The organism is Streptomyces sp. NPDC043952 (genome assembly GCF_056435325.1).
Window position 1 is genome coordinate 17018 of sequence record NZ_JBWKES010000027.1, and the last position, 57320, is coordinate 74337.

49 protein-coding genes, 1 pseudogene and 3 riboswitches (1 of these 53 cut by a window edge) are annotated in these 57320 nt (G+C 71.8%); of the genes and pseudogenes, 17 read left to right on the forward strand and 33 right to left on the reverse strand.

The window, feature by feature from the left end; translation table 11 throughout:
* Positions 1-253: 253 nt before the first annotated feature.
* The 3 genes from AC069R_RS25480 to AC069R_RS25490 all read right to left on the reverse strand — a co-directional run bounded on the left by AC069R_RS25480 (position 254) and on the right by AC069R_RS25490 (position 4010).
* Entirely contained in the window at positions 254-2029 is a 1776-nt protein-coding gene (locus AC069R_RS25480) for a gamma-glutamyltransferase family protein (RefSeq protein WP_478769187.1), read from the reverse strand.
* A 174-nt stretch (positions 2030-2203) separates the two neighbouring features.
* Positions 2204-3532 carry a diaminopimelate decarboxylase gene (lysA, locus tag AC069R_RS25485; RefSeq protein ID WP_478769136.1) on the reverse strand — a complete coding sequence of 443 codons (1329 nt, stop codon included), beginning with the start codon at positions 3530-3532 and terminating at the stop codon, positions 2204-2206.
* A gap of 133 nt (positions 3533-3665) precedes the next feature.
* Complete coding sequence (locus AC069R_RS25490; RefSeq protein ID WP_478769137.1) at positions 3666-4010, reverse strand: SAV_915 family protein; 345 nt, start codon at positions 4008-4010, stop codon at positions 3666-3668.
* A gap of 326 nt (positions 4011-4336) precedes the next feature.
* Here AC069R_RS25490 and AC069R_RS25495 point away from each other — a divergent pair, with 326 nt between their 5' ends.
* Entirely contained in the window at positions 4337-4906 is a 570-nt protein-coding gene (locus AC069R_RS25495) for a universal stress protein (protein ID WP_478769138.1), read from the forward strand.
* A 354-nt stretch (positions 4907-5260) separates the two neighbouring features.
* On the opposite strand, the gene AC069R_RS25500 is transcribed toward AC069R_RS25495, so the two are convergent.
* From AC069R_RS25500 to kdpF, 5 genes are all read right to left on the reverse strand, one after another.
* Positions 5261-5944 (reverse strand): response regulator, encoded by a 684-nt coding sequence (locus tag AC069R_RS25500; protein ID WP_478769139.1) that lies wholly within the window; start codon positions 5942-5944, stop codon positions 5261-5263.
* Between the two features lie 97 nt (positions 5945-6041).
* Positions 6042-6674, reverse strand: a complete 633-nt coding sequence (locus AC069R_RS25505) for a potassium-transporting ATPase subunit C (protein WP_478769140.1) — start codon at positions 6672-6674, stop codon at positions 6042-6044.
* A 5-nt stretch (positions 6675-6679) separates the two neighbouring features.
* Entirely contained in the window at positions 6680-8806 is a 2127-nt protein-coding gene (gene kdpB, locus AC069R_RS25510; protein WP_478769141.1) for a potassium-transporting ATPase subunit KdpB, read from the reverse strand.
* On the reverse strand, positions 8806-10467 hold the full coding sequence (gene kdpA, locus AC069R_RS25515; RefSeq protein WP_478769142.1) for a potassium-transporting ATPase subunit KdpA: 1662 nt from the start codon (positions 10465-10467) through the stop codon (positions 8806-8808). The genes kdpB and kdpA overlap by 1 nt, the downstream gene beginning before the upstream one ends.
* Before the next feature lie 2 nt (positions 10468-10469).
* Positions 10470-10559 (reverse strand): K(+)-transporting ATPase subunit F, encoded by a 90-nt coding sequence (gene kdpF, locus AC069R_RS25520; RefSeq protein WP_037659531.1) that lies wholly within the window; start codon positions 10557-10559, stop codon positions 10470-10472.
* Between the two features lie 289 nt (positions 10560-10848).
* Here kdpF and AC069R_RS25525 point away from each other — a divergent pair, with 289 nt between their 5' ends.
* From AC069R_RS25525 to AC069R_RS25555, 7 genes and pseudogenes are all read left to right on the forward strand, one after another.
* The gene (locus AC069R_RS25525) at positions 10849-11913 is read left to right on the forward strand and encodes a lipoate--protein ligase family protein (protein WP_478769143.1); all 1065 of its coding nucleotides are present in this window, start codon (positions 10849-10851) and stop codon (positions 11911-11913) included.
* 161 nt (positions 11914-12074) lie between these two features.
* On the forward strand, positions 12075-12617 hold the full coding sequence (locus tag AC069R_RS25530) for an SAV_915 family protein (protein WP_478769144.1): 543 nt from the start codon (positions 12075-12077) through the stop codon (positions 12615-12617).
* Positions 12614-12919: a DUF6317 family protein gene (locus AC069R_RS25535; protein ID WP_478769145.1), complete on the forward strand. Its 306-nt coding sequence runs from the start codon at positions 12614-12616 to the stop codon at positions 12917-12919. Before AC069R_RS25530 ends, AC069R_RS25535 begins: the two co-directional genes overlap by 4 nt.
* Entirely contained in the window at positions 12919-14208 is a 1290-nt protein-coding gene (locus AC069R_RS25540; RefSeq protein WP_478769146.1) for a WXG100 family type VII secretion target, read from the forward strand. Before AC069R_RS25535 ends, AC069R_RS25540 begins: the two co-directional genes overlap by 1 nt.
* Positions 14186-14731 (forward strand): hypothetical protein, encoded by a 546-nt coding sequence (locus tag AC069R_RS25545; RefSeq protein ID WP_478769147.1) that lies wholly within the window; start codon positions 14186-14188, stop codon positions 14729-14731. The genes AC069R_RS25540 and AC069R_RS25545 overlap by 23 nt, the downstream gene beginning before the upstream one ends.
* The gene (locus tag AC069R_RS25550; protein ID WP_478769148.1) at positions 14728-15240 is read left to right on the forward strand and encodes a hypothetical protein; all 513 of its coding nucleotides are present in this window, start codon (positions 14728-14730) and stop codon (positions 15238-15240) included. The genes AC069R_RS25545 and AC069R_RS25550 overlap by 4 nt, the downstream gene beginning before the upstream one ends.
* Positions 15241-15366: 126 nt before the next feature.
* Positions 15367-16032, forward strand: a pseudogene (locus AC069R_RS25555) (hypothetical protein); the annotation flags it as partial.
* Positions 16033-16098: 66 nt separating this feature from the next.
* Here AC069R_RS25555 and AC069R_RS25560 read toward each other — a convergent pair.
* From AC069R_RS25560 to AC069R_RS25595, 8 genes are all read right to left on the reverse strand, one after another.
* Positions 16099-17622, reverse strand: coding sequence for an NCS1 family nucleobase:cation symporter-1 (locus AC069R_RS25560; RefSeq protein ID WP_478769149.1), 1524 nt, complete (start codon positions 17620-17622; stop codon positions 16099-16101).
* A 156-nt stretch (positions 17623-17778) separates the two neighbouring features.
* On the reverse strand, positions 17779-18801 hold the full coding sequence (locus AC069R_RS25565) for a TIGR03842 family LLM class F420-dependent oxidoreductase (RefSeq protein ID WP_478769150.1): 1023 nt from the start codon (positions 18799-18801) through the stop codon (positions 17779-17781).
* Positions 18802-18812: 11 nt separating this feature from the next.
* Entirely contained in the window at positions 18813-20216 is a 1404-nt protein-coding gene (hydA, locus tag AC069R_RS25570) for a dihydropyrimidinase (RefSeq protein WP_478769151.1), read from the reverse strand.
* Positions 20217-20244: 28 nt separating this feature from the next.
* Positions 20245-21087: a nitrilase-related carbon-nitrogen hydrolase gene (locus AC069R_RS25575; RefSeq protein WP_478769152.1), complete on the reverse strand. Its 843-nt coding sequence runs from the start codon at positions 21085-21087 to the stop codon at positions 20245-20247.
* Positions 21088-21242: 155 nt separating this feature from the next.
* A complete protein-coding gene (locus tag AC069R_RS25580) occupies positions 21243-22820 on the reverse strand; it encodes a PucR family transcriptional regulator (protein WP_478769153.1) in 1578 nt (525 codons plus the stop codon).
* A 56-nt stretch (positions 22821-22876) separates the two neighbouring features.
* Positions 22877-24163: an aspartate aminotransferase family protein gene (locus AC069R_RS25585; protein WP_478769154.1), complete on the reverse strand. Its 1287-nt coding sequence runs from the start codon at positions 24161-24163 to the stop codon at positions 22877-22879.
* Positions 24160-25002 (reverse strand): nitrilase-related carbon-nitrogen hydrolase, encoded by an 843-nt coding sequence (locus tag AC069R_RS25590; RefSeq protein WP_478769155.1) that lies wholly within the window; start codon positions 25000-25002, stop codon positions 24160-24162. Before AC069R_RS25590 ends, AC069R_RS25585 begins: the two co-directional genes overlap by 4 nt.
* 242 nt (positions 25003-25244) lie before the next feature.
* Positions 25245-25496 (reverse strand): helix-turn-helix domain-containing protein, encoded by a 252-nt coding sequence (locus tag AC069R_RS25595; protein WP_478769156.1) that lies wholly within the window; start codon positions 25494-25496, stop codon positions 25245-25247.
* Between the two features lie 104 nt (positions 25497-25600).
* Here AC069R_RS25595 and map point away from each other — a divergent pair, with 104 nt between their 5' ends.
* Together map and AC069R_RS25605 are read left to right on the forward strand one after the other, a co-directional pair.
* The gene (map, locus tag AC069R_RS25600; RefSeq protein WP_478769157.1) at positions 25601-26377 is read left to right on the forward strand and encodes a type I methionyl aminopeptidase; all 777 of its coding nucleotides are present in this window, start codon (positions 25601-25603) and stop codon (positions 26375-26377) included.
* A gap of 173 nt (positions 26378-26550) precedes the next feature.
* Positions 26551-29127, forward strand: a complete 2577-nt coding sequence (locus AC069R_RS25605) for an ATP-dependent Clp protease ATP-binding subunit (protein ID WP_478769158.1) — start codon at positions 26551-26553, stop codon at positions 29125-29127.
* A 62-nt stretch (positions 29128-29189) separates the two neighbouring features.
* On the opposite strand, the gene ggt is transcribed toward AC069R_RS25605, so the two are convergent.
* Complete coding sequence (gene ggt / locus AC069R_RS25610; RefSeq protein WP_478769159.1) at positions 29190-30995, reverse strand: gamma-glutamyltransferase; 1806 nt, start codon at positions 30993-30995, stop codon at positions 29190-29192.
* A gap of 142 nt (positions 30996-31137) precedes the next feature.
* Here ggt and AC069R_RS25615 point away from each other — a divergent pair, with 142 nt between their 5' ends.
* Positions 31138-31881 carry a hypothetical protein gene (locus AC069R_RS25615; RefSeq protein ID WP_478769160.1) on the forward strand — a complete coding sequence of 248 codons (744 nt, stop codon included), beginning with the start codon at positions 31138-31140 and terminating at the stop codon, positions 31879-31881.
* A 629-nt stretch (positions 31882-32510) separates the two neighbouring features.
* Here the strand turns inward: AC069R_RS25615 and AC069R_RS25620 are convergent.
* The 5 genes from AC069R_RS25620 to AC069R_RS25640 form a co-directional block, all read right to left on the reverse strand.
* Positions 32511-32924 carry a DUF6278 family protein gene (locus tag AC069R_RS25620; RefSeq protein WP_478769161.1) on the reverse strand — a complete coding sequence of 138 codons (414 nt, stop codon included), beginning with the start codon at positions 32922-32924 and terminating at the stop codon, positions 32511-32513.
* A 15-nt stretch (positions 32925-32939) separates the two neighbouring features.
* Entirely contained in the window at positions 32940-33719 is a 780-nt protein-coding gene (locus tag AC069R_RS25625) for an exodeoxyribonuclease III (protein WP_478769162.1), read from the reverse strand.
* A gap of 46 nt (positions 33720-33765) precedes the next feature.
* On the reverse strand, positions 33766-34401 hold the full coding sequence (locus AC069R_RS25630) for an MBL fold metallo-hydrolase (RefSeq protein ID WP_478769163.1): 636 nt from the start codon (positions 34399-34401) through the stop codon (positions 33766-33768).
* Between the two features lie 92 nt (positions 34402-34493).
* Positions 34494-35789, reverse strand: a complete 1296-nt coding sequence (gene pcaDC / locus AC069R_RS25635) for a bifunctional 3-oxoadipate enol-lactonase/4-carboxymuconolactone decarboxylase PcaDC (RefSeq protein ID WP_478769164.1) — start codon at positions 35787-35789, stop codon at positions 34494-34496.
* A gap of 32 nt (positions 35790-35821) precedes the next feature.
* Positions 35822-36922: an IS110 family RNA-guided transposase gene (locus tag AC069R_RS25640; RefSeq protein WP_478769165.1), complete on the reverse strand. Its 1101-nt coding sequence runs from the start codon at positions 36920-36922 to the stop codon at positions 35822-35824.
* 678 nt (positions 36923-37600) lie between these two features.
* Between AC069R_RS25640 and AC069R_RS25645 the strand changes: the two genes are divergently transcribed.
* Complete coding sequence (locus tag AC069R_RS25645) at positions 37601-38689, forward strand: hypothetical protein (protein ID WP_478769166.1); 1089 nt, start codon at positions 37601-37603, stop codon at positions 38687-38689.
* A gap of 47 nt (positions 38690-38736) precedes the next feature.
* Here AC069R_RS25645 and AC069R_RS25650 read toward each other — a convergent pair whose 3' ends face one another.
* Positions 38737-40158: a short-chain fatty acyl-CoA regulator family protein gene (locus AC069R_RS25650; RefSeq protein WP_478769167.1), complete on the reverse strand. Its 1422-nt coding sequence runs from the start codon at positions 40156-40158 to the stop codon at positions 38737-38739.
* A gap of 371 nt (positions 40159-40529) precedes the next feature.
* Here AC069R_RS25650 and aceA point away from each other — a divergent pair, with 371 nt between their 5' ends.
* The 5 genes from aceA to AC069R_RS25675 all read left to right on the forward strand — a co-directional run bounded on the left by aceA (position 40530) and on the right by AC069R_RS25675 (position 48064).
* Positions 40530-41813, forward strand: coding sequence for an isocitrate lyase (gene aceA, locus AC069R_RS25655; RefSeq protein ID WP_478769168.1), 1284 nt, complete (start codon positions 40530-40532; stop codon positions 41811-41813).
* 100 nt (positions 41814-41913) lie between these two features.
* Positions 41914-43512, forward strand: a complete 1599-nt coding sequence (gene aceB, locus AC069R_RS25660) for a malate synthase A (RefSeq protein ID WP_478769169.1) — start codon at positions 41914-41916, stop codon at positions 43510-43512.
* Positions 43509-44378 (forward strand): 3-hydroxybutyryl-CoA dehydrogenase, encoded by an 870-nt coding sequence (locus tag AC069R_RS25665; protein ID WP_478769170.1) that lies wholly within the window; start codon positions 43509-43511, stop codon positions 44376-44378. The genes aceB and AC069R_RS25665 overlap by 4 nt, the downstream gene beginning before the upstream one ends.
* A 186-nt stretch (positions 44379-44564) precedes the next feature.
* Positions 44565-44796, forward strand: a riboswitch (cobalamin riboswitch).
* 194 nt (positions 44797-44990) lie between these two features.
* Positions 44991-47309 (forward strand): 5-methyltetrahydropteroyltriglutamate--homocysteine S-methyltransferase, encoded by a 2319-nt coding sequence (gene metE / locus AC069R_RS25670; RefSeq protein WP_478769171.1) that lies wholly within the window; start codon positions 44991-44993, stop codon positions 47307-47309.
* Positions 47310-47482: 173 nt separating this feature from the next.
* Positions 47483-48064 carry a histidine phosphatase family protein gene (locus AC069R_RS25675; protein ID WP_478769172.1) on the forward strand — a complete coding sequence of 194 codons (582 nt, stop codon included), beginning with the start codon at positions 47483-47485 and terminating at the stop codon, positions 48062-48064.
* Positions 48065-48089: 25 nt separating this feature from the next.
* Here the strand turns inward: AC069R_RS25675 and AC069R_RS25680 are convergent, their stop codons facing one another.
* From AC069R_RS25680 to AC069R_RS25725, 10 genes are all read right to left on the reverse strand, one after another.
* Positions 48090-48428 carry a hypothetical protein gene (locus AC069R_RS25680; RefSeq protein ID WP_478769173.1) on the reverse strand — a complete coding sequence of 113 codons (339 nt, stop codon included), beginning with the start codon at positions 48426-48428 and terminating at the stop codon, positions 48090-48092.
* A 144-nt stretch (positions 48429-48572) separates the two neighbouring features.
* Complete coding sequence (locus tag AC069R_RS25685) at positions 48573-49325, reverse strand: CbtA family protein (protein WP_453099861.1); 753 nt, start codon at positions 49323-49325, stop codon at positions 48573-48575.
* A 22-nt stretch (positions 49326-49347) separates the two neighbouring features.
* The gene (locus AC069R_RS25690) at positions 49348-49569 is read right to left on the reverse strand and encodes a CbtB domain-containing protein (RefSeq protein ID WP_478769174.1); all 222 of its coding nucleotides are present in this window, start codon (positions 49567-49569) and stop codon (positions 49348-49350) included.
* 36 nt (positions 49570-49605) lie between these two features.
* A riboswitch (cobalamin riboswitch) is annotated at positions 49606-49751 on the reverse strand.
* Between the two features lie 78 nt (positions 49752-49829).
* Complete coding sequence (locus tag AC069R_RS25695; protein ID WP_478769175.1) at positions 49830-50621, reverse strand: enoyl-CoA hydratase; 792 nt, start codon at positions 50619-50621, stop codon at positions 49830-49832.
* Positions 50618-51514, reverse strand: coding sequence for a 3-hydroxyisobutyrate dehydrogenase (gene mmsB / locus AC069R_RS25700; RefSeq protein WP_478769176.1), 897 nt, complete (start codon positions 51512-51514; stop codon positions 50618-50620). Before mmsB ends, AC069R_RS25695 begins: the two co-directional genes overlap by 4 nt.
* Positions 51511-52587, reverse strand: coding sequence for an enoyl-CoA hydratase/isomerase family protein (locus tag AC069R_RS25705; RefSeq protein WP_478769177.1), 1077 nt, complete (start codon positions 52585-52587; stop codon positions 51511-51513). The genes mmsB and AC069R_RS25705 overlap by 4 nt, the downstream gene beginning before the upstream one ends.
* A complete protein-coding gene (locus tag AC069R_RS25710) occupies positions 52584-53732 on the reverse strand; it encodes an acyl-CoA dehydrogenase family protein (RefSeq protein ID WP_478769178.1) in 1149 nt (382 codons plus the stop codon). Before AC069R_RS25710 ends, AC069R_RS25705 begins: the two co-directional genes overlap by 4 nt.
* Before the next feature lie 7 nt (positions 53733-53739).
* Positions 53740-55263: a CoA-acylating methylmalonate-semialdehyde dehydrogenase gene (locus AC069R_RS25715; protein WP_478769179.1), complete on the reverse strand. Its 1524-nt coding sequence runs from the start codon at positions 55261-55263 to the stop codon at positions 53740-53742.
* A gap of 226 nt (positions 55264-55489) precedes the next feature.
* A riboswitch (cobalamin riboswitch) is annotated at positions 55490-55663 on the reverse strand.
* A gap of 61 nt (positions 55664-55724) precedes the next feature.
* Complete coding sequence (locus AC069R_RS25720; RefSeq protein WP_478769180.1) at positions 55725-56549, reverse strand: ECF transporter S component; 825 nt, start codon at positions 56547-56549, stop codon at positions 55725-55727.
* Positions 56546-57320: the final stretch of an ABC transporter ATP-binding protein gene (locus tag AC069R_RS25725; protein ID WP_478769181.1), read on the reverse strand. Its footprint extends 872 nt past the window's final position; 775 of the gene's 1647 nt are visible here — the last part of the coding sequence; its start codon lies beyond the right edge, outside the window; it ends in the stop codon at positions 56546-56548. Before AC069R_RS25725 ends, AC069R_RS25720 begins: the two co-directional genes overlap by 4 nt.

Below are 57320 nucleotides of genomic sequence, written 5' to 3' on the forward strand. Positions count from 1 at the left end.
GCCGACGGGCGGGGAACCGGGGGCAGACGGGAGCCGGAAGCGGCCGACGGGCGGGGAACCGGGGGCAGACGGGAACCGGAAGCGGCCGACGGGCGGGGAACCGGGGGCAGACGGGAACCGGAAGCGGCCGACGGGCGAGGAACCGGGGGCAGACGGGAACCGGAAGCGGCCGACGGGCGGGGAACCGGGGGCAGGCGCGAGCCGGGGGCGGAGGACGGGCGGGGAGCCGGGGGAAGGCGGGGGACCTGGTCGTTCAGCGGCCCACCGCGTAGCCCTGCATCCCGCGCGGGTTCGCCGCCGCCGACAGGATGCCGGTCTCCGGGTCGCGGGCGACCGCGCACAGCCGGCCCTCGGACCAGGCGGGGCCGACGGTGAGGCGGTGGCCGCGGCGGCGCAGGCCGGCCACCACCGCGTCCGGCATCCGGGACTCGACGGTCAGCGCGCCGGGCCGGTGGCCGCGGGGGTAGAAGGAGCTGGGGAACGCCTCGTTGTGCCAGTTGGGGGCGTCGACGGCGCCCTGGAGGTCGAGGCCGCCGCGGACCGGGGCGCGCAGGGCGACGGCGAGGAAGAAGTGCGGCTGCCACTGGTCCTGCTGATCGCCGCCGGGCGTGCCGAACGCCATGACCGGGACACCGCCGCGCAGTGCGAGGGAGGGAGTGAGGGTGGTACGGGGGCGGCGGCCGGGGGTGAGCGTGTTCGGCAGGCCCTCCTCCAGCCAGGCCATCTGGAGCCGGGTGCCGAGCGGGAAGCCCAGTTCGGGCACGACGGGGTTGGACTGGAGCCAGCCGCCGCTCGGCGTGGCCGCGATCATGTTGCCCCAGCGGTCGACCACGTCGAGGTGGCAGGTGTCGCCCCGCGTCCCTCCGTCGGGGGCCACTCGGGGGTCGCCGGACAGCCGCGCCACGGTCGGCTCCCCCACCCCCATCGGGTCGAACTCCTCGGCCGCGAGCGGCGCGGGCTTGCCGGTCCACTCGGGCAGCCGGGGGGTACGGCCGCCGGGGGCGCCGGGGCGCAGTTCGTACGACGCCTCGCGCCCGATCAGGGTGCGCCGCGCGGCGTTGTACTCGTCCGACAGCAGCTCCGCGAGCGGCACCCCGGTGGCGTCGCCGTACCAGGCCTCCCGGTCGGCCATGGCCAACTTGCAGCCCTCGACGAGGAGATGGACGTAGTCGGCGCTGCCGTACTCGGGCAGTTCCGGTGGCAGCAGGGCGAGTTGCTGGAGGAAGGCGGGTCCCTGGCTCCAGGGGCCGGCCTTGCACACGGTCCAGCCGTTCCAGTCGTACGACACCGGATCCTCGTACGTCGCCGACCAGTTGGCGAGGTCGTCCGCGTCGAGTGTCCCGGTGTGCCGTTCGCCGCTGGTGTCCAGGGTGGGGCGCTTCGACTGCCGTATCAGGGCCTCGGCGATGAAGCCGCCGCGCCACACCTCGCGGGCGGCGTCGATGCGGGCCTCCCGGTTCCCGGCCCGCGCGGTCTCGGCGAGCAGCCGGCGCCAGGTGGCGGCGAGGGCGGGGTTGCGCAGCGGGACGCCGGGGCGGGGCGCGCGGCCGTCCGGCAGGTACAGCCGGGCCGAGGACGTCCACTCCGTCTCGAACAGCGTCCGTACGCTGTCGACGGTCGCGCCGATGTTCTCCACCGGCGGGTGTCCGTGCTCCGCGTAGCCGATGGCGTATGCCAGCACGTCGTCGAGGGGCTTGGTGCCGTGGTCGCGCAGGAGCAGCAGCCAGGCGTCGAAGGCGCCGGGCACGGCGGCGGCGAGCGGGCCGGTGCCGGGCACGAGGTCCAGGCCGAGGTCACGGTAGTGCGCGGCGGTGGCGCCCGCGGGTGCCACGCCCTGTCCGCACAGCACCCGCACCGCGCCGCCGGCCGGGGCGAGCAGGATGGGCACCTCCCCCGCCGGGCCGTTCAGGTGCGGCTCCACGACATGCAGCACGAAGGCGCCGGCCACGGCCGCGTCGAAGGCGTTGCCGCCGTCCTCCAGCACCGCCATCGCGGACTGGGCGGCCAGCCAGTGGGTGGCTGAGGCCATGCCGAACGTGCCTTGCAGGGTGGGCCGGGTGGTGAACTGCACGTCTCACCTCGCGGGGGTGCGGACCGGTTCCGGCCGGGCGGCCATCAGCCGCCAGGCTACCGACGCTTCCCGCTCCCTGTCCCCGCTGTGGGTGCTGGAGGCGGAGGGGTGCTCCGGTGGGGCGGCCGTGGGTCACAGGCCCACGTCGCGGCGGCGGATGTCCTCCAGGGACTCCCGGCGGACCAGCAGCCGGGCGTGGCCGTCGCGTACGGCGACCACGGGCGGGCGGCCGACCAGGTTGTAGCCGGAGGCCATGGAGAGGTGGTAGGCGCCGGCGACCGGTACGGCCAGGAGGTCGCCGGGGCGCAGGTCGGCGGGGAGTTCCGCGTCGGCGGCCAGGACGTCGCCCGCCTCGCAGTGCCGGCCCACGACGGTCACCCGGACCGGGTCGGCGGCGCTGGGGCGGCCGATCAGCCGGGGGGCGTACCGCACGCCGTACAGGGCCGGGCGCGGGTTGTCGCTCATGCCGCCGTCCACAGCCACGAAGACCCGCTCGCCGGTGTGCTTGACCGACAGCACCCGGTACAGCGCGATCCCGGCGGGGCCCGCGATGGCCCGGCCCGGTTCGATGAGCAGGCGGGGCACCGGCAGCCCGGACGAGGCGCAGGCGTCGGCGAGTTCGGCGCGCACCCTGCGGGCCAGTGCGGTGAGGTCCAGGGCGCTCTCGCCGGGCCGGTAGGCGATGCCGTGGCCGCCGCCGAGGTCGAGTTCGGGCAGTACCACGCCGTACTGCCCGTGCAGCCGGGCCATCAGGCCCACGATCCGGCGTACGGCGGTCAGATACGGCTTGACGCTGGTGATCTGGGATCCCACGTGGCAGTGCAGGCCGGTGAGTTCGAGGTTGGGCTGGTCGAGGATGCGGGTGAGGGCGTGCAGGGCGTAGCCGTCTCGGATGGAGAGGCCGAATTTCTGGTCCTCGGTGCCGGTGCGGATCTTGTCGTGGCCGCCCGCGCTGATGCCGGGCACGACGCGCACCATCACCTTCTGCCGGGCGTCGGGGCCGACGGCGGCGGCCAGCCGGGCGATCTCGCCGGGGCTGTCGATGACGATGCGGCCGACGCCGAGGCGCAGCGCGGTCGCCAGGTCGCGCGGGGTCTTGGCGTTGCCGTGCAGCACGATCCGCTCGGGCGGGAAGCCGGTGGTGACGGCGAGTTCGAGTTCGCCGGCGGAGCAGACGTCGAGCCCAAGTCCCTCCTCGTCCATCCAGCGGGCCATGGCCCGGCACAGGAACGCCTTGGCGGCGTACAGGACTTCGGCGTCGGGGAAGGCGTCGCGGTAGGTACGGCAGCGGTCGCGGACCTCGGCCTCGTCCAGGACGTAGACGGGGGTGCCGAAGCGGTCGGCGACCTCGGCGAGGGGTACGCCGCCCACCGTGAGGTCCCCCGCGCGGGGCTCGGTGGTGGAGGCGGGCCAGACCGACAACGCGGCGGCGGGTGCGGGCAGTTCGTGGATCGCAGTCATCTCGGCGTTCCTCTTTCGGGCGGTCACGGCGCGGGCGGCGCGGGTTCGGGCGACGCGGGTTGGGGGTCCTGGCTCGGGGGTCCCGGCGCGAGGTGGTCCCGGCTCGGGTGGTCCCGGCTCAGGCGATGGCGGTTCAGGCGAGCCGGGCGACCCGCGGCGCGCGGGTGGCGGCCGGTGCGGCCAGCGGCGCCGGGGCGGGGGCGGTGAACTGCGGGTCCACCGTGAGGGCGGTGACGCCGAGCGGTGCGGTCAGGGTGCGCAGTTCGGTCCCCGCGAGGCGGATGAAGGCGTGACCGGGGCCGAGCGCGGCGGTGAGCCGGGGTACGGAGGTGAAGCCGACGGCGGTGCGCGCGCCGGGCGGGGTACGGAAGAGGCGTACCGCGTATCCGGAGGGTCCCGGCCGGACCGGCACGTACAGGGGTCCGGCCGGGAGCGGTTCGGGGGGCTCGGGGTCGTCGCCGTAGCGGAGTTCTGTCATGGGGTGCCTCCCGTGTGCCAGGGAGTGTGGAGTCGAAAGACCCCGGACGCGGGGAGGCGGTCCGGGGTGCGCTGTCGACGGTATGCCCGGACCACCCGCCCACCGGGCCCTTCCTGACGCGACGCTGACGGGGATCGGGGCGGCTTTGACGGGTTGCTGACGTCCCCGCCGGGAGGGGCGCGGACCGGCCGTCAGCGGAGCGCCAAGAAAGGGCGTCCGCCCTGTTCCGGGGCCTGGAACGCGGGTGTGATGGAGGGGACTCCCGAGAAGCCCCGGCCGGGGCGATGTCGTCGTCTCCCGGCCGCCGTCCGCAGAAGGTGGAAGCGATGTCCGAGTACCAGGAGCCGGTGGCGGCGGCGCGCGTGCTGGTGGGGGTCAGCGGCTCGCCGGGCAGTCTCGCCGCGCTCGGGCGGGCCGCCGCCCAGGCGCGCTCGTGCGGGGCGGAGCTGTGGCCGGTGCTGGCCTGGGAGCCGCCCGAGGGGGATCTCGCCGCGCGCCGCTTCCCGGCCGCGGCGACGGTGGTCCCGGAGTGGGAACGGCTCGCCGCGGAACGTCTCCTCGGCGCGCTGCGCGCCATGTTCGGCGGGGCGTCGACCGGGTTGCCCGGAGCGGCGCTCGTCGCGCGGGGCGCGCCCGGACCCGTGCTGGTGCGGCTCGCCGGCCGGGACACCGACCTCCTCGTGATCGGTGCCGGTGGCCGCGGCCGGCTGCACCGCGCCCTGTGGCCCTCGGTGAGCCGCTACTGCCTCGCCCACGCCACCTGCCCCGTCCTCGCCGTCCCACCCTCCCCCCTGGGCACCGCCCTGGCACACGCACACCGCCGCAACGCGCTGCGGCTGCGCCTGGACAGCGGGGATGTGGAGCGGGAGTTGGGGGCCGGACGACGCGGAGTGTGAGGCGGGGGGTGGTGGGGCCGGGGGTGGCCGTCCCTGGGCCGAGCTGTCCGAGGGCGAGCTGACCGGAGCCTGGACCGTCGGGGGTCTGGATCACCGCGCGGCCGAGCCGTCCAGGGCCTGGACCTACGGCCGGGACCGATCCGTCCGCACCCAAGCCCCCCGGCCCCAACCGTCATCCAGAGTCCGAACCATCCAACGCCCGTACGCGCGGTCCAACTTCCGGACGGTCGCCGGAGCCCGACCCCGCGCCCGGAACCGGAGCTTGACCGGTGCCTGCACCAAATCCCGAAGTCTCCGCCGGCCGGGGCCCCAATCGAATACCGAACCCCGAACCCCGAGGCCATCCACGCCCGCTCACACCTCGAAGCGGTACCCCATCCCCGGCTCGGTGATCAGGTAGCGGGGGTGGGCGGGGTCGGACTCCAGTTTGCGGCGGAGTTGGGCCATGTAGACCCGCAGGTAGTTGGCCTTGTCGGTCCGTGCGACGCCCCACACCTCCCGGAGCAGATGCCGCTGGGTGATCAGCCGGCCGGGGTTGGTCACCAGGATCTCCAGCAGCTGCCACTCCGTCGGAGTGAGCCGCACGTCCCTGCCGTCCCGCAGCACCTTCCTGGCCGGCAGGTCGATGCTGAAGTGCTCCGTCTCCACCCGGACCGGCTCCGGGACGGCCGGGGTGTCCTCGGTGCGGCGGACCGCGGCGCGCAGCCGGGCCAGCAGTTCGTCCATGCTGAACGGCTTGGTGACGTAGTCGTCGGCGCCCGCGTCGAGCGCCGCGACCTTCTCGCCGGACGCCTGCCGGGCGGACACCACGATGACCGGCGTCCGGGTCCAGGCGCGCAGCGCCCGGAGGACGTCGACGCCGTCCATGTCGGGCAGCCCGAGGTCGAGCAGGACCACGTCGGGTCGGCGCGCGGCGGCGAGGCGCAGGGCCGTGGCTCCGTCGGGGGCGGTGTCGACGCCGTAGCGCCGCGCCCGCAGGTTGATGACGAGGGCCCGTACGAGCTGCGGGTCGTCCTCGACCACGAGCACCCGTGTCATGGGGTCACTCTCCTGTCCGTAGGGATGCCGCGGGAGCCGGCGCCGCCGGGATGTCTCCCAGGGGGGCGCCGGCTCCCGTGCGCGGGCGGGCGGTACGTCACCGCCGCGCGACGAGGTCCCGCAGCGCGATGTTGAGTTCCAGGACGTTGACCTGCGGTTCGCCCACGAAGCCGAGGGCACGGCCCTGGGTGTGGTCCTTCACCAGCCGTTCGACCCGCGCGACCGGCAGGCCGTTGCGCTGGGCGACCCGGTGCACCTGCAGCTCGGCGTACGCCGGGGAGATGGCCGGGTCGAGGCCGGAGCCGGAGGAGGTCACCGCGTCCGCGGGCACGTCCGACGGCTTGACCGTGTAGCCGGGCACGGAGTTGTCCTTGACGACCTTCGCCCTGGCGTCCTCGACGGCCCGGACGAGCTTGGGGTTGTCGGCGGCCAGGTTGGTCGCCCCGGAAAGGATCAGCTGGTACCGCGTGTTGACGGAGTTCGTGCCGAGCCCTGCGGCGGGCCGGGGCTGGAAGTACGTGAGGCTGTAGCCCTGTTGGCCGATGAGGGAGGAGCCGACGACCTTGCCGTCCGCCTTGATCTCGGAGCCGTTCGCCTTGCCGGGGAACAGCGCCTGGGCGACGCCGGTGACGGCCAGCGGGTAGCCGACGCCGGTCACCAGGGTCAGCACGAGCAGGGCCCGCAGGCCCGCCCAGAGCAACCGGGCGGTGTTCGGGACGGAGTTGTTCATGGCGATCAGCCGATTCCGGGGATGAGGGAGATGAGCAGGTCGATGAGCTTGATCCCGGCGAAGGGGGCGATCAGGCCGCCGAGGCCGTAGAGGCCGAGGTTGCGGCGGAGCATCTTGTCCGCGCTCATCGGCCGGTACCGCACGCCCTTCAGGGACAGCGGCACCAGCGCGATGATGATCAGCGCGTTGAAGACGACCGCCGACAGGATCGCCGAGTCGGGCGAGGACAGCCGCATGATGTTCAGCTTGTCCAGGCCGGGATAGACGGCCGCGAACAGCGCCGGGATGATCGCGAAGTACTTCGCCACGTCGTTGGCGATGGAGAACGTCGTCAACGCGCCGCGGGTGATGAGGAGTTGCTTGCCGATCTCGACGATCTCGATCAGCTTGGTCGGGTTGGAGTCGAGGTCGACCATGTTGCCGGCCTCCTTCGCGGCCGACGTGCCGGTGTTCATCGCGACGCCGACGTCGGCCTGCGCGAGCGCGGGCGCGTCGTTGGTGCCGTCACCGGTCATCGCGACCAGCTTGCCGCCGGCCTGCTCCCGTTTGATGAGGGCCATCTTGTCCTCGGGGGTGGCCTCGGCGAGGAAGTCGTCGACGCCCGCCTCCTCGGCGATCGCCTTCGCGGTCAGCGGATTGTCGCCGGTGATCATCACGGTCTTGATGCCCATGCGGCGCAGCTCCTCGAACCGCTCGCGCATGCCCTCCTTGACGACGTCCTTGAGGTGGATGACCCCGAGGACGCGGGCGCCGCGCTCGTCGTGCACGGCGACCAGCAGCGGGGTGCCGCCGGCCCCGGCTATCCGGTCGGCCACGTCCTGGGCGTCCGGGCCGACTTCACCGCCCTGTTCGCGCACCCAGGTGATGACGGAGGCGGTGGCGCCCTTGCGGATGCGGCGGCCGTCCAGGTCCACGCCGGACATCCGGCTCTGCGCGGTGAAAGCGATCCACTCGGCGCCCGCCAGCTCGCCCTGATGGCGTTCGCGCAGCCCGTACTTCTCCTTGGCGAGGACGACGATCGAGCGGCCCTCGGGGGTCTCGTCGGCGAGCGAGGAGAGCTGGGCCGCGTCCGCGACCTCGGCCTCGGTCGTCCCGCGCACCGGCACGAACTCGGCGGCCTGACGGTTGCCGAGGGTGATGGTGCCGGTCTTGTCCAGCAGCAGCGTGGAGACGTCACCGGCGGCCTCGACCGCGCGCCCCGACATGGCGAGCACATTGCGCTGCACGAGCCGGTCCATGCCGGCGATGCCGATCGCGGACAGCAGCGCGCCGATGGTGGTCGGGATCAGGCAGACCAGCAGGGCCACCAGCACCACCATGGTCAGATGGGTGCCCGCGTAGTCGGCGAACGGCGGCAGGGTGGCGCAGGCCAGCAGGAACACGACGGTCAGTGAGGCCAGCAGGATGTTGAGCGCGATCTCGTTGGGCGTCTTCTGCCGGGCCGCGCCCTCCACCAGGCCGATCATCCGGTCGATGAAGGTCTCGCCGGGCTTCGTCGTGATCTTGATGACGATCCGGTCGGAGAGGACCTTCGTGCCGCCGGTGACGGCGCACCGGTCGCCGCCGGACTCGCGGATGACCGGGGCGGACTCGCCGGTGATCGCGGATTCGTCCACCGAGGCGACGCCCTCGACGACATCGCCGTCACCGGGGATGACGTCGCCGGCCTCGCACACCACCAGGTCGCCGATGGTCAGCGCGGTGCCGGGGACCTGTTCCTCGGCGCCGTTCACCAGCCGGCGGGCGACGGTGTCCGTCTTGGCCTTGCGCAGGGTGTCGGCCTGGGCCTTGCCGCGGCCCTCGGCGACCGCCTCCGCCAGGTTGGCGAAGATCACCGTCAGCCACAGCCAGGCGCTGATGGTCCAGCCGAACCAGTCGCTCGCGTGCTGGAAGGAGAACGCGGTGGTCAGGACCGAGCCGATCCACACCACGAACATCACGGGCGACTTCACCATCACCCGCGGATCGAGCTTGCGCACCGCCTCGGGCAGGGACTTCAGCAGCTGCTTGGGGTCGAACAGGCCCGCTCCGACGCGGCCCTCGTCGGCCTGGTGACCGGTGGGCGCGTCCCGGTGGGGCGCAAGGGTGGGAGTGGACATCGCGTCCTCGTGGGAGGGAGTTCGGGTCGTCATCACGCCAGCCCTTCGGCGAGCGGGCCCAGCGCCAGCGCCGGGAAGTAGGTGAGACCGGTGATGATCAGGATCGCGCCGACCAGCAGGCCGGTGAACAGCGGCTTGTCGGTGCGCAGGGTGCCCGTGGTGGCCGGCACCGGCCGCTGCCCGGCGAGGGAGCCGGCGAGCGCGAGCACGAACACCATCGGCAGGAACCGGCCGAACAGCATCGCGAGCCCGGTCGTGGTGTTGAACCAGTCGGTGTTCGCGTTCAGTCCGGCGAACGCCGAGCCGTTGTTGTTCGACGCGGAGGTGAAGGCGTACAGCACCTCGGAGAACCCGTGCGCGCCCGGATTGAGCATCGAGTGCGGCGGGGTCGGCAGCGCCATCGAGGCGGCGGTGAAGACGAGGACCAGCGTCGGGGTGACGAGGATGTAGCAGGCGGCGAGCTTCATCTCGCGGCCGCCGATCTTCTTGCCCAGGTACTCGGGGGTGCGGCCGACCATCAGACCGGCGATGAACACCGCGATCACGGCCATGATCAGCATGCCGTACAGGCCGGAGCCGACGCCGCCGGGCGCGATCTCGCCCAGCATCATGCCGAGCATGGTGATGCCGCCGCCGAGGCCGGTGAAGGAGGAGTGGAAGGAGTCCACCGCGCCGGTGGAGGTGAGCGTCGTCGCCACCGCGAAGATCGAGGAGCCGGCGACGCCGAACCGGGTCTCCTTGCCCTCCATCGCGCCGCCCGCTGCCTGGAGCGCCGGGCCGTGGTGGGAGAACTCCGCCGCCATCATCAGCAGGGTGAAGCCCACCCAGATGGCGGCCATCGTGGCGAGGATCGCGTACCCCTGCTTCACCGAGCCGACCATCACGCCGAAGGTGCGGGTCAGGCAGAACGGGATGACCAGGACCAGGAAGATCTCCAGGAGGTTGGTCAGGGCGGTGGGGTTCTCGAAGGGGTGGGCGGAGTTGGCGTTGAAGTAGCCGCCGCCGTTGGTGCCCACCATCTTGATGGCCTCCTGGGAGGCGACCGCGCCGCCGTTCCACTGCTGGGTGCCGCCCATGAACTGGCCGACCTCGTGGATGCCGGAGAAGTTCTGGATCGCCCCGGCGGCCACCAGGAGTACGGCGGCCACGGCGGCGACGGGCACCAGGATCCGTACGGTGCCGCGCACCAGGTCGGACCAGAAGTTGCCGAGTTCACCGGTGCGGGAGCGGGCGAAGCCGCGCACCAGGGCGATCGCCACGGCCATGCCGACCGCCGCGGAGACGAAGTTCTGCACGGCCAGACCGGCGGTCTGCACCACGTGCCCCATCGTCTGCTCGCCGTAGTACGACTGCCAGTTGGTGTTGGTCACGAACGACACGGCGGTGTCGAAGGACTGCGCCGGGCTCACCGGGGCGAAGCCCAGCGAGCCGGGCAGCACCCCCTGGAGCCGCTGGAGCAGGTAGAGGAACAGGACACTCACGGCCGAGAAGGCGAGGACGCCGCGCAGATACGCGGGCCAGGTCATTCCGGCGTCCGGGTCCGCCCCGATGCCCCGGTAGATCCACTTCTCCGCCCGCAGATGCCGGGGGGAGGTGTAGACACGGGCCATGTAGCCGCCGAACGGGATGTACACGAGTGCCAGCACGCCCATCAGGGCGAGCAGTTGCAGGAAGCCTGCGAGTACGGGGCCCACCGTCAGAACCTCTCCGGGAAGATCAGGGCGAGGACGAGATAGCCCAGCAGGGCGACGGCCACGATCAGGCCGACGATGTTCTCGGCGGTCACAGCTTCGTCACCCCCTTGGCGACGAGAGCCACCAGCGCGAACGACACGATCGTGGTGACGACGAAGGCCAGATCGGCCATCGTGAACTCCTGGAATGAGGTGCGAAACAACGTGGACGGTTAGAGGAAATCGCCCGCATGGCCGGTTCTGACCGCCGTTGACGCCCCTCTTACGGCCACCCCTTCGCCTTTGACGACTCTCTTACGGGGCGTGATCCGTACCGGCCGGCGGGGAACACCTCGGGCGGGCGGCGCGTTGATCACGTGGAGTGGAACGGAGGGCCCAGGCGGTGCACGGAGAGTACAAGGTGCCCGGCGGCAAGCTGGTCGTCGTGGATGTGGAGACGGACGGCGGCGTGCTGCGCGACGTCCGGGTGGCCGGCGACTTCTTCCTGGAGCCGGACGAGGCGCTGGACGCGGTCAACGGCGCGCTGGAGGGCGCCCCGGCGGGCACCGACGCGGCCGGGCTCGCCGCGCGGATCGAGGCGGCGCTGCCCGCGGGCACGGTGATGTACGGGCTGACGGCGGAGGGCATCGCGATCGCGGTGCGCCGGGCCCTGGCACACGCCACCGACTGGACCGACTACGACTGGCAGTTGATCCACGAGGGGCCCCAGGCCCCGGCCCTGCACATGGCCCTGGACGAAGTGCTGACCGCCGAGGTGGCCGCGGGCCGGCGCCCGCCGACGCTGCGGGTGTGGGAGTGGGGCGCCCCCGCGGTGATCATCGGCAGCTTCCAGTCGCTGCGCAACGAGGTGGATCCGGACGGCGCCGCCCGGCACGGCATCGAGGTGGTGCGGCGGATCTCCGGCGGCGGCGCGATGTTCGTGGAGCCCGGCAACACCATCACGTACTCCCTGTCGGTGCCCGAGTCCCTGGTGCACGGCCTGTCCTTCCAGGACAGCTACGCCTATCTGGACGACTGGGTGCTCGCCGCCCTCGGCGACATGGGCATCAAGGCCTGGTACCAGCCGCTGAACGACATCGCCACCGACCAGGGCAAGATCGCGGGCGCCGCGCAGAAGCGGATCGTCGGCCCCGGCGGCGGTCCGGGCGCGGTGCTGCACCACGTGACCATGGCGTACGACATCGACGCCGACAAGATGACCGAGGTGCTGCGCATCGGCCGGGAGAAGCTGTCGGACAAGGGGACCAGGAGCGCGAAGAAGCGGGTGGATCCGCTGCGCCGGCAGACCGGGCTGGCCCGTGCGGCCGTCATCGAGCGCATGATCGACTCCTTCCGCGCGCGCTACGGCCTCGCGCCGGGCAAGGTCACCGACGAGGAGCTGGCGCGGGCCAGAGAACTGGCGCGGACGAAGTTCGGCAGCGAGGAGTGGACCGCGCGGGTGCCGTAATGGTTCCCTGACGCGGGTGCCCGGTTCAGGCGCGGGTCAAGGCACGCCCATGCCCCGCCCAAGCCCCTGTATGAGTTCCGTGCACGTCCGGGTCACCGGCTGTGACATAGCCGGATTTGCCCCGCCGCCCGCTGGCTACCGTGGTCGGGCCTGAATCGGCCATGCACGACCACGGGGAAGAGGTGACGGCGGTGGCGGCGCCGATACGTTCACGCCTGCTCGATTTCCTGGAGCCGGAACCGGAATCGGAACCGGACCCGCACTCCGCACCGGAACCGCGACCGCGCCCCTCCCGCCTGCTGGAGATCGCCGGGGCCACCCCTGCCCCGCGTGCGCCCGCGGACGGCCGGCCGGGTCCCCGGCCCGGTGTGCCGCCGTACGACACCCCGGTGTGCGTCCCGGCGCATCCGCGCTCCGTGGTGGGCACCGGCCGGAGCGGCCGCCCGGCGCGGCTGCCCTTCGTCTGCTTCGAGCTGTTCGAGCACCCCGCGCACGGCACGGTCGCCTTCGCCTTCACCTCGCCGTCGAAGCTGGCCGCGTCCCTCGGCGACGCCCAGCCCTGGGTGGCCGGTTCGCTCGGGCCGCTCGCCGAGGGCATGGCGGAGCGGGGCGTCACCGTCCTGCTTGACCCGCGGACCGGACCCGCAAAACCCCACTGGCGGCCCGAGGACCTGGCCGCGTTCGTCCGGGAGGTGCGCCGGTGACGGCCGACTTCAAGGTCATCTACGCGGACCTCACCGCGCTGGCCAAGACCTTCCACGACCAGGCCGGCGACTACCGCAAGCTCGCCCCGGACGTGTCCCCGCCCGTCGTCAGCGGCGGCGATCCGGGACTGGACTGTGCGCTCAAGGAGGTCGCGGACCTGCTGATCGCCCTGCACACCGGGCTCGCCGACCGCATGGACGACCACGGCGACAAGGCCGCCTACGCCCGCGACTCCTTCCACCGGCACGACGTGGACGTCCACGGTGTCTTCGCCGATCTCACCCCCGAGGAGTGGTCCTGATGGCCGACAGCTGGGTGGGCGGCGACATCGGTGGCCTGCACACGATGGCCGCCACGTACAAGGGCGCCAAGGAGAAGCTCGACGGCGTCGTCAAGCCGCTCGGCCAGGCCGTCGACAAGCTGGCGAGCGACGCCAGTTGGAAGGGCGAGGCGGCCGAGAAGTTCCGTTCCATGTGGAGCGAGGACGCGGTCACGGCCGGCGGCTTCGCCGAACTGGTGGCAGCCGCGGGCGAGATCATCGAGACGCTCGCCCACGCCCTCTCCACGTGCGAGACATCCCTGCAGAACGCGGAGCACGTCGCGGCCGGCAAGGGCGTGTCCACGGACGCCAAGGGCGCGCCGCTGCCGATGATGACGTCGAACCCGCCGAGCGCCGACGACCAGAAGGCCGTCTCCGCGATGAACGAGTACGCGAAGGTGCGCGACGGCATCCTGCACACCGCGCAGCACGCGCGGCTGGTGGCGGCGAAACAACTCCAGGACCTGTACGCCAAGGTGACCGCGAAGGACTCCTCCGTGTCCACCGGGGACAAGGTCACGCTGTACGACGCCCTGCGCGGGCTGTACGCGTACGACGCCGAGGACGCGCGGGCCGGCGGCAAGAAGGCGCGCGAGAAGCTGGACGACGCCCGGCAGGCGGCGCAGGACGCCAAGAAGGAACTGCGCGCCGAGCGCAAGGCCTACCAGAAGGCCGGCAAGGCACTGCCCAAGGACCTGCCCGCCAAGAGCGCCTACCGCGACGCGGTCACCAAGGTGGACGCGCTGGAGGACGACATCGCGCGCGCCGACCACGGCAGCACGAAACTCCCGTACGACCGCGCCCTGAACGTCAAGCTCGCGGACGTCGCGGACGCCGTGCGGCTCGGCAAGGGGCTGGAAGCGGTGCCGGACGTCCTGCGGGAACTCCCCGTCCTGGACATCGCCGCGGCCGGCACCTGCGGGCTCCTCGAAGCCACCGACGACCACGACGCGGGCTGGTCCTGGCAGCGTTCCATCGCGACCGACGAGGGCGCCAACGTCGGCGGTCTGGTCGCGGGAGCGGTGGTGGCGGGTGCCCTGCTGCCGGCCGAGGCGCCGGCCGCCGCCGTGGCCGCGGTCGGGGTGGGTGCGACGATTCTCGCGACCGGTGTCATCGACCACTCGCTGCACGAGCACTGGAGCGAGGACATCCACGACCACGGCGTGATCGGCGGCGTGGCGGTGGGCACCGGGCACGTGCTCAGTGACACCGGCAAGGATGTCGGGCGCATGGGAAAGGACATCTGGCATGGCGTCAAAAGCATCTTCTGAGGCCCCCGCGCCCGAGTCGTCCGTACCCGTCCCCGCCCTGCCGAAGCTGGGCCGCACCTGGTACCGGCGCGGCCCGCGGTACTGGCTGTGCCGCGCCCGTACGACGGTCTTCATCCTCCTGGTCCTGGCCATGTTCGGCTTCTTCGCGCTGAGTCTGTACGACGGGTTCACCAGCGAGTGGTCGCCGGGCGTCCGGACGGCGGTGAACTGGGCACAGGCGGCCGGCGCGTGCGTGGCCGTGGTCTGGGGCTGGGTGACACAGCGCCGGGGCCACCGCGCGGCGCTGCTCGACCCGCCCTCTCCGGGCGAGACCGCGGCGGCCAAACGCGACCACAACAGGCGGGTTCCCGGCCGGATCGCGCTGGGCCGCGGCCTCGTCATCCTCGCCGCGCCCGTCCTGCCGGTGTTCGCCGCCTACCTCACCGGCTGGCTGCTCGCCTGGACCACCGTGCGCGAATACCCCAGCGAGGTCGGCGCCCGCCGCTGGATGGAGGCCCAGGGCAGGCGCGCCGCGACACGGTGAGCGCGGCCCCGGTCCCCGAGCTGCCGGGGCTCGGCACCACCTGGTACCGGCGCGGTCCGCGCTACTGGCTGCGCCGTACCGTCAACGGCCTGTTCCTGCTCCTCGTCCTGGCGTTCTTCTGCTTCATCGCGCTCCGGCTGTACGCGGGCGCCCCGCGCAGCTGGCTGCCGGGTGCCGTGCGCCGGTGCTGGGACGTGACGCAGGCGGTGGCGTCCTGCGCGGCCCTGGTGTGGGGCTGGGTCAGGCAGCGCCGGAGCCACCGCGCCGCGCTCCTCGACCCGCCCTCCCCCGGTCAGTCGGCCGCGGCCGGCCGCTCGCGGCGCGGCCGGGTGCCGGGCCTGGTCGCCCTGGGACGCGGGCTCCTTCTCCTCGCCGCCCCCGTCCTGCCGATGCTGGCGGCCTGGTGCGCCGGCTGGCTCCTGGCCGTCGTCACCGTCCGCGAGTACCCCGCCGAAGTCGGCGCCCGCCGCCGGCTGGAGGCGCGAAACGGGCGGATCGGTACGTCGTGAGGGCCCGCCGGTGACCGGGCGGGCACCCTGCGAGTTCGCGCTTTTGCCGCACAGGCAGTCGTGTGACACTGTCCTCCCCGCCCCTCCCGCGGGCCTCTTCCGTACCCCCTCAACGAGATGTGCGCCGTGCGTTCTCTGCCTCTGCCGCTCGCCCTCACCGCTCGGCTGACCCCGGTCGCGGTCCTCGCCTGCGCCGGATGGGCGCTGTCCTCGGCTCCCGCCACCCCCCAGGCGTCCGCCACCGGGCACCGGACCGCGGCGAGCGCGCCCGAACCGTCCTCGTCCGCCGCGCCCCCCGCCCCGGCCGCGGCGGCGAAGGCGTACACCACAGCCTCCTCGCCCTGCTCCGCCGTGCCCGCCTCGACCGTCGCCGACCTGGTGCCCGGCGCGAAGCCGGCCGGCAAGGAGATCCCCTCGACCGACCCGACGCTGCGCCGCACCTGCTCCTGGAACGCCCTGCACGGCTACGACTACCACTGGCTCGACGTCTCCTACGAGATCGGCGACTCCGTGCAGGAGGCCGAGCAGGAGTACCGGCAGCAGGTGGACAAGAAGGACGGCGGCGGCAGCGTGCCGGGGCTCGGGGACAGCGCGTACTCGGTGGTCAGCCTCTCCACCGAGGACAAGCAGCAGACCCGCGAGGGCGTGGTGGTGGTGCGCGTCTCCAACGCCCTGGTGGTGGTGACGTACAGCGGCAGCGACTTCGACACCAGGAAGGCGCCGGGGACGGACGAGATCAACAAAGGCGCCATCAAGGTGGCGCGCGCGGCGGTCGGGGCGCGGGGGGGGGGGGGGGGGGGGGGGGGGGGGGGGGTCCCCGGTCCCCCCCCCCCCCCCCCCCGCGCCTCCACCCCCCGTTCAGGCGGGCGCCCTCCGACCGGCGGGCAGGGTCAGCGCCAGGTAGAGGACGAGCGCGGTGCCGAGGCCGACCGCCCAGCCGTAGTCCGCGAGCGGGGCGAGGGCCGGGATCGGACGGCCGTCGTACAGCGGTTTCAGGCTCGCGCCGCCGATCGCGAGGACGCCGCCGACGAGGAAGGCGAGGACCGCCCGCCAGTTCCAGCCGCCCGTGTACCAGTACCGGCCGCCGGTGCGGTAGAGGTCGGCGAGGTCCAGCCGGGTGCGGCGCACGATCCAGTAGTCGGCGACGAGGATGCCCGCGACGGTGCCGAGCAGCCCGCCGACCAGGCCGAGCCAGGTGAAGATGTAGCCCTGCGGGTCGGAGTACAGCTTCCACGGGAAGATCAGCACCGCGAGGACGGCGGTGATCAGCGCGCCCGCGCGGAAACTCACCTTGCTGGGCGCCACGTTGGAGAAGTCGAAGGCCGGGGAGACCAGGTTGGCGGCGATGTTCACCGAGAGGGTCGCCACCAGGACGGTGACCAGGGCGTAGAGCAGACCGACCACGCTGTCGGTCTTCGCGGCCAGTTGCACCGGGTCCCAGACGGGCTTGCCGTAGACCGCCTGCGAGCCGGAGGTGACCAGCACGGACAGGAAGGCGAACAGCGTCATCGTGGTGGGCAGGCCGAGCGCCTGGCCCCGCGTCTGGGCCTGCTGGCTGCGGCCGTAGCGGGTGAAGTCCGGGATGTTCAGCGAGAGGGTGGACCAGAAGCCGATCATGCCCATGAGGGACGGCCAGAACAGCTTCCAGAACCGGCCGCCCCAGCCGAGCGTGGACGGCTGGTCGAACAGCGGACCGACGCCGCCCGCCCTGGACGCCATCCACCACAGCATCACGAACGCGCCGACCAGCACGAACGGCGCGGCCCAGTTCTCGAAGCGGCGGATGGTCTCCATCCCCCGGTGGATGACGGCCACTTGGAGCACCCAGAAGAGGGCGAACGACAGCCACATGGTCCAGGCGTAGCCGCCGAAGTGCGCCGCGTTCGCCCAGCTGTCGCCGATCAGTTTCCCGGCGAGGAAGTAGATGGCCTCGCCGCCGATCCAGGTCTGGATGCCGAACCAGCCGCAGGCCACCAACGCCCGTACGACGGCGGGGAGGTTGGCGCCGCGCACCCCGAAGGAGGCACGGGCGAAGACCGGGAACGGGATGCCGTACTTCGGTCCGGCGTGCCCGGTCAGCAGCATCGGCACCAGCACGACCAGGTTGGCGACGGCAATGGTGAACACCGCCTGCTTCCAGTCCATGCCGACGGCGATCAGACCGGAGGCCAGCGTCCAGGAGGCGGTGTTGTGGGCCATGCCGACCCACAGCGCGGAGAAGTTGTACGTCGTCCACGTGCGCCGGCCGGCCGGGACCGGGAGCAGGTCCTCGTTGGCGTAGCGGCCGCTGGGCCGTGGCGCGCCGGGGGCGATCTCCACCCGGCCGTCGGCCAGGGTGACTTGGGTGGGTGGTGGTATGTGGCCGGGAGCGGTGTCGGTCATGGGCGGGCCCCAATCGGGAACGAGGTGGGTCGGCACAGGCCCTTGCGGGCACCTGCCCCTCCCCGCGGGGAGGCGGGGAGGGGCGACCAGGGGTGGGGGGTTGGGGTGGACCCCCGAGGGGACCGGAAGGAAGAGGGGCGAACGGATCGGGTGCGGCTAGGAGTTGACGGCGGGGATCACCTGTGCGCCGTAGGCGTCGATGGTGGCCTCCTGCGCGTCGTGCATGTCGTACAGCGCGAACTGGTCGACGCCCAGGGCGCGCAGGGCGGTCAGCTTCTCGATGTGCCGCTCGGGCGGGCCGATGAGACAGAACCGGTCCACGATCTCGTCCGGCACGAACTCGGTGTCGGGGTTGCCGCTGCGTCCGTGGTGGGCGTAGTCGTAGCCCTGCCGGGCCTTGATGTACGCGGTGAGTTCCGCCGGGACCTGCGCGGAGTGTTCGCCGTACTTGGAGACCAGGTCGGCCACGTGGTTGCCGACCATGCCGCCGAACCAGCGGCACTGGTCGCGGGCGTGGGCGAGGGCTTGTGGCGAGTCGTCGGCGGTGACGTACGCCGGTGCCGCCACGCAGATGCTGACCTCGGCGGGGTCGCGCCCGGCCGCCTTCGCCGCGTCCTTGACGGCCTTCACCATGTACTCGGTGAGGTAGAGGTCGGCCAGCTGGAGGATGAAGCCGTCGGCCTCCTCGCCGGTCATCTTCAGCGCCCTGGGACCGTACGCGGCCATCCAGACGGGCAGGTTCGCGCCCGGCCTGACCCAGGGGAACTTGACGACCGTGCCGCCGCCGAGGTCGGCGCCGTCGCCCCGGCCGAGGGCGCGGATCACCTTGATGGCCTCGCTTATCCGGGCGAGGGTGTTGGGCTTGCGGCCCGCGACGCGCATCGCGGAGTCGCCGCGGCCGATGCCGCACACGGTGCGGTTGCCGAACATGTCGTTGAGGGTGGCGAAGGTGGAGGCGGTGACCTCCGGGGTGCGGGTGGAGGGGTTGGTGACCATCGGCCCGACCGTCAGCCGCTCGGTCTGGGCGAGGATCTGGCTGTAGATGACGAACGGCTCCTGCCACAGCACGGCGGAGTCGAAGGTCCAGCCGTGGCTGAAGCCGTTGCGCTCGGCCCGCTGCATGAGGCCGATGACGCGGGAGGCCGGCGGGTCGGTCTGGAGGACGAGTCCGAAGTCCATGGGCGCTGCTCCTAGTTGAGGTACTGACAGGTGGAGCGCGGGGTGTAGACGCCGTGTCCGGCGTGCCCGGTGTACTCCCGCCGGTCGATGACGGTCTCGCCGCGCGAGAGGACCGTCTCCACCCGGCCGGTGATCCGCCTGCCCTCGTACGCCGAGTAGTCGACGTTCATGTGGTGCGTCTCGGCGGAGATCACCTGCTCGGAGTGGGGGTCGTAGATCACCACGTCGGCGTCGGCGCCGGGCGCGATGGTGCCCTTCTTCGGGTACAGGCCGAACATCCGCGCCGGGGTGGCGCAGGCGATCTCGATCCAGCGGCGGCGGGAGATGTGCCCGTCGACCACGGCCTGGTGGAGCAGGTCCATGCGGTTCTCCACGCCCGGCATCCCGTTGGGGATCTTGGAGAAGTCGCCCCGGCCCAGCTCCTTCTGGCCGCTGAAGCAGAACGGGCAGTGGTCGGTGGAGACCACCTGGAGGTCGTCGGTGCGCAGGCCCCGCCAGAGCGCCGCCTGGTGCTCCCTGGGCCGCAGCGGCGTCGAGCACACGTACTTGGCGCCCTCGAAGTCCGGCTCGGCGAGGTTGTCGGTGGACAGGAACAGGTACTGCGGGCAGGTCTCGCCGAACACGTTCAGCCCGTCGTCGCGGGCCCGCGTCAGCTCGGCGAGCGCCTCGGCGGCCGAGACGTGCACGACGTACAGCGGGGCGCCCGCGACCTGGGCGAGCCGGATGGCGCGGTGGGTGGCCTCGGCCTCCAGCAGGGCCTTGCGGACCTCGCCGTGGTAGCGGGGGTCGGTCTCGCCGCGGGCGAGGGCCTGTTCGACCAGGACGTCGATGGCGATGCCGTTCTCGGCGTGCATCATGATCAGCCCGCCGTTGCCGGCGGCGCGCTGCATGGCGCGCAGGATCTGGCCGTCGTCGGAGTAGAACACGCCGGGGTAGGCCATGAACTGCTTGAAGGAGGTCACGCCCTCCTCGACGAGCAGGTCCATCTCCTTGAGCGTCTCCTCGCGCACATCGGAGACGATCATGTGGAAGGCGTAGTCGATCGCGCAGTTGCCCTCCGCCTTCTGGTGCCAGGCGTCCAGGCCCTCGCGCAGGGTGTGGCCGACGCTCTGGATGGCGAAGTCCACGATGGTGGTCGTCCCGCCCCAGGCGGCGGCGCGGGTGCCGGTCTCGAAGGTGTCGGAGGCGTAGGTGCCGCCGAAGGGCATCTCCATGTGGGTGTGGCCGTCGACGCCGCCGGGGATGACGTATTTCCCGGTGGCGCCGATGACCCGGTCGGCGGTGAAGGTCTCGGCGGCGGGCGTATGGGAGGCGGCGAGGGCGGCGATGCGGCCGTCCTCGATCAGGACGTCGGCGTGGATCTCGTCGGACGCGGTGATGACGAGACCACCCCGGATGACGGTACGGCTGCTCATGCTGCTCCCTCGGATCACTCGGCTTCGGTCAGGGCGCCGTCAGGGGGCCGTACGCGCCCGGCGCCCGGTCCCGGTAGAACTGCCAGCGGTCGCGGACCTCTCGGAGCTTGGCCATGTCCAGGTCGCGGACGACCAGTTCGGGCTCCTTGTCACTGGCGATCTCGCCGACGTACTGGGCCTCGGGGTCCACGAAGTACGTCGTGCCGTAGAAGTCGTTGTCGCCCAGGTCCTCCACGCCGACGCGGTTGATCGCGCCGATGAAGTACTCGTTGGCGACGGCCGCGGCCGGCTGCTCCAGCTGCCACAGGTACCTGGACAGGCCGCGGGAGGTGGCCGAGGGGTTGAAGACGATCTCGGCGCCCTGGAGGCCGAGCGCCCGCCAGCCCTCCGGGAAGTGACGGTCGTAGCAGATGTAGACGCCGATCCGGCCGACGGCGGTGTCGAAGACGGGCCAGCCGCTGTTGCCGGGGCGGAAGTAGAACTTCTCCCAGAAGCCCCGCACTTGGGGGATGTGGGTCTTGCGGTACTTGCCGAGGTAGCTGCCGTCCGCGTCGATCACGGCGGCGGTGTTGTAGAGGACGCCCGGCTGCTCCTCCTCGTACATCGGCAGGACCAGCACGATGCCGAGGGCGCGGGCGAGGGACTGGAAGCGCTGGACGGTGGGACCCTCGGGGATCCGCTCGGCGTAGTCGTAGAACGCCGTGTCCTGCACCTGGCAGAAGTAGGGGCCGTAGAACAGCTCCTGGAAACACAGGACTTGGGCGCCCTGGGCGGCCGCGTCGCGGACCGCCTGCTCGTGGACCTGGATCATGGATTCCTTGTCGCCGGTCCAGGCGGTCTGGAACAGGGCGGCACGGATCACTCGGCTCATCGGGACCTCCGGTAGCTGGGTGTGCGGTGAGCCTAGGAAGCGGGCGGGCCGGCTTCGACGGGCAGCGTGTCACGTCCCCGGCCGCTTCGCGTGCCACCGTGTCATGTCTGCGCTGGCCCATGTTTCCCCGCCGTTTTCCCAGGTGGTCACAGGTTTCAGCGGTGTTGCGCGTCATGCGCGAGCAGCGCGATGTGCACGGAGGCGGCCTGTTCGAAGTCGTCCAGGTCGACGCCGAGCCGGCCCTGTATGACCTCCAGGCGGCGGTAGAGCGCGGGCCGGGAGACATGGTGGAGGCGGGCGGTGCGGGACTTGTTGCGGCCGGTGGCGAGGTAGGTGCGCAGCACGCCCAGCAGCTCGGGTTCGGCCTGCCGCAGCAGCCCGTCCAGCTCCCGTTCCGCGAAGGCCTGCACATGCGGGTTCTCGCGCAACAGCCGTACGAGGCCGCGCAGATGGACGTCCTTGAGGCGGACGACGGCGGGCAGGCCGAGGGCGGCGGCGGAGCCGGCGACGGCCTCGGCGACATGGCGGGCCTCGCGCAGCCCGGCGGGCACCTCGTCCCAGCCGGTGCACGGGTCGGCGGCGGCGACCACTGCGTCCGGCCGCCCGCTGCCCTCGCGCAGCCGGGCCGCGAACAGCGCGGTGAGGGCGTCGGCGGGCCGGTCGCGCGGGAGGCTGAGCAGCACGGCACTCACCCCGTCGGCCAGTTCGGCGGCGATCCCGGACAGGCCCAGCACCCGCAACAGCCGGTCCAGTACGGCGGGTTCGGCGTCCGGGACGACGAGCGGCACGAAGGTGCGCAGGTTGACCGGCAGCCCGGCGGCGCGGGCGCGGGGTAGCAGCTGGCGGGCCGGTACGACACCGGAGACGAGGTCGGTCAGCAGGCTCTGCGCGGACTGCTCCTCCCAGCTCGGCGCGGAGCCGCCGAGCATGCGGTGCAGGACCAGGGCCTCGGCGGCGCGGTCGGCGAGCAGCCGTCCGGTGGCGGTCTCGCCCCGGTAGCCGCACAGCAGCAGCCGGCCCCAGCGCTCGCCGCGTCCGCCGAGCTCGGCGCTGATCCAGGCGTCCAGGGCGCCGCCGCCGGCCTGCCGGGCGACGCGTTCCCAGTCGCGCAGCACGTCGTCCACGGCGGAGCGCTCCCCCGCCGTGGCGAGGACGCGGTGGGCGAGGTTGGTGAGGACGACGGGGCAGGCGCTGTGCCGGGCGACCTCGTCGAGCAGCCGCTGGAGCGGGGCGCCGGCCGTGATCAGCGCGGTGAGGTCGGTGCGTACCGCCTCGGACAGGCTGACGGCCGCGAACTTGCGCCGGACCAGCCGGGACTGCACCTCCTCCGTCAACTCGGCGAAGGGGAACGGGCGGTGCAGTACGACCAGGGGCAGGCCGCAGCGTTCGGCGGCGCGGCGCATCACCTCGGGCGGGGCGGGGAAGGCCCGCCCGAGACCGAGGACCACGGCGGCTGCCTCGGCGCGGTGCAGGGAGCGGATGTAATCGGCCTGCCGGGTCTGGTCGCCGGCGAGGAGCACGCCGGTGGTGAGCACCATCTCGCCGCCGGTGAGCATCACGCCCACGTCGGCGGCCTCGGCGACGTGCACCCAGCGCACCGGCCGGTCGAGGCCGCCGGCGCCGGCCACCACCTCGGGTTCTCCGGCGAGCACCCGCTCCAGCGTCAGCACCTGGCGCACGGAGAGGGCGGGTTCCGGCGGGGCGGCGGGACGGGAAGCGGAGGTGGTGGTCATGGCCGTATCCCCTTGCTCGGCAGTGCCAGGTCTCCCCTAGGTGTAGTACGCGTTTGTTACGCGTACGCGGTCCTGAGCGCGGCTTCCAGGACGGCGGCGCCCTCCTCGGCCTCCGCGACGGTCAGCGACAGCGGCGGGGCGATGCGCAGGGCGCTGGTGTCGTGGCCGCCGCCCTTGCCGATGAGCAAACCCCCGGCGCGGGCCGCCTCCAGGACGGCGGCGGCGGCCTGCGGATCGGCCTCGTCGGTGCCCGGCTTCACCAGCTCGATGCCGATCATCAGTCCGCGCCCGCGCACTTCGCGTACACCGGGCAGCTGGGCGGCGACGGCCCGCAGCCGTTCGATGAGCAGGCCGCCGACCCGGCGGGCGTTGCCCTGGAGGTCGTGGTCGAGGAGGTAGGTGAGGTTGGCGAGCCCGGCGGCCATGGTGAGCTGGGTGCCGCCGAAGGTGGAAATGCTGTTGGCGTCCAGGCAGTTCATGAGTTCGGCGCGGGCGATGACCCCGCCGATGGAGGCGCCGTTGCCGATGCCCTTGGCGAAGGTGACGATGTCCGGGGGGCCGCTCGCGGCGTGTGCCCCCCAGCCCCAGAAGTGGTCGCCGGTGCGGCCCCAGCCGGTCTGCACCTCGTCGGAGATCCACAACGTGCCGCGTTCGGCGAGCAGTTCGCGGAAGTGGGCGTAGAGCCCGTCGGGCGGCGAGGTGAACCCGCCGACGCCCTGGATGGGTTCGGCGATCAGCGCGGCCGGGGGCCGGGTGTGGCCGAGGACGTCCTTGAGGTCGGCGACGCAGGCGTCGATGAAGGCCCGGTCGTCCAGGTGCGCGAAGGGGCCCCGGCTGCGGACGCCGCCGTGCACGTACAGGGTCTGGAGCGGGGACAGAGAGGTCGGGGACCAGGTGCGGTTGCCGGTGATGCCGACGGTGGAGAAGGAGCGGCCGTGGTAGCTGTTGCGCATGGCCAGGACGGTGTTGCTGTGCCGGTAGGTGGTGGCGAGCAGCAGGGCGGTGTCGTTGGCCTCGGTGCCGGAGGTGGTGAAGAAGACGCGCGCGTCGGGGATGCCGCTCACCTGGGCGATGCGCTCGGCGAGTTCGACCATCGGGCGGTTGAGGTAGAGGGTCGAGGAGTGCAGGATGCGCCCGGCCTGCTCGCTGACCGCCTTGGTGACCTCGGGCAGCGCGTGCGCGGTCATGGTGGTGAGGATGCCGCCGAAGAAGTCCAGGTAGCGGTTGCCGTCGGAGTCCCAGACGTGCCGGCCCTCGCCGTGGGTGATCTCGATCGGGTCGTCGTAGTAGAGGGCGAGCCAGTCGGGCATCACCCTGCGGTGGCGGGAGTAGAGGTCGCTCACGGCTGCACCAGCCCTTCGTAGGCGTCGGGACGGCGGTCGCGGTAGAAGGCCCACTGCTGCCGTACCTCGTCGATGAGTGCGAAGTCCAGGTCGCGGACGAGGGGTTCCTCGTCCTTGTCGCCCGCCGTGCCGCCGACGAACCGGCCGCGGGGGTCCACGAAGTACGACGTGCCGTAGAAGTCGTTGTCCCCGTACTCCTCCTGTCCCACCCGGTTGATGGCGGCGACGAAGTACTCGTTGGCGACGGCCGCGGCGGGCTGCTCCAGCTGCCAGAGGTGGGCGGACAGGCCCCGGTGGGTGGCGGAGGGGTTGTAGACCAACTGGGCTCCCGCCAGGCCGAGTTGCCGCCAGCCCTCGGGGAAGTGGCGGTCGTAGCAGATGGAGACGCCGACCTTGCCGACGGCGGTGTCGAAGACGGGCCAGCCGCGGTTGCCGGGGCGGAAGTAGTACTTCTCCCAGAAGCCCTCGACCTGGGGGATGTGGTGCTTGCGGTACGCGCCGAGGCAGCTGCCGTCGGCGTCGATCACGGCGGCGGCGTTGTAGTAGAATCCGGACTGCTCGACCTCGAAGACCGGTGCGACGATCACCATCCCGGTCTCCCGCGCGAGGTCCCGCATCCGCCGCACGGTCGGCCCGTCGGGCACGGGCTCGGCCCACCGGAAGTGCTCCCGGTCCTGGACCTGGCAGAAGTAGGGGGCGTTGAACACCTCCTGGAACCCGATGACCCGCGCGCCCCGCCGGGCCGCCTCGCGGGCGTGCGCCTCGTGTTTCGCCACCATGGACTCGGTGTCGCCGGTCCAGGTGGCCTGGACCAGCGCGGCGCGGACGACGTTGGCCATGAGCCGCTCCTTCGACGGGACGTCAGAGCCTCTACGCCCGTAGACGGACCGCAGAGGCCACGAAGGTAAGCCCCGTGGGGCGGCTTGCCAAGACCATCGCCGCGATGCCGCCGATTCGCACTCCGGTGGGTGAGCCGCGGGTTCGAGCGTGGGCGCCGTGATGGTCCGCGGGTGCGTCGTGGCCGGTCGGGCCCGCGCGGCGGAGCCGCGGACCGGCAGAGCGCCGCGCCCCTCGGGGGCGCTCAGGCGACCAGCAGCGTGCAGTGCACCGCCAGCTCGTCCATCGACAGGCCGAGGGATCTCGCCAGCGCGGCCACCGTGAAGAAGGCCGGGGTCGGGGCGCGGCCGGTCTCGATCTTGCGGAGGGTCTCGGCCGAGATGCCCGCCGCGGCGGCGACCTCGACCATGCTGCGGTCACCGCGCGCCTCGCGCAGCAGCCGCCCGAGCCGCTCGCCGCGTTCGTGTTCTTCGGGGGTGAGGGGGGTGCGCACCATGCGTCCATTGTGCCCGCCGCCCTGTCCCAATCCCATACCGCCCGCCCACCCGTCCGGCGCCCACCCATACGCGACCCAATTCAAATACCGGTATAGTAATTGGCATGGTGGAACTGAAGACGGACGCGTCCATCGACGCGATGCATGCCGCGGGCCAGGTCGTCGGGCAGGCCCTGAGTGCCGTACGCAAGGCCGCGGACGTGGGGGTCTCGCTGCTGGAGCTCGACGAGGTGGCGCGGGAGGTGCTGCGGGCGGCGGGGGCCACCTCGCCCTTCCTCGGGTACCGGCCCTCCTTCGCCCCGACGCCCTTCCCCGCGGTGATCTGCGCCTCGGTCAACGACGCGATCGTGCACGGCATCCCCACCGGGTACCGGCTGCGCGACGGCGACCTGGTCTCCATCGACTGCGGGGCCCTGCTGGACGGCTGGGCCGGCGACTCGGCGATCAGCTTCGTGGTGGGCCGCCCGCGGCCCGAGGACGCCCGGCTGGTCGAGACCGCCGAGCGGGCGCTGGCGGCCGGCATCGCGGCGGCCGTCGCCGGCAACCGCATCGGCGACATCGCGCACGCCGTCGGCCGGGTCTGCCGTACGGCGGGCTACGGCGTCCCGCAGGACTTCGGCGGCCATGGCATCGGCCGCCGTATGCACGAGGACCCCGGCGTGCCCAACGAGGGCCGCCCCGGCCGCGGCCTGCTCCTGCGCCCCGGCCTGGTCCTGGCGATCGAGCCGATGCTGATCGGGGGCGGCCGGGACGACTACTACGCCGCCCCCGACGGCTGGACCCTGCGCACGACGGACGGCTCCCGCGCGGCCCACGCGGAACACACGGTGGCGATCACGCAGAACGGCCCCCGGATCCTCACGGCACGCATCCCCAGTTAAAGGGGCGTGGGGAACTGCGCGACAAGCCACCAACGACCCGCAGCCGCCCTGCAAGCGAACCCACCCCCTTCTCAGGCGGACATGCCCACCCCCACACTTCATGCCATCGTGGGCATGAGCAGCCCCACCCCGGTTACCCGGCGGAGCCACCGTCAGCGAAGGAACGCATCGCCATGACCAACGGCTACCCTCCTGACCCCTTCGGCGAATTCCTCGCCCGCTTCTTCAGCGGGGCCGCCGGGGGCGGCAGCGCGCCCGGCCCGCGGCACATCGACATCGGCCGGCTGCTCAGCCAGCCGGCGCGGGAGCTGGTCAAAGGGGCGGCGCAGTACGCGGCCGAGCACGGCAGCCGGGACCTGGACACCCAGCATCTGCTGCGCGCGGCCGTCTCCACGGAGCCCACGCGGAGCCTGCTGAGCCGGGCCGGGGCCGATCCGGACTCGCTCGCCACGGAGATCGACGACCGGGCCGGCCCGGTGCAGCACCCGCCGGGCGAGGTGCCGCCGCCGACCTCGCTGTCCCTGACCCCCGCGGTGAAGCGGGCCCTGCTGGACGCGCACGACATGGCCCGCTCCAGCGGCGCGGGCTACATCGGCCCGGAGCATGTGCTCAGCGCGCTGGCCGCGAACCCGGACTCGGCCGCGGGCCACATCCTGCACGCGGCCCGCTTCCCGGCGAGCGGGCTGCCGCCGGAGCCGCCCGAGAGCACCGGCCAGGTCCGTGTGGAGCGGCAGCGGGCCACCGGCACGCCCACGCTGGACAAGTACGGCCGCGATCTGACCGATCTGGCCCGCGAGGGCCGGGTCGACCCGGTGATCGGCCGGGACACCGAGATCGAACAGACCATCGAGGTGCTGTCCCGGCGCGGCAAGAACAACCCGGTGCTGATCGGCGACGCGGGCGTGGGCAAGACGGCCATCGTGGAGGGCCTCGCGCAGCGGATCGCCGACGGCGACGTGCCGGACCAGCTGGCCGGGCGGCGGGTGGTCGCCCTCGATCTGACCGGGGTGGTGGCCGGCACCCGCTACCGGGGCGACTTCGAGGAGCGCCTGAACAACATCGTGGAGGAGATCCGCGCCAACTCCGACCGGCTGATCGTGTTCATCGACGAGCTGCACACCGTCGTCGGCGCGGGCTCCGGCGGCGAGGGCGGCGCGATGGACGCGGGCAACATCCTCAAGCCCGCGCTGGCCCGCGGCGAGCTGCACATCGTGGGCGCGACCACCCTGGAGGAGTTCCGCCGGATCGAGAAGGACGCGGCGCTGGCCCGGCGCTTCCAGCCGGTCCTGGTGCCCGAGCCGACCGTGCCGGACACCATCGAGATCCTGCGCGGGCTGCGCGACCGCTACGAGGCCCACCACCAGGTCCGCTACTCCGACGAGGCGCTCGTCGCCGCCGTGGAGCTGTCCGACCGGTATCTCACCGACCGGCGGCTGCCGGACAAGGCGATCGACCTGATCGACCAGGCGGGCGCCCGCGTCCGGCTCGGCGCGCGCACCAAGGGCACCGATGTGCGGGCGATGGAGCGCGAGGTGGACCAGCTGGTCCGGGACAAGGACCAGGCGGTCGCCGACGAGGACTACGAGCAGGCCAAGCAGCTGCGCGACCGGATCGCCGAGCTGAAGGGGCGGATCACCGAGGTCAGCGGGGGCGGGCAGGCCGACGAGGGGCAGCTGGAGGTGACCGCGGAGTCCATCGCCGAGGTGGTCTCGCGGCAGACCGGCATCCCGGTCAGCCGGCTCACCCAGGAGGAGAAGGAGCGGCTGCTCGGCCTGGAGGAGCACCTGCACCAGCGGGTCGTCGGCCAGGAGGAGGCGGTCGCGGTGGTCGCCGAGGCGGTGCTGCGCTCGCGCGCCGGGCTCGCCAGCCCCGCCCGCCCGATCGGCAGCTTCCTCTTCCTCGGCCCGACCGGTGTCGGCAAGACGGAGCTGGCCCGCGCGCTCGCGGAGGCGCTGTTCGGCAGCGAGGACCGGATGGTCCGCCTCGACATGAGCGAGTACCAGGAGCGGCACACCGTCTCCCGGCTGGTCGGCGCCCCGCCCGGCTACGTCGGCCACGAGGAGGCGGGACAGCTCACCGAGGTGGTGCGCCGGCACCCGTACTCCCTGCTGCTGCTCGACGAGGTGGAGAAGGCGCATCCGGACGTCTTCAACATCCTGCTCCAGGTGCTGGACGACGGCCGGCTCACCGACTCCCAGGGCCGCACGGTGGACTTCACCAACACGGTCATCGTGATGACCAGCAACCTCGGCTCCGAGGCCATCACCCGGCGCGGCGCCGGCATAGGTTTCGGGCCGGGCGGCGCGGAGGCCGACGAGGAGGCGCGGCGCGAACAGATCATGCGGCCGCTGCGCGAGCACTTCCGGCCCGAGTTCCTCAATCGCATCGACGAGATCGTGGTCTTCCGGCAGCTCACGAGCGAGCAACTGCGGCAGATCACCGACCTGTTGCTGGAGAGCACCCGGCGGCTGCTGGACGGGCAGGGTGTCGGGGTGGAGTTCACGGACGCGGCGGTCGACTGGATCGCCGAGCGCGGCTACCAACCGGAGTACGGCGCCCGGCCGTTGCGCCGCACCATCCAGCGCGAGGTGGACAACCGGCTGTCGCGGCTGCTGCTGGACGGCACGATCTCCGAGGGCGGCCACGTCACGGTGGACGTCGAGGACGGGCGGCTGGTCTTCCGGACGGCCGGGACGCCGGGAGCCGCCCCCGAGGCCCAAAAGACCCCGCCCGCCGGTCCGTTGACGTGAGAGCCGTACGCGAGGGCGCCGGGGACGAGCCGTCCCCGGCGCCCGGTGCGTCGTACCGCTCGCTACGGCGCCGGGTCCACGACCATCGCCGAGCCGCCGCCGCGCCGTACCTTCTCGGCCGCGGCCAGCCACTTGCCGTCCGGCAGCCGCTGTACACCGGTCGCGGCGCCGATCTCCGGGTTGAGGGTGAAGTGGTGGCCGATGGCCTCCAGCTGCCCCCGCAACGGGCTGTTGTACAGGGCGGGTTCGAGTTCCGTCTGGGCCGCGTTGCGCTGGCTGGCGCGGGGCGCGGCGATGGCGTCGACCAGCGGCAGATGCCGGTCCAGGAACTCGGTCAGGGTCTGGAGCACGGTGGTGATGATGGTCGCGCCGCCGGGCGAACCCAGCGCCACCACGGGCCGGTTGTGCCCGTCGAGGACGATCGTCGGGGAGATCGAGGAGCGCGGCCGCTTGCCCGGACCGGGCAGGTTCGGGTCGGGCACGGACGGGCTCGCCGGGGTGAAGGAGAAGTCCGTCAGCTCGTTGTTGAGCAGGAAGCCCCGGCCGGGCACGGTCATCGCGCTGCCGCCGGTCTGCTCGATGGTGAGGGTGTACGAGACGACGTTGCCCCACTTGTCGGCCACCGTCAGATGGGTGGTGTTCTGGCCCTCGTAGGTCGTCGGCGCCGCTTTGCCGCCCGTGGCGCAGTTCTCCGGGTGGTAGGGGTCGCCGGGGGCGAGCGGGCTGGTGAGGACCGCGTCGTCCTTGATCAGGCAGGCCCGCGAGTCGGCGAACTTCTGCGAGAGCAACTGCCTGGTGGGGACCTTCTCGTAGGCGGGGTCGCCGACCCAGCGGCCGCGGTCGGCGAAGGCGATCCGGCTGGCCTCGATGAAGTGGTGCAGGTACTGCGCCTCGCTCATCTTCGACAGGTCGGAGCTCTCCAGGATGTTGAGCGCCTCGCCGACCGTGGTGCCGCCCGAGGAGGACGGGGCGATGGAGTAGACGTTCAGGCCGCGGTACGACGTCCTGGTGGGCGCCTGGAGCTTGGCGCGGTAGACGGCGAGGTCCTTCTCGGCGAGCTTGCCGGGGCGCGCCTTCCAGCCGGAGGCCGGGTCCACGCGCGGGTGCTCGACGGTCTTCACGATGTCGTCGCCTATGTCGCCGTGGTAGATCGCCCCCATGCCCTTCTTCGCCAACTCCTCGTAGGTCTTGGCGAGTTCGGGGTTCTTGAAGGTCGAACCGACGACGGGCAGCTTGCCGCCGGGCAGGAACAGCCGTGCGGTGTCCGGGAAATAGCGGAACCGGGTCTCGTTGTCCGCGGTCTGCGAGCGGAAGGTGTCGTCCACGGTGAAGCCGTCGCGGGCGAGCCGCTCGGCCGGCTTGAGGACGCTGCCGAGCGTCCGGCTGCCCCACTGGTCGAGGGCGGTCTGCCAGGTGGCCGGGGTGCCCGGAGTGCCCACGCTGAGCCCGCTGCTGACGGCGTCGTCGAAGGAGAGCGGCTTGCCGTTCTCCACGAACAGCTGGGAGTCGGCGGACTGCGGTGCCGTCTCGCGGCCGTCGATGGTGTGGACCGTGCGCGTCCGGGCGTCGTAGTAGACGAAGTAGCCGCCCCCGCCGACGCCGGACGAGTAGGGCTCGGTGACGCCGAGCGCGGCGGCGGTGGCGACGGCGGCGTCCACCGCGTTGCCGCCGTGCTTGAGGACCTCGATGCCGGCGGCGGTGGCGTCCTTGTCGACGCTGGCGACGGCACCGCCGTAGCCCACGGCCACCGGCGTCTTCCCGGCCGGCCCGCCCGCCTTCGGGGCGGGCGGCGCCGCGGCCCCCACCGTGACCACGGCGGCCGACACCACCGTCAGAACCGCCAGTCTCCGCGTGCCTGGACGACGCATCCGTACCTCCCGTCGGAACAGTCAGCGCAGCGTAGCCAGATTGTCACACTAGCGACAGTACGTCTCGGCCGCTCGTCACACGACCGCCACAGTTCGAACACCGGTACGTCCAAGGTGTCCTGGCCCGCTACCATGCGCGGCCATGAACGACGACGTGCGCAACATCGTCCTGGGGCTGGTGGCGACCGCCATCTCCGCCTCCCTGGGCTGGCTGGCCCGCACCTTCCTGTGGCGCCGCAGACTCCGGCGCGAGCAGGCCTTCTTCGGGCTTCCGGAGCACGCGCAGGCGCTGCTGGTGGTCAACCGGGACCCGGCCGCGACCGAACCCGCGGTGCACCGCTACGACGTGTTCGCGCTGCTGGAGCTGTCCGCGCTCATCAAGGAGTGCGGGGCGCACGCCGAGGTGGCCACCCAGGACACGGTCCGCCAGGGCTTCGGCGAGCGCACCGAGTTCTGTGTGGGAGGGCCGGCCTCGAATCGCCGTACGGCCGCGCATCTGTCGGCGATGCTGCCGGGGGTGCGGATCGCCACCGACCCCGAACCGGTCGCCGAGCGGGGCACGTTCCACATCGGCGCGCAGCGGTACCGGATGGAGCGGGGCGCCTCGGAGTACGTGCTGCTCGCGCGGGTCACCGCCGAGGGCCAGGCCCGTCCGGTGTTCCTGTTCTGCGGGCAGAGCGCGATCACCAACCAGGCCGCGACCCGCTATCTGGCCCGCCACCACGAGCGGTTGGCCCGCAGGTACGGCGACGGCACCTTCGTGCTGCTGCTGAGGGTCCTCAACTCCGGGGCGTACGGGCCCGATGTGGTGGAGCTGGTGGCCGATGTGACACGGGCGGCGCGCGGTCCGCTGCCCGAGGCGGAACCGGAGCCGGAGCCCGCCTAGTCCGCGTGAGGCGCGGGCGCCGGGGCGGTGACGGACCGTCGAGCGCAACTCGTCCGGCGCAGCTGACCTTCTCCTCGCCCGTGCGAGCAGTGATCTCCGGCTGCCGCCGGACGAGCCTGGCCCGTGTGAACTGCCGCCCCTCTCACGGCGCGGGGACCATGGGGACCCCGCCCTTGCGGCAGTGTCTCCGTCCCGGTGCGGCGGGGCTTGATCACCTCACCACGGGGCGGAACGCACCATCGTAGTCGAGACGTCGGGGGCCGGGGTTCCCGGCATGGTGGTAGGGCCCGCGGGCAGTCGCCGGGGCCGGAGGCCGGACGCGTCCGCGGGCTCGGGTAAGGAGTGGGCCGCGAAGGGGTGGGCTGGACGGGGATCGACGGGGCGCCGGGTGAACCGGCCGGTGCGCGTTGCCTGGTACGCCTTCTTCCAGTCGCCGTTCCTCGGTTCGATCAACGGATCGACGGCCATACGCAGCCCTACTCCACTCTCCGCTGGGTGGTGGTTGCCGCAAACTATCCAGCCGGGCCGGAGAGTCGGGGGGCGACACGCACCTTTCGGGCAATAGCCGTATTTAAGGCCGCGTCGGGGAAGCCGCGTCAGGGAAGGCGTGTTCGGGAGCCGCGGGGGGTTCAGACCTCGGCGATCTCCGCGTACAGCTGGGACAGCTCGGGCACGCCGGTCGCGGCCCACTGGCGGCCGGCCTCCACCACCTCCACCTCGCGGCCGGAGGCGAGGCGCAGGACGGGCTCGCCGCCGGCGCTGATCCGCCAGGCGGCGCCGGGTACGGTGCGCACCACGACGGTGCCCAGGTACAGCCCGGCGTCATGGCCCAGCCAGGGCAGCGTCTCGGCGTCGTCGCGCCAGCGCGGGACCAGCTGGTCCAGGGCCTCCAGGGAGGCCGGGGTGTCGTCCAGGCGGACGCCGCCCCCGAGCGCCTGGGCACGCAGCAGATCGCACTCGGACAGCAGCGCGGCCACCGACTCGGGGTCGGCGGGCAGCGCGGGGTGCTTCTTGTGCCGGGGGCCCGGGAACGGAAGGTTCATGGACCCAGCGTGGCATCACACGTCGAGGTCGACCACCACGGGCGCGTGATCGGAGGCGCCCTTGCCCTTGCGCTCCTCGCGGTCCACGTAGGCGTCCTTGACGGCCCCCGCGAAGGGCGCGTTGCCGTACACCAGGTCGATGCGCATGCCGCGGTTCTTGGGGAAGCAGAGCTGGCGGTAGTCCCAGTAGGTGAACGGGTGGTCGTACTTGAGAGGGCGCGGCACGATGTCGTTCAGGCCGGCCTCGCGCAGGGCGGTGAGGGCGGCGCGCTCGGCGGGGGTGACATGGGTGGCGCCCTCGAAGGCGGACCGGTCGTAGACGTCGTCGTCGGTCGGCGCCACGTTGTAGTCGCCGAGGACGGCGAACGGTCGGCTGCCCCGGGCGTCGCCGAGGACGGCGGCGCGCAGCGCCTCGAACCACTGGAGCTTGTACGCGTAGTGCGGGTGGCCGACCTCGCGTCCGTTGGGCACGTACACCGACCACACGCGCACCGGGCCGCAGGTGGCGGAGATGGCGCGGGGCTCGGTCACGCCCTCGAAGCCGGGGTCGCCGGGCAGTCCCTTGACCACGTCCGCGAGGCCGACGCGGGAGAGCACCGCCACGCCGTTCCACCGGCCGGTGGCGTGCACCGCGGCCTCGTACCCCAGCTCGCGCAGCGGCTCCACCGGGAACTGCTCCTCGGCGACCTTGGCCTCCTGGAGGCAGAGCACGTCGGTGCCGCTGCTCTCCAGCCAGGCCAGCAGGCGCGGGAGGCGGGCGGTGATCGAGTTCACGTTCCAGGTCGCGATGCGCATGTCCCACAACCTACCTGGCGGCTGTGACAACCCGGTCCCGGCCGCCTCAGACCCGCGCGGACGCCCCCGGCGCGAGCCGCTGGTGGTCGGTGCCGCCGAGGGCGCCGATCTGGTGGTCGTAGATCGGCCGGGCGAGGTCGGTGAGCAGGGCGTCGTGGATGTCGTAGGCGCGCTGCGGGCGCACCTCGCGGACGTAGTCGATCACCTCGGCGATCTTGCTCCAGGGGGCCATGACCGGGAGCATCAGCGTCTCCACGGGCTCGTCCGGGACGGTGAGGGCGTCGCCGGGGTGGAAGACCTTCCCGCCGTCGAGCAGATACCCGACGTTGGTGATGCGCGGGATGTCGGGGTGGATCACGGCGTGCAGCTCGCCGTGCACCTGTACGTCGAAGCCGGCGGCGGTGAAGGTGTCGCCGTGCCCGACGGTGTGCACGCGCCCCGGAAACGCCGACGCGATCCGCTCCGCCACGGACCGCAGCGTCCAGATCCGCGCGGCCGGGTTGTCCTCCATCGCCGCGCGCAGCCGGAACTCGTCGAAGTGGTCCGCGTGCTCGTGCGTCACGAGGATCGCGTCCGCCCCGAGGGCCGCGTCCTCCTCGCTGAACCCGCCGGGATCGATGACGAGCACCTGCCCGTCCTTCTCCACCCGGACACAGGCATGGGACTTCTTGGTGAGCTTCATACCTCACCATCCTGCCGGAGGGGGCGGGGGGACGCGTGGGGGCGGGCCACCGGATTCCCGCGGGGGCCTCCCCCACCCCCGGACCGCCGGGCTCACTCCGCCGGGGTCGTCTCCTCCTGGATGATCTGCTGGGCCACCTTGAAGGCGCTGGTGGCGGCGGGCAGGCCGCAGTAGAGGGAGGCGTGCAGGAAGACCTCGCGGATCTCGTCCGGGGTGAGGCCGTTGCGCAGGGCGGCGCGGGTGTGGGCGGCGAGCTCGTCCAGGTGGCCGCCGGCGATCAGCGCGGTGAGCGTGACACAGCTGCGGGTCCGGCGGTCCAGGCCCGGCCGGTCCCAGATCTCGCCCCAGGCGTAGCGGGTGACGAACTCCTGGAAGTCCCCGGAGAAGCGGTCCGCCGCGGCCAGCTCCTGGTCGACGCGCGCGTCGCCGAGCACCTCCCGCCGGATCTTGAGCCCGGTCGCGTACCGGTCGGCCCGGTCCGCGGGCGCCGGGGCCGCGGCGGGCGGGGCGATCTCCGCCACCGGCACCACGGCCTGCGGCGGCACCACCGGCGCCGGCGCCACGACCGGGGCCCCCGGCAGGGCGAGCTGACCGGTGTCGTACGGCTGCTGCCAGGCGGTGGAGAAGTGGTGCACCAGCAGATCGGTGACGGCGGCCGGCTGCTCGACCGGGACCAGGTGGGAGGCGCCGGGCACGACCGCGAGCCGGGCGTCCGGGATGCCCGCGACCAGCGTGCGGGCCTCGGCCGGGCCGGTGATCTGGTCCTCGGAGCCGACCAGGACCAGCGTCGGCGCCGCCACCCGGCCCAGCTCGGCCCGTACGTCGAACGCGGCCAGGGCCTCGCAGGAGGCGATGTAGCAGCCGGGGTCCGTGGTGCGCACCATCTGCACGGCCCACTCGGTGATCGCGGGCTGCGCCGCCGAGAACCCGCCGGTGAACCAGCGGTCCGGCGAGGTGCGGGCGATCGGGTCCAGCCCGTTGGTGCGTACGACCACTCCGCGCTGCCGGAACTCGTCGGCGGTGCCGAACCGGGGCGAGGCCGCGACCAGCGCGAGCGAGGCCAGCCGCTCGGGGTGGCGCAGCGCCAGCTCGATGCCGATCGCACCGCCCAGCGCACAGCCCGCGTACCCGAAGCGCTGCACGCCGAGCGAGTCCAGGGTGGCCAGCAGCCGGACGCTCAGCTCGGCCACGGAACCGGCCGGATGGGCGGGCGCCCCGCCATGCCCCGGCAGATCGAACCGGAAGATCCGCCACTGCTTGGCCAACTCCGGGACCTGCCGGTCCCACATGTGCCACGTGGTACCCAGTGAGGGACCCAGGATCAGGACCGGAGCGTCTTCTGGCCCGTCGAAGCGGTATTGCAGGGTGTTCGGGGGTGTCTCACTCACGCACCCGACCCTCTCACGTCTCACGACTGCCCCTATAACGGAGGTGACGACTGCACTGGTCTGACCAGGTGGAAGACCTGCCGGGCCGCGTAGCGCTTGAGGCTTCGGACTATCTCGCGCCGGGTCTTGCCCTCCTTGCTGCGGCGCTCGTAGTACTCCTGGGTGCGCGGGTCGACGCGCAGGCGGGTCTGCACGATCCGGTGCAGGGCCGCGTTCGCTTGCCGGTCGCCGCCGCGGTTGAGGCGCCGGTACTGCCGGCTGCCCGAGGAACGCTCGACCGGGCTGACCCCGCACAGCGCCGCGAACGACGCCTCACTGCCCAGGCGTTCCGGGTTGTCCCCGATCGTGATCAGCAAAGTGACGGCCGTATCCGGACCGATGCCCACCACCTCGAGCAACTGCGGAGCGTGGCGCTCCACCAGCCAGGTCAGCCGGCCTTCCAGGTCCTGGACCTCTTCGCTGAGCTGCCTGATGCGCCGGGCCAGCAGGAACAGGGTCATGTGCGTAGCGTGGAGCACCGCCCCCTCGTCGGCCTCGTGGTTCAGGCTGTCGTCCACGAGCCGTGCGCAGGTGCGGAACAGCTCTGCGTTGCCCAGCCCGGCCAGTTCCTCCCTCAGCTGCGGATCGGCACGGATGAGGACGGCCTTGAGCTGGTTGATCGCCTGGGTGCGGGCCTTGACCGCCGAGTCCTTGGCCAGTTTGTACATCCGGGCGATCTCCACCGGCCCGTCGCCCGTCTTGGCCTGGGCGCGTGCTCGCCCGCTCAGCACCGCCCGGGCTGCGTTCTCGGCGTCGGGCGGGTCGGACTTGCCGCGCCGACGGCGGTCGGCCCGGTCGAACCGGTTCACATCGAAAACGGCCACGCCCTGGGCCAGTAGGTAGCGGGACAGGGCAGCCCCGAAGGAACCGGTACCTTCCACTCCGGCCCGCCGCACCGTACCCGACGCCCTGGCCCACCCCAGCAGGTCTCGGTATCCAGCCGCGGTGGCCGGGAACTCCTTGGTGGCGATCACTTCCCCCACCAGGGAGAGCACGGCGGCCACATGGGCATCCCGGTGCGTGTCCACTCCCAGGATCACCTCCCTCGCCGCCCGGCGCCGACGAGGACGCGAAGCGGAGGGTGTGCTGATCACGCTCGTTCCCCTTCAGGCCGATGGCTTATCGCTAGTCGGCAGCGGGCCGTGCGGACGGTCGGAATCGTGATGACGCCTTTCCGGCAAGCCCCTATCGAGACACGTCCATCAGCCCGAGACCAACAGTGCGCTGTCCCCTGGCCGGCGGTCGACACAGTGTGATCAGGACACCTCGGTCAGAGATCTCAGGAGTCAGATCCGCCGTAGGACAGGCACCCACCTACGGTTCTCGGCCCAACCGGCTTCCAGCCACGTCAGCCCGCTCGTTCGAGCGAATTGACTCGAAGCACCGGCCGCCTACCACCGGAACTGGCACCATGCCGCCGTCGTACGTCACTTCGAGTCGAAGGCGGGCCATTGGAACGGCGGGTCAATGAGCGGCAGCTCTCGGTGCTGCAGTGGGTGGGAGCCGGGTGCCCTGCCGGCGTGTGGGAGACCAACTCCTATAAGACCACCTGCCAGGCACTGCACAACCGGGGCCTGGTGACGGTCTCCCGGAAGGCCGGGCAGTGGAGCGTCGCCCTCACGAGCGCCGGCCGGCACTACCTGGCACACGGCACGTACCCTCCCCGGAGCTCGCACACGCGGAAGGCTCAGGCCGCCGCTCCGCGACCGTCGGCCACTCAAGCACAGGCACCGGCCGCCAGACCGAAGCCAAGCCCTCCCTCACAACATCGCGTGACGTTCACGGAGCAGCTGTTACAGGAGCTCGCGGAGGCCGGCGGCAGGATCGTCAAGAGCGGCAGCGGTCCCGGCTTGGAGAAGTGGCCGTCCCGCGTCGCCGCCGCACGCAGGTCCGGAAGGATTCCGGAGACGAAGGAGCTGTACGGAAGCTGGTGCCGTGACGGGTACGAGATCAAGCTCGTCGACATCCCCGCCTGGCGCCTTGCCGTCCTCGCCCCCGTCCCCGTGCCCTCGCGGCTCACGCGGCCGCACACCGTGGTGCGGGCCATGCAGAACGAACGCCAGCCGCTGGGCCTGACCAAGCCCGTCCAAGGACGCGCTCTCCGGCTCATCCAGGCACTGATCACCGCCGCCGAGGTCGAAGGACACACCTGCTCGGCCGGGCAAACCGGCTATGCGCCCCCGTCTCATCGCCGCCGCAGGGCAAACCCTCACTTCACCATCACCGCACAGGACCAGCCAGTGGGGTTTCTCGTCCTCCAGGAACAGGACCGGACCGATCACGTCGCTACCGAGAAGGAACTCGCCGAGGCCAAGAAGCACTCCTGGGTCAGAATCCCCCGCTTCGACTACACCCCGTCCGAACGCCTCCGCTTCATCGTCAGCGGCGGCCAGCCACATCGGGCGAGCGAATGGGCCGACGCTCCCGACCGCGCTCTCGAAGAGCAACTCGCCGAGATCGCGCAGGAGGTCACGCTTCGCGGCGAAGCCGCCGAACGCAGACGCCAGGACGAGGCCGAAGCGGCACGCCAGAAGCGCATCCGCTGGGAAGCCGCCATGGATCAAGCCCGCATCCAGTACGCGGAGGCGTACCGCGTCCGGCACCTTGAAGCACAGGAAACGGCATGGCGCCACGCCACCCGACTGACCGAGTACGTGAGCGCGGCGCGCACACGAGTCGAGGCCATGCCACCGGGGCAGACCAGAACCGAAGCCGAAGCATGGATCAGCTGGGCAGCCGCCACCGTGGACCGCCTCGACCCACTGAACACACCGCCCCGGCTGCCCGACATTCCCACCCCACGGGCCGACGACCTGAAACCCTTCCTCGGGCACTGGAGCCCCTACGGCCCCTCCTACTGAATGCCCGTTGGCTGCCGTCTCCATCGACCTGGCGCGGACACTCTGCTTCAGGGCCGGGCGTCCAGTACCGGATACGGCACAAACGTGCTGGCGTTCTGGTCGATCCGCAGTGCATGACCGAGCGGCGGCGCGGCGCGCTGGGGGCAGTCGAGACGTTCGCAGACCCGGCAGCCCATGCCGATCGGGGTAGCGGCGGAGGGGCTGGTGAGGTCGAGGCCGTCGGAGTAGACGAGTCGGTGGGCGTGACGGATCTCGCAGCCCAGCCCGATGGCGAACGTTTTGCCCGGCTCGCCCCAGCCGCCACGGTGCCGGGTGACCGCTCGGGCCGTCCACAAAAACCGCTGCCCGTCCGGCATTTCGGCGACCTGGACGTGGATGCGGCCGGGCGTCGCGAACGCCTCGTAGACGTTCCACAACGGGCAGGTGCCGCCGGCCCTGGAGAAGTGGAAGCCGGTCGCGGACTGCCGCTTGGACATGTTGCCGGCGCGGTCGACCCGGACGAAGGAGAACGGCACACCGCGCAGACCGGACCGCTGCAGGGTGCTCAGCCGGTGGCAGACGGTCTCGTAGCCGAGGCCGTAGCGGTCGGTGAGGCGCTCGATGTCGTAACGGACCTCCTCGGCTGCGGCGTGGAAGGCGGTGTACGGCAGAATCAGCGCGGCGGCGAAGTAGTTGGCTATGCCGATGCGGGCCAGGGTGTGGGCGGGCGAGTCGGCCGGGAAGTCGTCGGCGGCCTGCCGGTCCAGTTCGTCCGCGTACTCCAGCAGGGCGAGCTGCGTCGCCATCCGGAAGGCGCGCTGGCCGGGGCGCAGGCGGTTGGACAGGTACAGGGCGCGGCTGGGCCCGTCGTATCGGTGCAGGTGATCACTGTTCTCCACGGTCAGGCGCACTCCGTGGACGTCGGCGAGGCGGGCCGTCAGGACCCGTACGACGTCGCCTGGCCGGATGCCGATCTCCTCGGCCAGCCGCTCGGCGGCCAGGTCGGTGTCGTGGAGGTAGTTCTGGCGGCGGTAGAAGAAGTCGCGGATCTCCTCGTGGGGTGAGCGGGGTGCCTCCTGATCGGCCCCGCGTCCGTCGGTCCCACGGCCGTCGGTGGCGTCGGTGAGGCGTTCGGCGAGCAGGTGGTTGCGGCGGCCGAGGTCGAGCAGGACCTGGGCGACGGCGGGCATGCGCGAGGCGAGTTCCGTGAGGTCGGAGGCGGAGATCCGGGCGTCGGCCAGTTCTCCGGCCAGCGCTTCGCGGAGGTCCGCCACGAGCCGGCTCGCGTCGCGCTCGGAAAAGAAGCCGGGGTCGACGCCGAAGGCTTCCGTCAGCCGGAGCAGGACGGGGACGGTGAGCGGGCGGGAGTCGTGCTCCATCTGGTTCAGATAGCTGGGCGAGATGGCGAGAACCCGCGCCAGCTCGGCCTGGTTCATGCCGCGTTCCTCGCGCAGTCGGCGCAACCGCGCACCCGCATAGATCTTGCTCAACGGCCGTCCTCCGTGGTCCGAATCCCAGTCAGCGTACGCGACCCTGCACGCTCCAAACCCTTCGCAAAGTTGGCAAACGACGGGTCGAAGATTCGCAGAAATTGACATCCGTCCAAGCTTGATGGCACTCAGTGCCAATGCCAGAGTCTCAGTGCGGCCCGCCGGACCCCGGCGGCCCCGCCCGGAATCGGGACGCGATTCACGCCCTGACGTCGGAGATCCCGGCCCCGGCGAGGCCGTGACCGGCAGCGTTGCTCACCTCCGCCCCCAACGGGGCGGCGGGTCGCAACCTCAGCACGGCACACAGTGCCATTGCGGATCGCAAGATCCGGACATTGGCAGACCGCACAACCAAGGAGACGGTGACAGCCATGGCAGAAGCAAGGACGCAGGCGGCCGAGAAACTCGCGCGGCGCTGGGCCACCGATCCCCGGTGGCAGGGCGTCGAGCGCACCTACAGCGCCGAGGACGTGGTCCGGCTCTCGGGCAGCGTTCGCGAAGAACACACCCTGGCCCGGCGCGGCGCCGAGCGGCTGTGGCGGCAGCTGCACGATCAGGACTACATCCACGCGCTCGGCGCGCTGACCGGTGGCCAGGCCGTCCAGCAGGTCAAGGCCGGCCTGCAGGCCATCTACCTGTCCGGCTGGCAGGTCGCCGCCGACGCCAACCAAGCCGGCCACACCTACCCCGACCAGAGCCTCTACCCGGCCAACTCCGTTCCCCAGGTGGTGCGTCGGATCAACAACGCGCTGCTGCGCGCCGACCAGATCGCCACCGCCGAGAACGCCGGGGACACCACGGACTGGCTGGCGCCGATCGTCGCGGACGCGGAGGCCGGTTTCGGCGGGCCGCTCAACGCCTTCGAACTGACCAAGGCGATGATCGCGGCCGGTGCGGCCGGCATCCACTACGAGGACCAGCTCGCCTCCGAGAAGAAGTGCGGCCACCTCGGCGGCAAGGTCCTGGTGCCCACCTCGCAGCACATCCGCACCCTGAACGCGGCCCGCCTCGCCGCCGACATCGCCGATGTGCCCACGGTCATCATTGCCCGCACCGACGCGCTGGCCGCCAACCTGCTGACCACCGACGTCGACGAGCGCGACGCCGAGTTCGTCACCGGCGAGCGCACGGCCGAGGGCTTCTACCGCGTCCGCAACGGCATGGCTCCCGTCATCGCCCGTGGCCTGGCCTACGCCCCGTACGCCGACCTGATCTGGGTCGAGACCGGCACCCCGGACCTGGCGCAGGCCCGCGAGTTCGCCGAGGCCATCCACGCCCAGTACCCGGACCAGATGCTCGCCTACAACTGCTCGCCCTCCTTCAACTGGAAGGCGGCCCTGGACGACGACCAGATCGCCAAGTTCCAGCGCGAACTGGGCGCGATGGGCTACCGCTTCCAGTTCATCACTCTGGCCGGCTTCCACTCCCTCAACCACGGCATGTTCGACCTGGCGCGCGGCTACGCCGAGCACGGCATGACCGCCTATGTCGATCTCCAGGAGCGGGAGTTCGCCGCCCAGGCGCACGGCTTCACCGCCGTCAAGCACCAGCGCGAGGTCGGCACCGGCTACTTCGACCTGGTCTCCACCGCCGTCAACCCCGCCTCCTCCACCACCGCCCTGACCGGCTCCACCGAGGAGGAGCAGTTCCACTAGGCCGCCGGGCCGGGCGCACCGCCGCGGCCGCCCTCCAGGCCGAGCGGAGGGGGACGACCGTCTCCGTCCCCTTCCGCTCCCCTTCCCTCAGGAGAACCCGATGTCCACCATCGCCCCGCCCCACCACGTCCGTGTCCTCGCCGCCGAAGGCCACCGGCACGACGAGATCCTCACGCCCGCCGCCCTGGACTTCATCGGCCGCCTGACCGCCGCCTTCGCGGACCGCCGCCGGGAACTGATGAAGGAGCGCCGCAGGCAGGTGCTGCGGCTGGCGTCGGGCTCCCCGCTCGACTTCCCCATGGTCACCTCCGCCATCCGCGCCAACGCGACCTGGCGCGTGGCGCCGCCCGCGCCCGGCCTGACCGACCGCCGCGTCGAGATCACCGGCCCGCCCGACCGCCGTATGACCGTCAACGCGCTGAACTCCGGCGCCAAGGTGTGGATGGCCGACTTCGAGGACGCCACCGCACCCACCTGGGACAACGTCATCGGCGGCCAGCTCAACCTGCTCGACGCCATCGAGCGCCGCATCGACTTCACCACCGGCGAAGGCAAGGAATACCGGCTCGCCGACCGGGACAAGCTCGCCACGATCATGGTCCGGCCGCGTGGCTGGCACCTCGACGAGGAGCACCTGGAATGCGACGGACGGCCGGTGCCGGCCGCTCTAGTCGACTTCGGCCTGTACTTCTTCCACTGCGCCCAGCGGCAGATCGACGCCGGGTACGGTCCGTACTTCTATCTCCCGAAGCTGGAGAACCGGTACGAGGCCCGGCTGTGGAACGACATCTTCCTCCTCGCCCAGGAACTGCTCGGGATTCCGCGCGGGACGATCCGCGCCACGGTGCTCATCGAGACGATCACCGCCGCGTTCGAGATGGAGGAGATCCTCCACGAACTGCGTGAGCACAGCGCGGGGCTCAACGCCGGCCGCTGGGACTACCTGTTCAGCGTCATCAAGACCTTCGGGCACCGTACCGACTTCCTGCTTCCCGACCGCGCGCAGGCCACCATGACCGCCCCCTTCATGCGGGCCTACACCGAACTCCTGGTGCGCACCTGCCACCGGCGTGGCGCCCACGCCATCGGCGGCATGGCCGCGCAGGTGCCGGGGACGGACCCGGCGGCGAACGAGGCTGCGCTCGCCAAGGTCCGGCTGGACAAGGAGCGCGAGGCCGAGGACGGCTTCGACGGTTCCTGGGTGGCCCACCCCGCCTTGGTGCCGGTGTGCCGCGAGGTGTTCGACGCCGTCCTCGGCGACCGTCCGCACCAGCTCGACCGGACCCGGGAGGACGTGGAGGTCACCCCCACCGATCTGCTGTCGGTCCGCCGGATCAGCGGTCCGCCCACGGCGGAGGGCGTGCGCACCAACATCGCCGTCGCCCTTCGCTACTTCGCCGCCTGGCTGCGCGGCCAGGGCGCCGTCGCTCTCTACGGCCTCATGGAGGACGCGGCCACCGCCGAGATCGCCCGGGTGCAGATCTGGCAGTGGCTGCGGCACCGGGTGATCGACCGGGAGACCGTGCTGCGGCTGCTGGACGACGAGGTTGCGGCGCTGGGCGCCGAGTACCCGTGGGCGCCGGTGGACGAGATCCGCGCCCTCTTCGAACGGGCATCCCTCACGGGCGAGTTGCCACTTTTCTTCACGCCCGAGGCGTACACGCAGCACCTCGTGAAGCGCACGGGGGCCGGGGCATGAGCGGCGGAATCCGACGCGTCGGAGTGGTCGGCGGCGGCCAGATGGGAGCGGGCATCGCCGAGGTGTGTGCGCGGGCCGGGCTGGACACGGTGGTGTGCGAGGTGGATGCGGTCGCGGCCCGCGCCACACGGGACCGGGTGGCGGGCTCGCTCGACCGCGCGGTACGGCGCGGGAAGCTGGCGGAGGCCGCCGCGGCGGACGCGCTCGCCCGGATGGCCTTCACCGGCAGCCTCGACGACCTCGCCGACCGGCAGCTCGTCGTCGAGGCGGTGGTGGAGAACGCGGAGGCCAAGACGGAGATCTTCGCCGCCCTGGACAAGATCGTCGAGGATCCGGCAGCCGTCCTGGCGACCAACACCTCCTCCCTCCCGATCATGCGGCTCGGCATGGCGACCGGCCACGCGGACCGGGTCGTGGGACTGCACTTCTTCAACCCGGTCCCCGTGCTGCCTCTGGTGGAGGTCGTGACCTCCCTGCACACGTCGCCGGACACGGTCGCCGCCGTCGAGGACTTCGCGACCGGCACGCTCGGCAAGACGGTGATCCACTCCCGGGACCGGGCGGGCTTCGTCGTCAACGCCCTGCTCATCCCGTACCTCCTGTCGGCCGTCCGCATGGCGGAGTCCGGCTTCGCCACCGCCGCCGGCATCGACACCGGCATGGAACTGGGCTGCGCCCACCCCATGGGCCCGCTCAAGCTGGCGGACCTGATCGGCCTCGACACCGTCGCCTCCATTGCGGAGTCGCTCTACGACGAGTTCCGCGAGCCTCTGTACGCTCCCCCGCCGCTGCTCCAGCGGATGGTGGAGGCCGGACTCCTCGGCCGCAAGACCGGCCGCGGATTCCACACCTACGACCAGGACTGAGGGCCTGGTTCGACACGGGCCGAGGGGCCCGCCGCGCCGCCGGGTCGAGGGTCCCGCACGGTGTCGCGGGGGAAGGGCGGGAAGCGCATGTGCGGCGTTTCCCGCCCTGTGGCGTTCCCGGCTCGACGTCCCGTCCCATTGTCCGGATGACGGACGTCGCGCTGCCTTCCGGCGCCACGAGCCCGTAGGGTGGCTTGTGCAGCTGGTTCGCCCCGTCCGCCAGGCGGGATGCGTCGTAAGAGGGAACCCGGTGGGAATCCGGGACTGCCCCGCAGCGGTGAGCGGGAACGACCGCCGTCATACGCACTGGGTCCGAGGTACCGGGCCTGGGAAGCGACGGCCACTAGGTGTCTCGTACGACTTCGTACGACGAGACGTGCCCGCGAGTCCGAAGACCTGCCACCTGCCCGCGTACGAACCACTCGTGCGCGGACATCCCGGTGACCCCGAGGGCGGGTTGGGGGCACCCCCGGACGAAGTCTGGGGGAGTACACACCAGACGGAACGACCGTGCTTTTGCCGCGCGGGGTCGTGGCCGTCCGGTTCGTCACCCCTTCGCGCTCTTGTCCCGTCGCCGGGATCTCAGGGATTCATCTCGCGAAGGAGATCTCCGTGACAGCGAAGTCCGCAGCCTCGGCAGCACGGGCCACCGTGTACGGCTACCCCCGCCAGGGACAGAACCGGGAACTGAAGAAAGCGATCGAGGGCTACTGGAAGGGCCGCGTCACCGCCGACGCCCTCCGTGCCACCGCCGCCGAGCTGCGTCGCACGAATTGGCGGCAGCTCGCCGACGCCGGCATTCACGAGGTACCGACGGGGGACTTCTCGTACTACGACCACGTCCTCGACACCACCGTCGCGCTCGGTGCGATCCCCGACCGCCACCGTGCCGCCGTCGAGGCCGACGCCCTGGACGGTTACTTCGCCATGGCCCGCGGCACCCAGGACATCGCGCCCCTGGAGATGACCAAGTGGTTCGACACCAACTACCACTATCTGGTCCCCGAGCTGGGCCCAGGCACCGTCTTCAGCGCCGACACCGGCAAGCAGGTCACGGAACTGAAGGAAGCCCTCGCCCTCGGCCTGACTGCCCGTCCCGTCCTGGTCGGCCCCGTCACTTACCTGCTGCTCGCCAAGCCCGCGCCCGGCGTGGCGGCGGACTTCGAACCGCTCACCCTCCTGGACCGGCTGCTGCCGGTGTACGCGGAGATCCTGGCCGACTTGCGCGCGGCGGGCGCGGAGTGGGTCCAGCTGGACGAGCCGGCCCTGGTCCAGGACCGCACCCCGGCCGAGCTGAACGCCGTCGCCCGGGCCTACCGCGACCTCGGCGCCCTCACCGATCGACCCAAGCTGCTAGTCGCCTCGTACTTCGACCGGCTCGGTGACGCCCTGCCGGTGCTGGCCAAGGCGCCGGTCGAGGGACTCACCATCGACTTCACCGAGTCCGCGGCCGGAAACCTGGAGGCTCTGGCCGCCGTCGGCGGGCTGCCCGGCAAGCGCCTGGTCGCCGGCGTCGTCAACGGCCGCAACGTCTGGGTCAACGACCTGGAGAAGTCCCTGTCCACACTCGGCACCCTGCTCGGGCTGGCCGACCGGGTCGACGTGGCCGCCTCCTGCTCCCTCGTCCACGTGCCCCTGGACGCGTCCGCCGAGCGCGACATCGAGCCCCAGATCCTGCGCTGGCTCGCCTTCGCCAGGCAGAAGACGGCCGAGGTCGTCACTCTCGCCAAGGGCCTCGCCCAGGGCACGGACACGATCGCCGCCGAACTCGCCGCCAACCGCGCCGACCTGGCCTCCCGCGCCGGCTCCCCCATCACCCACGACCCGGCCGTGCGATCCCGCGCCGCCGCCGTCACCGAGGCCGACGCCCGCCGGTCCCAGCCCTACGCCGAACGGGCCGCCGCCCAGCGCGCGCACCTCGGCCTGCCGCTGCTGCCGACCACTACCATCGGCTCCTTCCCGCAGACCGGCGAACTGCGCACCGCACGCGCCGACCTGCGCGCCGGCCGGATCGACGCCGCCGGGTACGAGGAGCGCATCAAGGCCGAGATCCAGGAGGTCATCTCCTTCCAGGAGAAGACCGGCATCGACGTCCTGGTGCACGGCGAGCCCGAGCGCAACGACATGGTGCAGTACTTCGCCGAGCAGCTCACCGGCTACCTGGCGACGCAGCACGGCTGGGTCCAGTCCTACGGCACCCGGTACGTCCGCCCGCCGATCCTCGCCGGTGACATCTCCCGCCCCGAGCCGATGACCGTGCCCTGGACGACGTACGCCCAGTCCCTCACCTCCCGGCCGGTCAAGGGCATGCTCACGGGCCCGGTCACCATGCTTGCCTGGTCCTTCGTCCGCGACGACCAGCCCCTCGGCGAGACGGCCCGGCAGGTCGCCCTCGCCCTGCGCGACGAGGTGAACGACCTGGAGGCGGCGGGGACGTCCGTCATCCAGGTGGACGAACCGGCCCTGCGCGAGACGCTGCCGCTGCACGCCGCCGACCGCCCGGCCTACCTGGCCTGGGCGACCGAGGCGTTCCGGCTGAGCACCAGTGGCGTGCGGCCGGACACCCAGATCCACACCCACATGTGCTACGCCGAGTTCGGCGACATCGTCCAGGCCATCGACGACCTCGACGCCGACGTCATCAGCTTGGAAGCCGCCCGCTCGCACATGCAGGTCGCCCGCGAACTCGCCGTCCACGGCTACCCGCGCGAGGCCGGACCCGGCGTGTACGACATTCACTCCCCGCGTGTCCCCAGCGCCGAGGAGGCCGCCGAACTGCTCCGCGCCGGCCTCAGGGCCATCCCCGCCGAACGGCTCTGGGTCAACCCCGACTGCGGCCTGAAGACCCGCGGCTGGGCGGAGACCCGCGCCTCGCTGGAGAACCTGGTCGCAGCCGCCCGCACCGTCCGCGGCGAGCTGTCCGGGTCCTAACCCGCACGACCAGAGGGGCCGGGGCACCACGGGCGCCCCGGCCCCGACTGCGCCCAGCGGGCTCGCCCGACAACCGGCGGGCGCCTGGCCATCGATCCGGACAGGCGCACCTACGTACCGTACGCGGTGGAGACCCGCGCCCGCCCCATGACACCGAACGCAGGAGGAGCCACGTGACCAGCCGCGTCGCCTTCGTCTCGCCCGCCACGAGCCCGTCGCTGCGGCAGGCACGGTTCTACGACGGAGACTCGATCGACGACATCGGAGCGGCCCGTGCCCGTGCGGCAGCCGGGTCGCTGCTCGCGCCCGCGCGTGTGGTCACATCCCCGAGTGTGCGCTGCCGGCAGACGGCGGCCGCGCTCGGCCTGGGCGGATCGGAGTCGCCAGAGCTGAGTGGGCTGGATGTGGGTCGGTGGCGAGGCCGCACGCTGGACGCGGTGGCCGCCGCCGAGCCGGAAACCGTGGCCCGCTGGCTCAGCGACCCGAACAGCGCACCGCACGGGGGTGAGTCGGTGCAGGCCCTGTGCGCGAAAGTCGCGCGGTGGCTGGAGGAAGCGCGGGCTCTCGAGGGCCGCACGCTCGCCGTGGTCGAGCCGGAAGTGGTGCGGGCGGCGATCACGGAAGCGTTGGGTATGCCCGCCGCCGCCTTCTGGCGCCTTGATGTGCCACCCCTGACGGTGACCGAGCTGAGTGGCCGGGCCGGGCGCTGGAATCTGCGTCTGGGGCGCCCTCTGACGGTGCCGGATGTCGATTGACAGCCCAGTCACAGTCACCGGCCGTTCAGGGCGCCGCATCCCGGTGACGGAGCAACAGCTCCGCGACCTCGCAACGCAGGCAGGAACCGTCGGCGTCCTTCTGACCGGCTTGCCCTTCGAGGCACGTCGTCGACGACGTGCGGGTCCGCTGCTCGCAGCCTTCTCCCCGTGCCGCCAGCAGGGCCTCCAGGTCGTGAAGCAGCCGTTCGCTGCGTTTGGCCTGCTGTGCGAGGACCCGTACCCGAGCGCTCTGGCCGCCGATCTGTCGGCGGCTGGCGATCAGTTGGTCGTACTCCTCCAGGGTGAGGGCGACCGCCTCGCGGCCCCCGAGGGTGATGTGGCGCGGTCGGGGGGTTCTGGCCACTCGGTGCCTCCGCTCTTCGGCTGAGTGGGTGCGTCCGGTCGGGATGCCTGCCGTGCCGTTGCCGTGTCCGTGCGCTTTAGGTGTCCTGGGAACGCCAGAGGGCCCCCGGATGGTTCCGAAGGGCCCTCTGTTGTCCGGAAAGAGTCAGCGCGCGACCGGAACGGCACGGCCGCTCGCGGCCGTCGCCGGCTTGGGATTCAACAGGCGTTCCGCCAGTTCGCCGAAGAGCAGGCCGAATCCGGCCCATAGAGTGGCCTGGATGGCCAGCGCGGACAGCCGGAACCGCCACAGCAGGGCGGCCGGGAAGTCCTTGGGCACCTCGTTGATGACCGGCAGGAACTCGTAGGCCAGGCCGATCACGACGGCGAACGCGGCCACGGCGGCCACCGTCGCCCACCAAGTGCCCAACGAGGGCGCGAGGCGCTTGCCCAGGATGGTGGCGGCGATCGCCAGGAGCACGCTGAGCAACATCATCAGGAAGTACAGCGTGGTGCGCTTGCTGATGGTGTCCGGATCACCCACCGACGGCGGGTTGGCCGGGTACTTCAGGAACGGCACGACATACACGGCGAGGAGCGCGCAGCCGGACAGCAGCAGCGCGGTCGCCCGCGGGCTGAAGCGGCCGACGCGGCCGAGTGCGAAGCAGTACGCGAGCGCGGCGATGCCGCCGAAGGCGACCCCGTAGACGAGGACGCCCGTGGCGAGGCCGGCGGTGGACTGCAGGGAGCGGGAGACGACTTCCATCTCGTGCTCGTGAGAGTGGGCGTCCTCGAAGGCGATCGCCTTGTCGACGCTCGGCTCCCCGAGAAGGTAGGCGACGACGAGGGCGAGCACGCCGGCCACGAGGCCGGCGAGCATGCCCCGCACGAGGAGGTTTCTGACCGTTGCGGAGTTCATGGGTGTGTGCTGTCCGCTCGCGTCAGTGGCAGGGGAAGCCGAGCAGGTGGCGGGCGTCGTGCACCCACTCGTGGACGTCGGTGCCGTTGAACACCGAGGTGGCGCCCTGCTCGGCGCCGACGAAGTAGAGCAGGACCAGCATCAGGATGCCGAAGAAGACCGCCCAGGGAGCTATCGCCTTCAGCGGCAGCTTCGCGGGGATGGCGGGAGTGGTGGCTGTCGGCTGCGCGGCGGTCTGCGCCATGGCGGAACCTCCTCTGGGAGTTCGCGTCCCATCTCGGTGGTGCACATGACGACGGCCACGGGTCTGACTCACGAACCGCCCGTCATAAGGATAGTTCGCATACAGTGGCGCGACCGTGCCGGAGTCCCACCGGCTTCCGTCTCGCCGTCGTCGATATCGGACCGACCGTATCGCGAGTCACGAGCCTGGCCAAGACCGCGCCCGTCCGCCCCGGCATGATCTTCCTCTCAAGCCGGGCGGACGGCCGGGTGCCGGGCGGTTCAGCGGTGGCGGAACTCCGGCGGTCTCTTGTCTACGAAGGCGGCCATGCCCTCCTTCTGGTCGGCGGTCGCGAACACCGCGTGGAACAGACGCCGTTCGAAACGGACGCCTTCCGTGAGCGTGGTCTCGAAGGCCCGCCCGACCGCTTCCTTCGCCATCATCGCGACAGGCAGCGACCTACCGGCGACGGTCTCGGCGACGGCCAGGGCTTCGCCGAGCAGGTCGTCAGCGGGGACCACCCTGGAGACCAGCCCGGCTCGCTCGGCTTCGGTCGCGTCCATGATGCGCCCGGTCAGGCACAGTTCCATGGCCTTGGCCTTGCCGACCGCGCGGGTCAGGCGCTGGGAGCCGCCGATGCCGGGGATCACCCCGAGCTTGATCTCGGGCTGGCCGAAGACGGCCGTGTCGGCGGCGAGCAGGATGTCGCAGAGCATGGCGAGCTCGCAGCCGCCGCCCAGGGCGTATCCGGCGACCGCCGCCACTGTCGGCGTGCGGAGCTGTCCGAGCCGGTCCCAGGCGGCGAACCAGTCAGCCAGGTACATGTCCATGTATCCCTGTGGCTGCATCTCCTTGATGTCGGCGCCGGCGGCGAACGCCTTCGCCGACCCGGTGATCACGATGCAGCCGCAGCCCGGGTCCCGGTCGAGGGCCTCGGTCGCCGCGACGACCTCGTTCATGACCTTGAGGTTGAGGGCGTTGAGGGCCTTGGGCCGGTTGAGGGTGAGCAGGGCGGTACGGCCCTTGCGCTCGACGAGGATCGTCTCGTACTCGTGGGCCGGTTCCGTGGTCATGCCTCAGCTCCGCTCTGGTCCCTGATGGTGCGTACGATGCCGGAGAAGTCCTCCGTGACACCGGCTCGCTCGGCATAGGATTCGTACAACTCGGCTGCTCGCAGGCCGAGTTCCGCGTGCACTCCGCCCGCTTTGACTGCGTTGGCCGCGAGCCCAAGGTCCTTGGCCATCAGAGAGGCGGCGAACCCGGGACGGTAGTCCCGGTTGGCCGGGCTGGCTGGGACGGGCCCGGGGACGGGGCAGTTGACGCTGAGGGCCCAGCACTGGCCGGATGCCGTCGAGGCCACGTCGTACAGGGCCTGGTGGGACAGGCCGAGGCTCTCGCCGAGGACGAACGCCTCGCTGACAGCGATCATGGAGACGCCGAGAATCATGTTGTTGCAGATCTTGGCGGCCTGCCCGGCACCCGCACCGCCGCAGTGGACGGCATTCTTGCCCATGGCCTCCAGCAGCGGAAGTGCCTCGGCGAATTCGGTCCCTCCGCCACCGGCCATGAAGGTGAGCGTGGCCGCTTCGGCTCCCACCACTCCGCCGGAGACCGGGGCGTCCAGGGCCCGCATTCCAGCGGCGAGTGCGCGTTCGTGGGCGGTGCGGGCGTCGGCGACGTCGATGGTGGAGCAGTCGACGAACAGGGTGCCGGGCCGGGCGGTCGGCAGCACGGTGTCGTAGAGATCCAGGACATGGCGGCCCGCGGTAAGCATGGTGATGACCACGTCGGCATCGGCAACCGCGTCCGCCGACGACTCGGCGGGTTCCACGCCCGCACGCGCCGCACCGTTTACGGCCTCGGGCACGAGATCATGGCCGCGCACACGGTGCCCCGCCTTGACCAGGTTGGCGGCCATCGGGGCGCCCATGTGCCCGAGGCCGATGAATGCGACGGTACGGCTCACCAGGCCACCTCCGTGGTCACATCGGGCCCGGCGAGTCCGAGTTCGCGCTCCCCGAGCGGAGCGAAGAAGCGTTCGACGTCGGCGTCGGTCACCTCGACCAAGGTGGCCGGCGACCAGTGTGGGTCACGGTCCTTGTCGATGACCTGGGCGCGGATGCCCTCCACCAGGTCCGGATGCCGGAGAGCGGCGCAGGAGACGCGGTACTCCTGGTCGAGGACCCGCTCCAGCTGGCCGAGGCGCCGGGCCCTGGACAACGCGGCGAGGGTGACCTTGAGGGCGGTGGGCGACTTGGCGAGCAGGGTTTCGGCGGCTTCCTTCGCGTCGCGGCCGCCGTCGGCGAGCAACCGGTCGACGACTTCTTCGACCGTGTCAGTGCCATAGCAGGAGTCGATCCACTCCCGCCGGCCGGCCAACTCGCCCTGGGGAGGCGGCTGTACATGGCGGGCGAGAGCGTCCCGCACAGGCATCTCGGCGAGGTCGTCGATGAAACCCCGGAGTGCCGCAGCCGGCACGAAGTGGTCGGCGAGCCCGCAGAGCAGGGCGTCACTCGCACCGATCTGTGCGCCGGTCAGGGCCAGGTGCGTGCCCAGTTCGCCCGGGGTGAGGGCCAGCAGGTAGGTGCCGCCGACGTCCGGGACGAAGCCGATGCCGGTCTCGGGCATCGCGATCCGCGATCGTTCGGTGACGATCCGGACGCTGCCGTGCGCGGAGACGCCCACGCCGCCGCCCATGACGATGCCGTCCATGACGGCCACGTAAGGCTTGGGGTAGCGGGCGATCAGGGCGTTGAGGCGGTACTCGTCGCGCCAGAACGCGGCCGACGCGGAGCCATCACCGTCGCGGACGTCGTCGTGGATGCTGCGGATGTCGCCGCCCGCGCACAGGCCGCGCTCCCCGGCACCGGTGATGATCACGCTCTCCACGGCCGGGTCGCGCTCCCAGCTGCTGAGCGCGTCGTCGATGCGGCGGACCATCTCGTGGTTGAGGGCGTTGAGGGCCTTGGGCCGGTTGAGGGTGATGTGGGCGGCCCGGCCGGTGGTGCGGAACAGGACGGGTTCGTCGGTGGCGGTCATCCGCACGCCTCCGTCAGGCCGCGGGCCACGATGACGCGCATGATCTCGTTGGTTCCTTCCAGGATCTGGTGGACGCGCAGGTCTCGGACGATCTTCTCGATGCCGTATTCGCTGAGGTAGCCGTAGCCCCCGTGCAGCTGGAGCGCGCGGTCGGCGACCGAGTACCCGGTGTCGGTGGCGAACCGCTTCGCCATGGCGCACAGGTACGGTGCCTGCGGGTCGCCCCGGTCGAGGGCCCCCGCGGCCTGCTGGACCAGGGCACGGGCGGCGGCCAGTTCGGTCGCCATGTCGGCGAGGCGGAAGCGCAGGGCCTGCGCGTCGAGGAGCCGTGCGCCGAACGCCTCCCGGTCGGCGAGGTGCGCGACGCTGCGGTCGAGCGCGCTGCGGGCGCCGCCGAGCGAGCAGGCGGCGATGCCGAGGCGGCCGCCGTTCAGGCCGTTCATGGCGATGCGGAAGCCCTCGCCCTCGCGGCCGAGGAGCCGGTCGGCGGGCAGCCGTACGCTGTCCAGGACGACCTGGCGGGTGGGCTGGGCGTTCCAGCCCATCTTCCGTTCGTTCGGGCCGAAGGTGAGCCTGGGGTCGTCCTTGTCGACGAGGAATGCTGAGACCCCGTCAGGGCCGGTGCCGCCGGTGCGCGCCATCACGACATACACCTGGGAGGCGCCCGCCCCGGAGATGAACTGCTTGACGCCGGTCAGGACGTAGTCGTCGCCGTGGCGGACGGCCCTCGTGGTGAGGGCCGCGGCGTCGGAGCCGGCACCCGGTTCGGTCAGGCAGTAGCTGGCGAGGTCGTCCATGGCGCACAGGCGAGGCAGCCACCGGTCGCGCTGGGCGGCGTCGCCGTAGCGGTCGATCATCCAGGCGACCATGTTGTGGATGGAGAGGTAGCCGGCGATGGACGGGCAGCCGGAGGCCAGGGATTCGAAGACGAGCACGCCGTCTGCGCGGGTGAGGCCGGAGCCGCCGGACTCCTCGCGGACGTAGACGCCGCCGAGGCCGAGGCCGGCCGCCTTGCGCAGTACGTCGACGGGGAAGTGCTTGTCGCGGTCCCAGTCCAGGGCGTGCGGTGCCAGGTGGTCCTGGGCGAAGTCGAGGGTGGTCTCGACGAGGGCGTGCTGGTCCTCGGTGAGCAGGGTGGTGGTCATACGGCACTCAGCCCATCGTGGGGATCGTGAAGCTCGCGCCCTCGCGCAGCCCGGCCGGCCAGCGGGAGGTGACGGTCTTGGCGCGGGTGTAGAAGCGGATCGCGTCCGGGCCGTGCTGGTTCAGGTCGCCGAAACCGGAGCGCTTCCAGCCGCCGAAGGTGTGGTAGGCGACCGGTACCGGGATGGGCACGTTGACGCCGACCATGCCGGTGTTCACGCGCCGGGTGAAGTCACGGGCGGTGTCTCCGTCACGGGTGAAGATCGCGACGCCGTTGCCGTAGATGTGCTCGCTGGGCAGGCGCAGGGCCTCCTCGTAGTCGGCGGCGCGCACGACCGACAGGACGGGACCGAAGATCTCCTCCTGGTAGATGCGCATGGCGGGGGTGACCCGGTCGAACAGCGACGCCCCGGCGAAGAATCCGTTCTCGTGGCCGGGGAGCACGAAGTCCCGGCCGTCCATGACGAGTTCGGCGCCCTCCTGGACACCGAGGTCGACGTAGTCGCGGACCCTCTCGACGGCGTCCCTGCCGACCAGCGGCCCGAAGTCGGCCTCGGGGTCGTCGCTGCGGCTGATCCGCAGCGCGCCGATGCGCTCCTTCAGCCGGGCGACCAGTGCGTCGGCGGTGTCCTCGCCCACGGGCACGGCCACGGAGATGGCCATGCAGCGCTCACCCGCCGAGCCGTACCCGGCGCCAATCAGAGCGTCGACGGCCTGGTCGAGGTCGGCGTCCGGCATCACGATCATGTGGTTCTTGGCGCCGCCGAAGCACTGAGCACGTTTGCCGTGGGCCGCGGCGGTGGCGTAGACGTGCGCGGCGATCGGTGTGGAACCGACGAAGCCGAGGGCGGCGACGCGGGGGTCTTCGAGGAGGGTGTCGACCGATTCCCTCGCGCCGTTGACGACGTTGAGGACGCCGGCGGGCAGACCAGCCTCCAGGAACAGTTCCGCCAGCCGGAGCGGAACGGAGGGGGCGCGCTCGGAAGGCTTGAGAATGAAGGCGTTGCCGCAGGCCAGCGCGGGCGCGGCCTTCCAGAGGGGAATCATCGCCGGGAAGTTGAACGGAGTGATCCCGGCGACGACTCCGAGCGGGGCGCGCAGGGAGTGGACGTCGATGCCGGTGCCCGCGTTGTCGGTGAACTCACCCTTGAGCAGGTGCGGGATGCCGGCGGCGAACTCCACAACCTCCAGCCCGCGTTGGATGTCACCGTGGGCGTCGGCGATGGTCTTTCCGTGCTCGGACGACAGCAGTCGGGCGAGCGCGTCCTTCTGCTGCTCGACGAGGTACAGGAAGCGCAGCAGGACGCGGGCGCGGCGCTGCGGGTTCCAGGCGCCCCACTCGTGCTGCGCGTCGGCGGCGACGGCGATCGCCGCCTCGGTCTCGGCCCGGTTCGCCAGGGGCACGCGGGCCTGGACCTGGCCGGTGTTGGGGTCGTACACGTCGCCGTAGGACCCCGAGGTTCCCGGGGTGTGCTTGCCACCGATGAAGTGGGTCAACTCACGTACGTCGATGGGGTCGTTCGGACGGATCATGGGGCCTGCTCTCGTCAGGTGAGGGTGATCCGGGATGGCGCGCCGAACCGGCACACGTGGACACGGTGGCGTGCACAGGTGTGCGGGGGCAGCGCGAGTACGCGTATGGCGGGTGAACCGTCAGGCGGTGACGACAGGAATGCGGCGTGAGTGACGCCGGCGGCCAAGTCCGCCGGGATCGTGAATACGCACCGGTGCCATGCGTGTCAGCTCCATCCTCGTGGACAACACGGAACATCCCACGGCCGGTATCCTGACTCCCGGATCAGCGCGCGCCGTCCGCCTTCCCGACATCCAGCTCGTCAGTGGCGTCCTGCTCGACGGCGTGCTCCCCGGTCACAGTGGCGGGACCGTGCCGGAATCACACCGGCTTCCCTGCACCGCGGGCCTACCCCTCGAATATATAGTTGGACGTCCTAGTAAATCCACCCCCGTCGACCGCGTTCTCGCGGCGCTCCAGGTCAGAGCTGCTCGGATTCGGCCTTTCGGGAGGCCGCGAAGCGCACGGGCGCACTGAAGCGGGCCTTGCGGGCGGCGCGCCGGAAGGTGGTCAGCACGGCGGGCCCGGCCAGCAGCACGCACACGAAGTTCGTGACAGCCCGCCCGGTGTCCCAGCCCAGCGAGGTGGCCAGGTCGAAGGCGACATAGCGGTGCCACTGGTCCGTGAAGGGCAGGCCCGGCAGGTAGGCGATCGAACTGTTGGGGTCCAGGGAGAAGGGCCAGAAGGAGAGGTTGAGTAGGAAGCCGAAGAGGTAGCCGGACAGCGAGCCGTAGACGGCCAGGATCAGCACCTCACGCCGGCCGCTCGCTCGCGGGAGGAATCCGGCGAGCATCCCCACGAAGGCGCAGCCGAACATCTGGTACGGCATCCATGGCCCCACTCCCCCGGTGATCAGCGCTGAGGCGAACAGCGAGGTGCAGCCGAGCACGAACCCGAAGCCGGGGCCGTAGACCCGTCCGGCCAGGACCAGGACGAAGAAGACGGTCTCGATGCCGGCCGTTCCGGCGCCGAGCGGGCGCAGGGCCGCGTTGACGGCGGAGAGCACACCGAGCATGGCGAGTGCCTTGGAGTCGATGCCGCCCTCGGCGATCTCCGAGAGCACTACGCACAGGACGAGGACCAGCAGGACACCGAAGATCAGCGGGGGCGCGTAGTTGGAGCCGAACTTGCGCGGCGCGACCACGAACGGCCAGAAGAAGGCGACGAGCCCGAGGAAGGCGGCCAGCCCCATGATCACACCGGCGCGCGGCGTCAAGTGGATGGCGGTGCCGATACGCGTGCTCATGGACGTGCTTCCTCGTCGCGGTCCACGGTGAGTGCCTTTGCCACCTGGTGGACCGTCAGGTACGGCAGCGGGGAGAGGATCTTCGCCGTCTGCGGGGCGAAGGTCGGTGAGGAGACGATGACCTCCGTGGTCGGACCGTCGGCGACGACATCGCCCTCGGCCATGACCACGACGCGGTCGGCGGCCCGGGCGACGAATTCGACGTCGTGCGTGGAGATGACGACCGTCCGACCCTCCGCCGCGAGGGCGTCCACGATGCCGATCAGTGCCGTCTTGGCCCGGTAGTCCAGCCCCCGGGTCGGTTCGTCCAGCAGGACGACCCGCGGCGCGGCCGACAGCTGGATGGCGAGGACCAGCGCGAGCTTCTGCCCCTCGGAGAGGTCTCGTGGATGGGCGGCGTCGTCGATACCGGGCGCGAGCCGGTCCAGGAGTGCGCGCGCCTGCAACTCGGTGCCCGACTCGGCGTCGGCCTGGTCGAGTTCCTGTTTGACACTCTCCAGGTAGAGCAGGTCGGCCGGGGTCTGCGGGACCAGCCCGACGAGCTGACGGGCCTGAGTGGGCGGCATCGAGTGGGGGTCGGTCCCGCCGGTGCTGCCGGTCACCCGCACGCTTCCCGCCCTGCGCGGTCCGGAGCCCTGCAGGGCCCACAGGAGGGAGGATTTGCCGGAGCCGTTGCGGCCCATCAGTGCCGTGACGTCGCCCGCGTGCAGGTCGAGGTCCACTTCGCGCACGGCGGCGACGCCCCGGTAGGTGACCGTGATGCCGCGCGCG

What these genes read in the sequence shown, in the direction of transcription:
- AC069R_RS25480 (WP_478769187.1), bottom strand. Translation starts at nt 2,029, where the DNA reads ATGGCCTCAGCCACCCACTGGCTGGCCGCCCAGTCCGCGATGGCGGTG.
- lysA (WP_478769136.1), bottom strand. Translation starts at nt 3,532, where the DNA reads ATGACTGCGATCCACGAACTGCCCGCACCCGCCGCCGCGTTGTCGGTC.
- AC069R_RS25490 (WP_478769137.1), bottom strand. Translation starts at nt 4,010, where the DNA reads ATGACAGAACTCCGCTACGGCGACGACCCCGAGCCCCCCGAACCGCTC.
- AC069R_RS25495 (WP_478769138.1), top strand. Translation starts at nt 4,337, where the DNA reads ATGTCCGAGTACCAGGAGCCGGTGGCGGCGGCGCGCGTGCTGGTGGGG.
- AC069R_RS25500 (WP_478769139.1), bottom strand. Translation starts at nt 5,944, where the DNA reads ATGACACGGGTGCTCGTGGTCGAGGACGACCCGCAGCTCGTACGGGCC.
- AC069R_RS25505 (WP_478769140.1), bottom strand. Translation starts at nt 6,674, where the DNA reads ATGAACAACTCCGTCCCGAACACCGCCCGGTTGCTCTGGGCGGGCCTG.
- kdpB (WP_478769141.1), bottom strand. Translation starts at nt 8,806, where the DNA reads ATGACGACCCGAACTCCCTCCCACGAGGACGCGATGTCCACTCCCACC.
- AC069R_RS25530 (WP_478769144.1), top strand. Translation starts at nt 12,075, where the DNA reads ATGCACGACCACGGGGAAGAGGTGACGGCGGTGGCGGCGCCGATACGT.
- AC069R_RS25540 (WP_478769146.1), top strand. Translation starts at nt 12,919, where the DNA reads ATGGCCGACAGCTGGGTGGGCGGCGACATCGGTGGCCTGCACACGATG.
- AC069R_RS25545 (WP_478769147.1), top strand. Translation starts at nt 14,186, where the DNA reads ATGGCGTCAAAAGCATCTTCTGAGGCCCCCGCGCCCGAGTCGTCCGTA.
- AC069R_RS25560 (WP_478769149.1), bottom strand. Translation starts at nt 17,622, where the DNA reads ATGACCGACACCGCTCCCGGCCACATACCACCACCCACCCAAGTCACC.
- AC069R_RS25565 (WP_478769150.1), bottom strand. Translation starts at nt 18,801, where the DNA reads ATGGACTTCGGACTCGTCCTCCAGACCGACCCGCCGGCCTCCCGCGTC.
- hydA (WP_478769151.1), bottom strand. Translation starts at nt 20,216, where the DNA reads ATGAGCAGCCGTACCGTCATCCGGGGTGGTCTCGTCATCACCGCGTCC.
- AC069R_RS25575 (WP_478769152.1), bottom strand. Translation starts at nt 21,087, where the DNA reads ATGAGCCGAGTGATCCGTGCCGCCCTGTTCCAGACCGCCTGGACCGGC.
- AC069R_RS25580 (WP_478769153.1), bottom strand. Translation starts at nt 22,820, where the DNA reads ATGACCACCACCTCCGCTTCCCGTCCCGCCGCCCCGCCGGAACCCGCC.
- AC069R_RS25590 (WP_478769155.1), bottom strand. Translation starts at nt 25,002, where the DNA reads ATGGCCAACGTCGTCCGCGCCGCGCTGGTCCAGGCCACCTGGACCGGC.
- AC069R_RS25595 (WP_478769156.1), bottom strand. Translation starts at nt 25,496, where the DNA reads ATGGTGCGCACCCCCCTCACCCCCGAAGAACACGAACGCGGCGAGCGG.
- map (WP_478769157.1), top strand. Translation starts at nt 25,601, where the DNA reads ATGGTGGAACTGAAGACGGACGCGTCCATCGACGCGATGCATGCCGCG.
- AC069R_RS25605 (WP_478769158.1), top strand. Translation starts at nt 26,551, where the DNA reads ATGACCAACGGCTACCCTCCTGACCCCTTCGGCGAATTCCTCGCCCGC.
- ggt (WP_478769159.1), bottom strand. Translation starts at nt 30,995, where the DNA reads ATGCGTCGTCCAGGCACGCGGAGACTGGCGGTTCTGACGGTGGTGTCG.
- AC069R_RS25615 (WP_478769160.1), top strand. Translation starts at nt 31,138, where the DNA reads ATGAACGACGACGTGCGCAACATCGTCCTGGGGCTGGTGGCGACCGCC.
- AC069R_RS25620 (WP_478769161.1), bottom strand. Translation starts at nt 32,924, where the DNA reads ATGAACCTTCCGTTCCCGGGCCCCCGGCACAAGAAGCACCCCGCGCTG.
- AC069R_RS25625 (WP_478769162.1), bottom strand. Translation starts at nt 33,719, where the DNA reads ATGCGCATCGCGACCTGGAACGTGAACTCGATCACCGCCCGCCTCCCG.
- AC069R_RS25630 (WP_478769163.1), bottom strand. Translation starts at nt 34,401, where the DNA reads ATGAAGCTCACCAAGAAGTCCCATGCCTGTGTCCGGGTGGAGAAGGAC.
- aceA (WP_478769168.1), top strand. Translation starts at nt 40,530, where the DNA reads ATGGCAGAAGCAAGGACGCAGGCGGCCGAGAAACTCGCGCGGCGCTGG.
- aceB (WP_478769169.1), top strand. Translation starts at nt 41,914, where the DNA reads ATGTCCACCATCGCCCCGCCCCACCACGTCCGTGTCCTCGCCGCCGAA.
- AC069R_RS25665 (WP_478769170.1), top strand. Translation starts at nt 43,509, where the DNA reads ATGAGCGGCGGAATCCGACGCGTCGGAGTGGTCGGCGGCGGCCAGATG.
- AC069R_RS25685 (WP_453099861.1), bottom strand. Translation starts at nt 49,325, where the DNA reads ATGAACTCCGCAACGGTCAGAAACCTCCTCGTGCGGGGCATGCTCGCC.
- AC069R_RS25690 (WP_478769174.1), bottom strand. Translation starts at nt 49,569, where the DNA reads ATGGCGCAGACCGCCGCGCAGCCGACAGCCACCACTCCCGCCATCCCC.
- AC069R_RS25695 (WP_478769175.1), bottom strand. Translation starts at nt 50,621, where the DNA reads ATGACCACGGAACCGGCCCACGAGTACGAGACGATCCTCGTCGAGCGC.
- AC069R_RS25705 (WP_478769177.1), bottom strand. Translation starts at nt 52,587, where the DNA reads ATGACCGCCACCGACGAACCCGTCCTGTTCCGCACCACCGGCCGGGCC.
- AC069R_RS25710 (WP_478769178.1), bottom strand. Translation starts at nt 53,732, where the DNA reads ATGACCACCACCCTGCTCACCGAGGACCAGCACGCCCTCGTCGAGACC.
- AC069R_RS25715 (WP_478769179.1), bottom strand. Translation starts at nt 55,263, where the DNA reads ATGATCCGTCCGAACGACCCCATCGACGTACGTGAGTTGACCCACTTC.
- AC069R_RS25720 (WP_478769180.1), bottom strand. Translation starts at nt 56,549, where the DNA reads ATGAGCACGCGTATCGGCACCGCCATCCACTTGACGCCGCGCGCCGGT.